Genomic DNA, 48527 nt, shown 5'->3' with positions numbered 1-48527 from the left:
GGCCGTGGGTGGGGTGGGGGGGGCGGGGGCCGGCCCCGCGCGCCCCCCCCCCCCCCCACCGCCCGCGTGGCGGGGGGGGGGCGGCGCCGCCCCCCCCCCCCCCCCCCCCCCCCCCCCCCGCTCGCATGCTGCCCGCGTCAGCCCGTCCACTCCACAGCCGCGTCCAGCAGCCAGTCCGTCAGATAACCGGCGAAGGACGAACGGACCAGCACCCAGAACCCGGCCCTGGGGTCGTCACGGGCGACCAGGACGACCTGGGTGCGGCCCAGGTTGGTCTGGGCGCAGCGACCCGGGCCGAAGACCCGCGGGTGAAGATCCAGCGAGCAGCCGTGGGCCAGCACGTCGCGGGCCCGGGGGCCCGCGACGAGAAGCGTGGTGCGCTGAGCCGAGACATCGATGACGGACACGGGCTCGTCGCCCGCGGCCTCACGGATCCGGCTCTCCAGGTCGTGTTGACTGCCCGGCGGGCCCACCAGGAGCCACTCGTCGGGGCCGAGCCACAGCGCGGTCAGCTCACCGGCGCGGACGGCTGTGTCGGGTTCGACGGGAAGTGGGAGGCCGAGCGCCAGCCCCACGGCGTCCGCCGCCGCTCCCTTGGGGTCGAGACGCACATTGATCTGGGTCAGGAAGGGCAGTTCCGCCAGCCGGATCGCGCCCCCGGAGGTGCGGGTCGCGGCGGCCAGCCGGTCGGCGGCATGCGACAGGGGGCTGCGGAGCGGGGTGGTAACGGCGGTGTCAGCCATCGCGGCGGGCTCCCTCGGGGTCGTAGAGGACGGGGCTCGCGACGGTCACCGGGACCAGCCGGTCGCCCACGGAGGCATAGAGTCGCTCACCGATGCGGTCCCGGCCGCCCTTGACCAGGGCGAGGGCGAAGGTCCGGCCGAGGGCCGCGCTGCGGTAGCTGGACGTGACGTGTCCGAGCATCGGGACGGGCGGCGCGGGCAGCACGCTGCCGACGACCAGGTGCGTGCCTTCGGGGAGGAACGTGCCAGGTTCCTCCGCAAGCAGCCCGACCAGGTGCTTGCGGTCGGGGCGGGCGGTGTCGGCGCGGGCGTAGGACCGCTTGCCGATGAAGTCCCGCTTCTTCTTCGACACCACCCAGCTCATGCCGAGGTCCTGCGGCGTGACGGTGCCGTCGGTGTCCTGGCCGACGATCGGATAGCCCTTCTCCGCGCGCAGGACGTGCATGGTCTCCGTGCCGTACGGGGTGATGCCGTACGGGGCTCCGGCCTCGTACAGCGCCTCCCACAGGGCGAGGGCCTCCCACGGTGACACGTTGATCTCGTAGGCGAGTTCGCCGGAGAAGCTGATCCGGCACACGCGCGCGTCGATACCGGCGACGGTCGTCTCACGCCACGCCATGAACGGGAAGTCCTCGTTCGCGACGGCGAGTCGAGGCGCGAGCGAGCCGAGGACGTCGCGGGAGCGCGGGCCGACCAGGGCGACGGTGGCCCACTGCTCGGTCACCGACGTGCAGTGGACCCGCAGTTCGGGCCACTCCGTCTGGAGCCACTCCTCCATCCAGTCCAGCACGGCGGCGGCGTTGCCCGTCGTGGTGGTGACCAGGTAGCGGTCCTGGTCGAGGCGGATGACGGTGCCGTCGTCGAAGACCATCCCGTCCGGGCGGCACATCACGCCGTAGCGGATCATGCCGACCTTCAGAGTGCTCATCATGTTGGTGTAGAGCAGGTCGAGGAAGACTCCGGCGTCCGGACCCTGGACGTCGATCTTGCCGAGGGTGGAGGCGTCCATGAAGGCGACACCCTCGCGGGCGGCGGCGCACTCGCGCAGTACGGCCGTCTCCATGTCCTCGCCGTCCTGCGGGTAGTACCAGGGGCGCTTCCACTGGCCGACGTTCTCGAACAGGGCGCCGTGCGCGACATGCCACTCGTGCAGGGCGGTGGTGCGGATCGGGTCGAGCAGGGCACCACGGTCGCGGCCGGCGAGGGCAGCGAAGGAGACGGGGGTGTACGGCGGCCGGAACGTGGTCGTGCCGAGCGCGGAGATGTCCACGCCGAGCAGTTCCGCGACGACGCCGCTGGCCAGGACGCCGGAGGTCTTGCCCTGGTCGTTCGCCGTGCCGGCCGTGGTGTAGCGCTTGGTGTGCTCGACGGAGCGCATGCCGGCACCGGTCGCCCGGGCCAGGTCGTCGACGGTGACGTCGCGTTGCAGGTCGACGAAGCGCGGGGCGCCTTCCCGGCCCGGGACGGTGAAGACCCGCATGGACGGTGTCTGCGGCGGTGTGGCCACCTGTGGCAGGTGGGCCTCCCCTGGGGTGTAGCCCTCGGCCTCGAGCGCGCGGGCTCCGGCGGCCGCTCCTTGCGCGAGGATCCGGGCCAGGTCGAAGACACCGCTCGCGGCGCCCGCGACCTCGACCGCCTGACGGCAGGTGTCGGGGACGAACGTGCCGAGTTCCTCGTCGTAGCGGAGCTTGCCTCCCGCCTGGCTGAACAGGTGCGCCACCGGGTTCCAGCCGCCGGAGACCAGGAGCAGGTCGGCGGCGAACTCCCGCTGGCCCGCCGACTGTTCGTACGGGGCGACGGTCACGGAGGTGAGCCGGGAGGCGCCTTCCGTGGCGGTGACGGCGTGTCCCGTCAGCACCTCGATTCCCGCCTGCCGGGCACGCTCCGCCCACTCCCCCGGCTCGGTGCGGGTGTCGACGACGGCCTCGATGGCCACGCCGGCCGCCGCGAGGTCCATGGCCGCCGCGTAGGCGCTGTCGTTGGTGGTGAAGACGACCGCGTGGCGACCGGGCAGGACGCCGTGGCGGTTGGCGTAGACGCGGGCCGAGGCGGCCAGCATCACGCCGGGGCGGTCGTTGTCCGCGAAGGCCAGCGAGCGTTCGTGCGCACCGGTGGCGAGGACGACGCGGCGGGCGCGGATGCGCCAGACGCGTTCGCGGGAGACGTTCTCCGGGGCCTCGGCGCCCAGGTGGTTGGTGCGGCGCTCCACGGCGAGCAGGTGGTTGTCGTCGTAGTAGCCGAAGACGGTGGTGCGGCGCAGGACGTGGACGTCGGGGGCGGCGTCGAGCCGGGAGGTCGTCTCGGCCACCCAGTCGAGGTGTTCGCCGGTGCCGAGGAGGCTGCCGCCGGGTTCCGGCTGGTCGTCGGCGAGGATGACGCGGGCACCTGATCGGGCGGCGGCTGCCGCCGCGGCGAGGCCGGCCGGGCCCGCGCCCACGACCAGGAGGTCGCAGTGGGTGTGTACGGCGTCGTAGCGGGCCGGGTCCGGTTCGGTGGCGAGTCGGCCCTGGCCGGGGAGGCTGGTCGCGACGAGGCCGTCGTAGAGCTCGACGGTGGTGGCGGGGAGCATGGGCTCGGGGAACGGGGCCTCGATCTGGATGACCGCGTTGGGTTCCTCGACGCCGGCCGAGAAGATGCCACGTGGGCGGCCCAGCTTGATGCTGGTGCCGGTCTGGATGACTCCGTTGGCGAGGAGGGCGGAGGCGAGGGTGTCGCCCTTGTAGCCCTGGTATTCGGTGCCGTCGAAGGTGAAGGTGATCAGGGTGTCGCGGTGGATTCGGCCGCGGGTGAGGTGGCGGAACGGCTGGGTTGATTCGCCCCCGCCGCCCTTACCTGTCCCATCCTGAAGGGGCTCTGCCCCTTCCACCCCGCTGGGGGCTGCGCCCCAAGGCCCCCCTTCGGCCTGGACGGCCTCGTCCTCAAGCGCCGGACGGGCTGGTGGTGCCGGGGTCGGCTGGAAGGTGGCCGGGCTCGGCTCGAGAGCGCCCGCCCGTCGTTCAACCGTTCCCGGGCGCTCTTCCCCCGCCCGGTACACCGTCAGGATCTCGTTCGTCGACGTGTCCCGCACCGCGTTGAACCAGCGGCGGCAGCCCGCCGCATGGCTCCAGCGCTCGGCGAAGGGGCCCCTCGGATTGTCGCGGAAGAAGAGGTAGCGGGCCCACTCCTCGTCGGTGAGGGAGGACGGGTCCTGCGGGTACGGCACATGGGCCTGGCCGCCGTAGTGGAACTCGGCCTCGTCGCGGGGCCCGCACCACGGGCAGGGGATCAGCAGCATGGGTCGGCTCCCTGATGGTCCTAGTGGGCGACCGCGGCCGCGCCGTGCTCGTCGACGAGCGCGCCGGTGGTGAAACGGTCGAGCGAGAAGGGGGCGTTCAGCGGATGCGGTGTGTCGTGGGCGATGGTGTGGGCGTAGACCCAGCCCACGCCGGGGGTGGCCTTGAAGCCGCCGGTTCCCCAGCCGCAGTTGAGGTAGAGGTTGTCGACCGGGCTGAGGCCGATGATCGGTGAGGCGTCGGGACTGACGTCGACGATGCCGCCCCAGGTACGCAGGACGTGGGCGCGCGCGAAGACCGGGAAGAGCTCCAGGGCCGCCGACATCTGCTCTTCGATGATGTGGAAGGCGCCGCGCTGGGTGTAGGAGTTGTACGCGTCGATGCCCGCGCCCATCACCAGCTCGCCCTTGTGCGCCTGGCTGACGTACACGTGGACGGCGTTGGACATGACGACCGTCGGGTGCACCGGCTCCAGCAGCTCCGACACCAGGGCCTGCAAGGGGTGGCTCTGGACGGGGAGTTCGACGCCCGCCATGGCCGCCAGGACCGAGGTGTGGCCCGCCGAGCAGAGCGCGACCTTGCCCGCCGCGATCGGGCCGCGGGTGGTCTGGACCCCCACCACCCGGTTGCCGACGACGTCGAGGCCGGTGACCTCGCAGTTCTGGATGATGTCGATCCCGGCGGCGTCGGCGGAGCGGGCGAGGCCCCACGCCACGTGGTCGTGTTTGGCGATGCCCGCGCGCGGCTGGTAGGTCGCGCCCAGGACCGGATAGCGCACGTCCGGGGAGATGTTGACGATCGGGCAGACTTCCTTGACGCCGTCCGCGTCGAGCCACTCGGCGTCCACGCCGTTGAGGCGGTTCGCCTCGACTCGGCGCACGCTGTCGCGGACGTCCTGGAGGCTGTGGGCGAGGTTGAGCACGCCGCGCTGGGAGAACAGGATCGGGTAGTCGAGCTCGTCCGCCAGGCCCTCCCACAGCTTGAGCGCGTGCTCGTAGATGCCGGCGCTCTCGTCCCACAGGTAGTTGGAGCGGATGATCGTGGTGTTGCGGGCCATGTTGCCGCCCGCCAGCCAGCCCTTCTCCAGCACGGCGACGTTGGTGATGCCGTGGTTCTTCGCCAGGTAGTGGGCGGTGGCCAGGCCGTGTCCGCCGCCGCCCACGACGACGACGTCGTACGAGCGCTTCGGCTCGGGGTTGCGCCACAGCCAGTCGGGGTGTTCGGGGAGCTCGGCGCCTGGGGTGCGGGGGCTCATCGGGCGTCTCCGTCTTCGGACAGGTGCGGGTAGAGCGGGTGCTTGGCGGCCAGGGCCTCCGTGCGGGCGCGCAGGGCGGGCACGTCCGGCTCCGGCTGGAGGGCGAGCGCGATCACGTCCGCCACCTCGGCGAAGTCCGCCTCGGTGAAGCCGCGGGTGGCCAGTGCCGGGGTGCCGATGCGCAGGCCCGAGGTGACCATGGGCGGGCGCGGGTCGAAGGGCACGGCGTTGCGGTTGACGGTGATGCCGACCTCGTGGAGCAGGTCCTCGGCCTGCCGGCCGTCGAGCTCCGAGTCGCGCAGGTCGACCAGGACCAGGTGGACGTCCGTGCCTCCGGTCAGGACCTTCACCCCGGCCGCCGCCGCGTCGGGCCGGGTGAGGCGTTCGGCGAGGATGCGGGAGCCGGCGAGCGTGCGGGCCTGGCGTTCGGCGAACTCCGGTGACGCGGCGACCTTGAACGACACCGCCTTCGCGGCGATGACGTGCTCCAGGGGGCCGCCCTGCATGCCGGGGAAGACCGCAGAGTTGATCTTCTTGGCGAGGTCGGCCTCGTTGGTGAGGATGACGCCGCCGCGCGGGCCGCCGAGTGTCTTGTGCGTCGTGGTGGTCGTGACGTGGGCGTGCGGTACGGGGTTGGGGTGCAGGCCCGCCGCCACCAGTCCCGCGAAGTGCGCCATGTCGACCATGAGCAGGGCGCCCACCTCGTCGGCGATCCGGCGGAAGGCCGCGAAGTCCAGCTGCCTCGGGTACGCCGACCAGCCCGCGATGATCATCTTGGGGCGGTGCTCCTTGGCGAGCCGCTCGACCTCGTCCATGTCGACGAGGTTGTCCGCCTCGGACACGTGGTACGGCACGACATTGAGCATCTTGCCGCTGTAGTTGATCCGCATGCCGTGGGTGAGGTGCCCGCCGTGCGCGAGGTCGAGGCCGAGGACGGTGTCGCCGGGCTGGAGCAGGGCGAAGAAGACGGCGGTGTTCGCCTGGGCGCCCGAGTGCGGCTGCACGTTGGCGAAGCCCGCGCCGAAGAGGGACTTGATCCGCTCGATGGCCAGCCGCTCGATGACGTCGACGTGTTCACAGCCGCCGTAGTAGCGGCGGCCCGGGTAGCCCTCGGCGTACTTGTTGGTCGCGACCGAGCCCTGGGCCTCCATCACGGCGGAGGGCGCGAAGTTCTCGGAGGCGATCATCTCCAGGGTGGACTGCTGGCGGTGCAGTTCGGCGCGGAGCGCGGCCTGGACCTCGGGGTCCAGCTCCGCCAGGGGGGTGTTCAGCGCGTTCATACGGCGTTCGCGTTCCTCTCGGCGGCCTCGACGACATTGGCGAGCAGCATGGCCCGGGTCATGGGGCCCACGCCCCCGGGCATCGGCGCCAGCCATCCGGCGACCTGGGCGGCGTCCGGGTGGATGTCACCGACCAGCCCCTGGTCGGTTCGGGTGATACCTACATCGAGGACGGCCGCGCCGGGGCGCAGCATGTCCTTGGTGATCAGTCCGGGCGAGCCGGCGGCCGCGACGACGATGTCCGCCTCGCGTACGTGCCAGGCCAGGCCCTTGGTACCGGTGTGGCAGAGGGTGACGGTGGCGTTCTCGGACCTGCGGGTGAGAAGGAGTCCGATGGGCCGTCCGACGGTGATGCCCCGGCCGATCACGCACACGCGCGCTCCGGCGAGGGGTACGTCGTGGCGGCGGAGCAGTTCGACGATGCCCCGCGGGGTGCACGGCAGCGGGGCCTCGACGCCGAGGACGAGCCGGCCGAGGTTGACGGGGTGCAGTCCGTCGGCGTCCTTGGCCGGGTCCATGCGTTCCAGTACGGCATTGGCGTCGAGGTGGCGCGGCAGCGGGAGCTGGACGATGTAGCCGGTGCAGGCAGGGTCGGCGTTGAGTTCGTCGATCGTCTCCTCGACCTGCTGCTGCGAGGCGTCGGCGGGCAGTTCCCGGCGAATGGAGGCGATGCCGACCTGGGCGCAGTCGCGGTGCTTGCCGCCGACGTAGGCGTGGCTACCGGGGTCGTCGCCGACCAGGACGGTACCCAGGCCCGGTGCACGACCCGTGGTGGCGGCCAGCTTGGCCACGCGCTCGGTGAGTTCGCGGCGGATGGTGGCGGCAGTGGCCTTGCCGTCGAGCAATTGTGCGGTGGTCACCGGCGGTGTTCCTTCCCTGCGGTCAGCCACGGAGGCGGGACATGGTCGGGTCGAACAGGGGCTCCTCGGCGACCACGGCTTCGACGGACTGGTCGAAGTAGCCGATGTGCACAGTCGTGCCGGGGGAGGTGAGTTCCGTGGGCAGCCAGGAGTAGGCGATGCCCTTGCCGATCGTGTAGCCGTACGCGGCACTCGTGACGTACCCGACCGCACAGTCACCGTCGTACACCGGCTCCTTGCCCATCACGACCGCCCGCGGGTCGTCGATCGTGAGGCAGGTCAGCTTCCGCCGTACGTCGGCCTTGCGGCGCTCCAACGCCGCCTTGCCGATGAAGTCGTCCTTGTCGAGCTTGACGGCGAATCCGACGCCGGCCTCGTAGGGGTCGTGCTCGTAGGTCATGTCCGTGCCGAAGGAGCGGTAGCCCTTCTCCAGGCGGAGGCTGTTGAAGGCGCCTCGCCCGGCCGCGATGCCGCCGAGCGGCTCGGCCGCCTGCCAGAGGGTGTCCCACAGTTTCTGGCCCAGGTCGGCGGTGGTGTACAGCTCCCAGCCGAGTTCGCCGACGTAGGACAGGCGCATCGCGGTGACGGGGACGGAGCCGATGTGGGCGTGCTTGGCGCGGAAGTACTTCAGGCCACTCGCCGAGAAGTCGGCGTCGGTGAGCGGCTGGAGGACGTCGCGGGCGCGCGGGCCCCACAGGCCGATGCAGCAGGTGCCGGGGGTGATGTCGCGGACCTGGACCGTGCCGTCGGCGGGGAGGTGGCGGGTGAACCAGTCGAGGTCCAGGTTGCCGTTGGCGCCGACCTGGAAGCGGTCGGGGGCCAGCCGGGCGACGGTGATGTCGCTGCGGATGCCGCCGTCGTGGTCCAGGAGCAGGGTGTACGTCACCGAGCCGACGGACTTGGCGACCTTGCCGGTGCACAGCCGCTCCAGGAACTCGCCGGCACCGCGCCCGCTGACCTCGAGCCGCTTGAGGGCCGTCATGTCGTACATCGCGACGGTCTCACGGGTGGTCTGGGCCTCGGCGGCGACGATGGGCGACCAGTACTGCGCGGCCCAGTCGTTGGGCGTGACGATGGAACGGCCCTCGACCAGGCCCGCGTTGGCCTCGTACCACTGGGGGCGCTCCCAGCCGTTCGCCTCCAGGAAGAAAGCGCCCAGCTCCTGCTGGCGGGTGTGGAACGGGCTCGTGCGGATCGGGCGCGGGTCCCCCGACGGCTGGAGGGGGTGGAGGATGTCGTAGACCTCGACGAAGTTCTGGCAGTCGCGGGCCAGCACGTATTCCGGCGAGAGCTGGTGCGGCTCGAAGCGGTTGACGTCGCACTCGTGCAGGTCGAACGAGGAGCAGTAGCCGTCGACCAGCCACTCGGCCATGGCCCGTCCGACGCCCGCGGAGTGGGTGACCCAGACGGCCTCGGCGACCCAGAAGCCCTTGACGTCCGGGGATTCGCCGAGCAGCGGCAGGCCGTCGGTGGTGAAGGAGAACAGGCCGTTGATGCCCTCTTCGACCTTGGCGTCCTTCGTCGCGGGAAGCAGCGACTGGGTCTCGCTCCAGGCCTCCTCGAAGTCCTCCTCGGTGAACTTCAGGACGGACGGCATCTCGTCGGCCTCGTCCACGGAGAGGATGTCGTCGGCCGAGATCGGCATCGGGCGGTGACCGTAGTAGCCGATGCCCAGGCCGTCGAAGCGGTCGCGGTAGTAGAGGTCGGCGTCCTGGTGGCGCAGGATCGGGCGGACCGCCTCCTGCGTCTGGCCCGCCAGGGCCGGTACCGGGCCCGTCCAGGCGAGCTGGTGGGCGAGCGGCGTGAGCGGGAGGTTCATGCCGACCATGCGGGCGATCTTCGGACCCCAGATGCCGGCGCAGCACACGACGATGTCGGCGGGGATCTCACCCTGGTCGGTGAGGACGCCGGTCACCTCGCCGTCGGCCCGCTGGACATCGAGGACTTCGTGACGGGCGAGGAAGCGCACGCCGCGCTCGGTGGCCCGGCGGATCTGCGCCTCGACGGCGAGGACCGCCTTCGCGAGGCCGTCCGTGGGCACGAGGAGGCCGGCGAGGACCTTGTCCGGGTTGACGAGCGGGTGCTGTTCGACGCACTCCTCGGTGCTCAGCAGCCGGGACTCGATGCCCCAGGAGGCGAGCCAGCCGTGGCGCCGCTGCAGTTCCGTGACGCGCTCCGGGGTGGTCGCCACCTCCAGGCCGCCGACCTGCAGGAAGCAGGGCTGACCGTCCACGTCGAGCGAGCAGAACTTCTCGACGGTGTAACGGGCCATCTCCGTCATGGTCTTGGAGGGGTTGGTCTGGAAGACCAGGCCCGGGGCGTGCGACGACGATCCCCCGGTGGCGGGCAGTGGGCCCTGGTCGACCACGGTCACTTCGGTCCAGCCTCGCGCGGAGATCTCATCGGCGAGCGCTGCTCCCACGACGCCCGCTCCGATGATGACCACCCGGGGTCCCGCCATCGCCGCACCTCCGACGTTGAAAGCGATCCAGTTGCTGTGTGCGCAACAGGGTTCAGGTTGCGCAACTCAATGTGCCCGCCGTGGACAGGCGTGTCAAGGGGTCCGCGACGCCGGAAAAACCCCCGGGAGCGGCAGGGAGGAATCACCGGAAAACGACGAGGCCCGGCAGGCTGAGGACACAGCCTGCCGGGCCCTTCCGGCGGGGTTCACCAGGGCAGTCGTGCGCGCTACTTGATCCAGGCGTCGACCTTGTCGCGGTTGGCCTCGACCCACTTCTTCGCCGCGGCCTCGGGCGCCATCTTGTCCACCGCGATGTACTTGGCCACGGTGTTCTGGTCGTCGTTCGTCCAGGTGAAGTTCTTCACCAAGTTATAGGCCGGGCTGCCCGACTTGGCGAACTTGGCACTGACGATCTTGTCGAGCTTGTACACCGGGTAGTCGCAGGCGACCTTCTCGGCGTCGGCGTCGCAGCCTTCCTTGTACTCGGGCAGGCTGACCTTCTTCAACGGCACCTCGGACAGGAACCACTGCGGCTCGTAGAAGTAGCCGATCACCCATTCCTTGTTCTTCTCGGCGTTGCGGTACGCCTGGATGAGCGCGGTCTCGCTGCCCGCGTACACCACCTTGAAGTCCAGCTTGAGGTTCTTCACCAGCGCCTCGTCGTTGGTGACGTACGAGGGGTCGCCGTCGAGGAGCTGTCCCTTTCCGCCCGACTCCGAGGTCTTGAACTTCGACGCGTACTTGTTCAGGTTCTTCCATTCCAAGATGTCCGGGTGCGCCTTGGCCAGCCACGGCGGTACGTACCAGCCGATGAGGCCCTCGTTGCCGGTCGGGCCCGCGTCGACGGCGGTCTTCTGCTGGGTGATGTACTTCTTCTTCAGATCGTCGTGGCCCCAGTTCTCGACGACGGCGTCGACCTCGCCCGTCCCGAAGCCCTGCCAGGCGATCTCCTCCTTCAGGTCCTTCTGCTCGACCTTGCAGCCGAGGTCGTGCTCGGCGACGTACGCGAGGACCGCAGCGTTCGCCTCGTAGCCCACCCAGGGGTTGATCGCAAGGTTGAAGGTGCCGCATTTGCCCGAGCTGCCCGAGCCGCCGGCGCTGTCGTCGCCGACCTTCGCGCCGCCGCAGGCCGTGAGGGTGAGGCCGAGGACGGCCAGGCCGGCCGCGCCGACTCTCCAGTGTCGTGCCATGGTGTGGTGCTCCTTATGCGCCGGCGCGGCGAGCCGCTGCCTGAGTGATCCGGTCGAACATGACTCCGAGCAGGACGATGGCGAGTCCCGCCGCGAGTCCCTTGCCGTACAGCTGTCCCTGCGAGAACCCGGCCACGACGTCGTAGCCGAGAGCACCCGCGCCCACCAGGCCGCCCACGACGACCATGGACAGCACATAGATCAGGCCCTGGTTGGTCGCGAGGGTCAGGGCGCCCCGCGACATGGGCAGTTGGACCTTGGTGATGATCTGCCAGGTGTTGCACCCGGTGGACGTCGCCGCCTCCACGGTGGTCTCGGGCACGGCCCGCACCCCGTCGGCGATGATCTTGATGGCGACCGGCGCCGCGTAGACGACGGCGGCCACGATGGCCGTGAACCGTGTCGCGCCGAACAGCGCGAGGAACGGCACGAGATAGACGAACGGCGGCATGACCTGGGCCGCGTCCAGGGAGGGCCTCAGCAGCCGGTCCACGAGCGCGCTGCGTCCCATCCACACGCCGAGGGCGACGCCGAGCAGCATCACCAGCACCGTCGCCACCGCGGTGGACGCCAGCGTCGTCATGGCGTCCGACCAGACACCGGTGGCGACCAGCAGGCCCACGCACACGACGGTGGTGGCCCCGGCGCGCCAGCCGCCGAGCACCGTGCCGACCGCGACGAGAGCGGCGCCGACGAGCCACCACGGGGAGTCGGTCAGCAGGGTCTGGAACGGATTGAGCAGGCCGTTGGTGAGGGCGTCACGGAAGGCGTTGGTCAGGCCCGACAGATTGTCCTGTGCCCAGGTGGTCACATCGTCCGCCGTCCTGGCGATGCCGCTGCCGAGGCCGCCCGCGCCGGGGAACTCGGCCGCCCATATATATGTGTGCGACAGATACACCAGCACCGCCGCCACCACCGCGCCTGCCGCGAGCAGCTGCCGCCGCCACTTGAGGAAGGGACTGTCCGAGCCCCGGGCCGTCTCCGCCCGGCCGCTGGCCGCGGTGGTGACCCGGTCCAGCACGATGGCCATGACGACGATGGCGAGACCGGCGTTGAAGGCCGTGCCGACGTCCAGCGACTGCAGGGCCTGGATGACGGTCGCGCCAAGGCCGGGCGCGTTGATCAGGGCCGCGATGGTCACCATGGCCAGGGCGGCCATGATGGTCTGGTTGATGCCCATCACCACGGTCCGCTTGGACATCGGCAGCAGGACCTTCAGCAGAGCCTGCCGCCGCGTCGCGCCCATCGAGTCCGCCGCCTCTACCGTGGCCTGCGGTACGGAGCGGATGGCGTGCGCCGTGATACGGATCGCCGGTGGTGCCGCGTAGATCGTGGTGGCGATCGTGGCGGAGGCGGGACCGATCAGGAAGAACAGGGTCAGCGGCGCCAGGTAAACGAAGGTCGGCATCGTCTGCATGAAGTCCAGGAACGGCGTCACGATCCGGTTGACCCGGTCCGACAACCCGGCCCACACACCCAGGGGGATGGCGAACAGCAGCGCCACGAAGACCGCGGAGACGGTCAGCGCCAGGGTGTCCATGCTCTCCTGCCAGAGCCCTTGCAGGCCGAGGAAGGTGAAGCCGGCCACGGCCAGCAGCGCGACCCGCCAGTTGCCCATGGCCCAGGAGACGTAGCCGACGACGCCGACGACTCCGAGCCAGCCGATCTGCGGAACCGGGCGGCCCGCGGTCGGCTGCGAGATCAGATCCTGCACGAAGGTCACCAGGGAGTCGATGACCAGGCGGATCTCGTTGAAGAAGTACAGGAAGAGCGGGTTGGAGTTGCGGTTGGCTCCGATCGAGTCGTTGACGTCGTTGAACCACCGGTGCAGATCGGTCAGGTCGGCCGCGGCCAGGGACAGGGTCTGCTTGCCGCGCAGCACGGCGAAGAGCACCAGCCAGACCAGCAGGATCCCGGCCACCACCACGGCGCGGTTGACCGTGCGCACGCGCCGGGCGGGAGCGGGCGGCTCCACGGTCCCGGTCTTCTCCGGCTTCTCCATCACGACGGTCATCACGCGTCGCCTTCCTGCCCGGCGACCACCGCGAGTATCTCCTCGTCACCGACGATGCCGAGCAGCTTGCCGTCCTCCACGACCTTGACCGGCTTCTCGGCCGCGAGCACCGCCCGCGTGGCCTCCTTCACCACGACGTCCGGGCCGAGCTCGGGACCGTCCAGGGGGTCGCCGGGCTCCGCCGGGCGCATGATCCACCGCAGGGTCAGTACGTCACCGCGGGGCACGTCCCTGACGAAGTCGCGTACGTAGTCGTCGGCCGGGGCCCCGACCAGTTCGTCGCCGGTTCCGCACTGGACCATCCTGCCGTCGCGCATGATGAGGATGCGGTCGCCCAGCCGCAGCGCCTCCGACAGATCGTGGGTGATGAACACCATCGTCTTGCCGACCTCGTGATGCAGCCGGACGACCTCGTTCTGCATGTCACGGCGGATCAGCGGGTCGAGCGCGGAGAACGGCTCGTCGAAGAGGAGTATGTCCGGGTCGCCGGCCAGCGCGCGGGCGAGACCCACGCGTTGCTGCATACCCCCGGAGAGCTGGTCGGGGTAGGAGCTTTCGTACCCGGAGAGCCCGACGAGTTCGACGACCTCCAGCGCCCGTCTCGTCCGCTCGGCCCGGCTCATGCCGCGGATCTCCAGACCGAACGCCACGTTTTCGACGACCCGGCGGTGCGGCAGCAGTCCGAAGTGCTGGAAAACCATGGAGAACTTGCTGCGGCGCAGTTCGCGCAGGCGGCCCGCGTCCGCGTCGCGGATGTTCTCGCCCTCGAAGAGGATCTCGCCGGCGGTGGGTTCGATGAGCCGGGTCAGACAGCGCACCAGGGTGGACTTGCCGGAGCCGGACAGGCCCATGACGACGAACACCTCGCCGGGCGAGACCTCGAAGTCCACGTCGCGCACGGCGGCGGTGCATCCGGTGCGGTCCATCAGTTCGCGGCGGGTGAGCCCGCGCAGTTCCTCGGAGCCCGGTACCTGGTCCGCCTTCGGCCCGAACACCTTCCACAGCTCGCGTACGGATATGACCGGGTCGGGTGCCGAGTCCTGGGGCGTACCGCGGCGCTGCGGCACCTCGGTCGTTGCTGGGGTCATGTTCGACCTCTTTTCGGCGTTCAGCCGCGGAACCAGTGCTGCGGCCGGGGTTGGATGTTCTGCCAGATGTGTTTGGGTTCTCGGTACTCGTCCAGGCCGGTCGGGCCCAGCTCCCGGCCCACGCCGGAGTGCCCGAACCCACCCCATTCCGCCTGCGGCACATAGGGGTGGTAGTCGTTGATCCACACCGTGCCGTGACGCAGCCGGCGGGCGACCCGCTGGGCCTTTCCGGCGTCCTGCGTCCAGACGGCGCCGGCGAGTCCGTACTCGGTGTCGTTGGCGATGCGTACGGCGTCGTCCTCGTCGGTGAAGCGCTCCACGGTGAGCACGGGCCCGAAGGACTCCTCGTGCACCACCCGCATGTCCTGATCGCACTCGTCGAGCACGGTGGGCGGGTAGTAGTGGCCGTCGGCCAGGGCCGGGTCACCGGGGCGTTCACCACCGCAGCGCAGGACGGCGCCCTCGGCGAGTCCGGCCGCGACGTACGCCTCGACCTTCGCCAGGTGCTGCGCGGAGATCAGCGGGCCGGTCTCGGCCCGCTGATCGAAGGGGCCGCCGAGCCGGATCCGCCGGGCGCGGCGGACCACCTCGTCGACGAACCGGTCGTGCAGCGCGTCCTCGACGATCAGCCGGGCGCCGGCAGAGCAGACCTGGCCCGAATGCAGGAAGACGGCCGTGAGCGCGAAGTCCACGGCCGTCTCGAAGTCGGCGTCGGCGAAGACGACGTTGGGGTTCTTGCCGCCGAGTTCCAGCGCGACCTTCTTCACGGTCGCGGCGGCGGTGGCCATGATGCGTCTGCCGGTGTCCAGGCCGCCGGTGAAGGAGACCATGTCCACGGCGGGGTCCTCGGCGAGCGGTGCGCCCACCTCGGGCCCGGTTCCCAGGACGAGGTTGGCGGCACCGGCCGGGAGCCCGGCCTCCTCCAGTGCCTTCATCAGCAGGATGGACGTCGAGGGGGTGAGCTCACTGGGCTTGAGGACGATCGTGTTGCCCGCGAGGAGGGCGGGTGCGACCTTCCAACTCGCCTGGAGCAAGGGGTAGTTCCAGGGGGTGATCAGTCCGCACACGCCGATCGGCTCATAGACGACACGGCTGACGGCGTCGTCACGGCCGGTGTCGATCACCCGGCCGGCGTCGGTGCCGCCGAGCCCTCCGTAGTAGCGGAAGCAGGAGACGACGTCGGCGATGTCGTACTCGCTCTCCACCAGCCGTTTGCCGGTGTCCAGCGATTCGGCGCGGGCGAACGCGTCGGCGTCGCGTTCGAGGAGGTCGGCGGTGCGCAGGAGGAGCGCGCCGCGCTCGCGCTCGGAGGTGCGCGGCCAGGGCCCTTCGTCGAAGGCCCGGCGGGCCGCGGCGATGGCCGCCTCGGTGTCCGGACGGGTACCTTCGGACACGGTCACGCAGAGCGTGCCGTCGGCGGGGCAGCGGATGTCCCGGTGGCCGCCGGCCACGGGATCCCGCCATTTTCCGTCCACGTACAGGTCTGCCACGTCGGGCCCTTCGAGGGGATTTCGTTGCGCATCGCGCATCGTATTGCTTGTGGTGGAACACTCTGTAGAAGGCGGCACCCCACGTCAAGGGGTTGACCGGTGACGTTTTCGCCAAGGAGACAGCCACGAGGACGCGACGCCGGCAGGCCCGGAACGCCTTGTTTCCGGGCCGAGCGGCTGTCTGAAAACTGCTGGTTACGGCAGAGGGCGGTGCCGGTAATACGCGGCGGTGGACGGTGGCAGCGGGTCCTTCCCGAGGATGAGGTCGGCCGCCTTTTCCGCGATCATCATGACGGGCGCGTAGATGTTGCCGTTGGTGATGTAGGGCATCACCGACGCGTCGACGACACGCAGCCCCTCCACCCCGTGCACCCGCATGCTCGCCGGGTCCACGACGGCCATCTCGTCCGTGCCCATCTTGCAGGTGCAGGACGGATGCAGCGCGGTCTCGCCGTCCTTGGCGACCCAGGCGAGGATCTCCTCGTCGGTATCGACGGAGGGTCCCGGCGAGATCTCCCCGGCGTTGTACGGGGCCATGGCGGGCTGGTTGAGCAGCTCGCGGGCGACCCTGACGGCCTCGACCCACTCGCGGCGGTCCTGCTCGGTGGACAGGTAGTTGAAGCGCAGCGCGGGATGCTCGGCCGGGTCCTTGCTCTTGATCTTCACCGAGCCGATGGCGTCGGAGTACATGGGCCCGACGTGCACCTGGTAGCCGTGTCCGCCGGCGGGCACGGAGCCGTCGTAGCGGACCGCGATGGGCAGGAAGTGGAACATCAGGTTGGGGTAGGGCACGTCCTCGTTGCCGCGGACGAACCCACCCGCTTCGAAGTGGTTGGTCGCGGCGGGGCCCGTGCGGAAGAGCCACTGCAGGCCGATGAAGGGGGCGCGCCACTTCGCGAGGTACGGCTGCATGGAGACGGGCTGCTTGCAGGCGTACTGGATGTACACCTCCAGGTGGTCCTGGAGGTTCTCGCCGACACCCGGCAGATCGTGTACGACGTCGATGCCGAGCGCGCGCAGCTCCTCGGCGTTGCCGACGCCCGAGAGCTGGAGCAGCTGCGGGGAGTTGATCGCGCCTCCGCAGAGGATGATTTCGCGGGCACGCACCCGCTGGGGTCTCCCGCGACCACGCCGGTACTCGACGCCGACGGCCCGCTTGCCTTCGAAGAGGACGCGGGTGACCAGGCTGCGCGTCTTGATCGTGAGGTTGGGGCGCTTTCGCACGGGCTTGAGATAGGCCTTGGAGGCCGACAGGCGGCGGCCGCGGTGGACGTTTCGGTCGAACCTGGCGAAACCTTCCTGCCGGTAGCCGTTCACGTCGTCGGTGGGAGCGTGGCCCGCCTCCTCGGTGGCCTTCAGGAAGGCCTCGAAGAGCGGGTTGGCCCCCGGGCCGCGTTCCAGGACGAGAGGGCCGTCGTGACCGCGGAACTCGTCATCCGGGTCGGCGGCGAGACAGTTCTCCATCCGCCGGAAGTACGGCAGGCAGTGCGCGTAGTCCCAGGCCTTCATGCCCGGGTCGGCCGCCCAGCGCTCGTAGTCCATGGGGTTGCCGCGCTGGAAGATCATGCCGTTGATGCTGCTGGAACCGCCCAGCACCTTGCCTCGCGCGTGGTACACGCGCCGGCCGCCCATGTGGGGCTCCGGTTCGGACTCGTACTTCCAGTCGTAGAACCGGCTGCCGATCGGGTAGGTCAATGCCGCGGGCATGTGGATGAAGACATCCCAGGGGTAGTCGGACCTGCCCGCCTCCAGGACCAGCACCCGGTTGCCGGGGTCCGCGGAGAGCCGGTTGGCCAGCGCACTGCCGGCCGATCCACCACCGACGATGACGAAGTCGTACTGCAAGTGAGCCATGGTGCCTCGTTCGGTCGCGCCGTAGAGAATGCGCGGCATGCTAGTACTTGTATCTCTATGCGCACCAGGTTGCGAGCAACGCAACTTCTGCGGTGCCATGCCAAGCCCGTGACCTGCAACGCTTTCGGCTATGTTTAACGCCCGTATAGTTGCGTTGTGAGCAACTACCATGCAGATTCCGAGACGACGACTGCGCCGACCGGTGGGGTGCAGTCCGTCGACCGCGCCATCACCGTGCTGGAGATCCTGGCCCAGCGCGGTGAGGCCGGCGTCAGCGAGGTGGCCACCGAGATCGATGTCCACAAGTCAACCGCGTTCCGGCTGCTCGGCGCCCTGGAGGTGCGCGGCCTGGTGGAGCAGGCAGGCGAGCGCGGCAAGTACCGCCTCGGTTTCGGCATCGTCCGCCTCGCCGGCGCGGTCACCGAGCGCATCGACATCACCCAGCAGAGCCGCCCGGTCTGCGAGCGCCTCGCGGAGGAGATCGGCGAGACCGTGAACCTCGCGGTGATGCAGGAGCGTTACGCGATCAACCTGTACCAGGTGCGCGGTCCGGGTGCTGTCACGGCGTTCAACTGGGTCGGCCAGCTGACGCCGTTGCACGCCACCTCCAGCGGCAAGATCCTGCTGGCCCACATGCCGGCGAAGGAGCGTGCCGCGCTGCTGTCGGAGGTCGGCCTGAAGAAGGTGACCCCCCGCACCCTGACCGCGAAGACGAAGCTCGAGAAGAACCTCGCCGAGGCGCTCGAGCGTGGCTACTCCTGGACCCTGGAGGAGTTCGAGGTAGGACTGCACGCCATGGCCGCCCCGGTCCGCAACAGGGACGGCGACGTCATCGCGGCGATCAGCGCCTCCGGACCGGCGTACCGGCTCACCGAGGACCGCATGCACGAGCTGGCACCGGTGCTGGTCAAGGGCGCGGACGAGGTCAGCTATCGCATGGGCTACCTGGGCTGAGCCCGCCGCGCCGCCTTCGACGGGCGCCCTGCACGCCAGGTGCCGGCCCGACGTGAACCGCCGCTACCGTGGCCGCCCCGCGCCCAGACGCTCCTGGACGAAGGCGTGGAACTCACCGATGTGATGCTCGCTGGGCACGAGGACTCCGCCCTTGGTGTACAGCCGGGAGCTCATCGCGGGCTGACAGCGCTCGCACGCGTCGAAGTCCTGCCGGTTGACCCGGTCGAAGAGCTCCACCGACCGGCTGACGTCCTTGCCGCTCTCGACGACGTGTTTGAGGTAGAGCCAGTCGCACTCGACGATGGTGCGGTCCGCGGCGACCGGGTACATCCGGTGGAAGATCACATGGTCGGGCACGAGGTTGATGAACACCTGCGGCCGGACGGTGATCGCGTAGTAACGGCGGTCCTGGTCCTCGGTGACGCCTGGAATGCGGTCGAGGCCTTCGGAGCCGTCGACGGTGAAGCCCTTGACCTCGGAGCCGAACTCGGCGCCGTGTCCCACGTAGTACTGGGCGGCGTACCCGTCGGCGAACTCGGGGAGGACCTCGGTCAGTTCGGGGTGGATCGTCGCGCAGTGATAGCACTCCATGAAGTTCTCGACGATGAGTTTCCAGTTCGCCTTCACGTCGTAGACGATGCGTTTACCGACTTCGAGGTTGTCGATGTCGTAGCGCTCGATCGACTCCGTGTCGCCCAGGCGCGCGACCACATCCCCCACGACCTCGTCGAAGGGGGGCGGGTCTTCTGCGAGGCACACCCACACATAGCCGAGCCATTCCCGCGTGGCCACTGCCGCCAGGCCGTACTCGGTGCGGCCGATGTCGGGCATCTTGGTGAGGTTGGGTGCCGCGACGAGTTTGCCCGTCAGGTCGTAGGTCCAGGCGTGATAGGGGCACTGGAAGGCGCGTTTGACCTCGCCGGTCTCCGCCGTGCAGAGCTTGGCTCCGCGGTGCCGGCAGACATTGAAGAATGCACGTATGGAGTTGTCCCGCGCCCGGGTGATCAGGATGCTCTCGCGGCCCACCTCGACGGTCCGGAAGGCACCGGGCCGGGTGAGGTCGGCGGAGCGCACGGCACAGAACCACATCGCCTCGAAGATGTGTTCCTGCTCCTGGGCGAAGATCTCCGGATCCGTGTAGGAGGAACCGGGGAGGGTGGCGATCAGGCTTTCCGGCAGGCCGGTCGAGGTCACAGTGCACTCCTCGGGGAGACGAGTGGATCGGGCATGCACGCGCCGGGAAGAGCGACACCGGACGTCGTTGGTTAAGGAGCAGCGCGGCGCGCCGGCCCCTCCGCGCAACAGCGGCTGTGAGTGCGGTCTACGCCCCTGTCAGGGCGCCTTGGCCGCGAGTTGCTTGCGCCAGCGCATGAACAGCTTCGGCTGGTTCATCCCGAGTACGGCGACCGGGTGTCCGGCACGCCGGTAGACGGCCAGGACGTTGCGATCGTCCGCGGTGCCTTCCTCGATCGTCACGCTGTCGGCGCGGGCCGCGTGGCCGGCGAACTGGATTTTCACGCCGTACTGGTCGGACCAGAAGTACGGCGGCCGGGGTGTGCCCGGTTCGGACTCGCCCCAGGACAGCAGGGCGGCCACGGCCGCGTCGGGGCGCTCGCGGGCGCCGGTCCAGTGCTCGACGCGGCGGTGGGTGCCTGCGCGCGGGTCGTACCAGGAGGCGCAGTCGCCGACCGCGACCACCCCGGCCAGGCTGGTCCGGCCGTCCGCACCGCACTTGACGCCGTCGTCGAGTTCGACACCCGATCCGGCCAGCCACTCGACGCAGGGACGGGCCCCGACACCCACGACGACGATGTCGGCGGGGATGCTCCGGCCGTCCTCCATCAGGACCGCGTCGACGCGGTCCTCGCCGCTCAGCCCCTTGACGCCCACGCCGCACAACAGGTGTACGCCGTGGTCCGCGTGGAGGGCGGAGACGATGCGCCCCATGGCCGCGCCGAGCGGTCCGGCCAGTGGTGTGGGCGCCGCCTCGACGATGGTCACGTCGAGGCCGAGAGCATAGGCGGTGGAGGCGACCTCGGCACCGATGAAGCCGCCGCCGATCACGACCAGGCGTCCGCCTTGTGCCAGTTCGTCCCGCAGGGCGCGGGCGTCGTCCAGTGTGCGCAGGGTGTGCACACCGGCCAGTCCGTCCATGCCGGGCAGGGTCCGGGCGGCGGCACCGGTGGCGATGACGATGCCGTCGGCTCGCACTTCCCGGCCGTCGGTGAGCCGCACGGCGCGGGGCGTGGTGTCGAGTCCGGCGGCGCGGGCTCCGAGCAGCCACTCCGCCTGCAAGTCCTCGTCGTCCGGCTCCAGCGCGAGATCGGCTTCACTCATGCCGCCGACCAGGAACTCCTTGGACAGTGGCGGCCTGTCGTACGGGCGATGGATCTCGTCGCCGATGACGACCAGCCGTCCGTCGTATCCCTGTTTCCGCAACGAGCGCGCCGCCGACAGACCGGCCAGCGACGCGCCCACCACGGCCACGGTCCTCACGCGACGCCCCCCACGAGCCGGGCGGCGATGCAGGGAGGCAGGTTCGGAGCTGCCGTGGACAGCCGGACGTAGATCATGCCGTCCTCGACGAGGACCTCGTGCGTGCGCACCGGGAGCTTGGCCGGCGGGGCGTCGACGGCTCCCGTCTTGAGGTTGAACTTCGAGGCGTGCAGCGGGCATTCGACCTCACAGCCCTCCAGCCAGCCGTCGGCGAGCGAGGCGTCCTGGTGGGTGCATGTGTCGTCGATGGCGAAGAGTTCGCCGTCGTCGGTGTGGAACACCGAGACCGGCGGGTCGATGTCGAGCCTGTGGGCCTCGCCTCGGGGCAGATCCACGAGACGGCACGCGGCAATCATCATGACACCTCGGTGCGTATAGCGGAACGGATTGCGGTGAACGCAACGCCAGTTTGAGGGCGCCCACAAACCCTTGTCAAGGAGTTCACGGGCCCCCTGACGCCCATATTTTGTGTTGCACATCACGCAACTGCCTGCACCATAGGAAACGCAGGTCAGAGCGGAGCGCCTCTCAGAACTGGGGCATCGGCAGCGGCGTCGCCGCGGATTCGAGGCCCCACCGAGCGGCCACGCGCACCGCGTCGGCCGTCGAGGCGACGTCGTGGACGCGCACGCACCAGGCCCCCTGCGCAGCGGCCAGGACCGACACCGCGGAGGTGGCCGCGTCCCGCAGGTGCGCCGGGCGGGGCCGCCCTGTCTCCGGGTCGGCGAGCAGGTGACCCAGAAAGGACTTCCGCGCCGCACCCACCAGGACCGGCCGGCCGAGCGCGACGACCTCCCGGAGACGGCCGAGCAGCCGCCAGTTGTGCTCGGCGTGCTTGGCGAACCCGAGTCCCGGGTCGACGATGAGACAGTCCGCCGGGACCCCGGCGTGCAAGGCCGCGTCGACTCTCGCCCGCAACTCGTCGACCACGTCGGTGACGACGTCGTCGTACACGGCGTTCGCCTGCATCCCCGCGGAGTGCCCGCGCCAGTGCATGAGCACGTAGGGCGTACCGGCCCGCGCCATCAGCGGCAGCATCTCCGGGTCGGCGAGCCCGCCGGAGACGTCGTTGACCAGGGCGGCGCCGGCCTCGATGGCACGGGCGGCGACCTCGGCCCGCATGGTGTCGACACTGACCGTCGCACCCGCGGCGGCGAGTTCGCGGACGACCGGCAGCACGCGCCGCAGTTCCTCCTCGACGGCCGGGCGCGCGGCGCCGGGACGGGTCGACTCGCCACCCACGTCCAGGATGTCCGCGCCCTCGTCGAGAAGCGCGAGGCCGTGCGTGACGGCCCGTTCCGGATCGAACCACCGCCCGCCGTCGGAGAACGAGTCGGGCGTGACGTTCACGATGCCCATCACCAGGGTCCGGTCGAGGCGGGGAAGTCCTCGCGGATGGAGCGCGGGAGCGGCCTGGCCGGGCCGGGCGGCGGTGCTCACGCGACTCGGAGCTGGTCGACGAGACGGCGTGCGGAAATCATCATGGGACCTGTTGACCTCGTTGCGCATAGAGGAACAATGTGCGATTTGAGCAACGAGTCTGAGGACGGCCGCGCGACACTGTCAAGGCAGGTGGAGGGACTCGGCCCCGCCATGCGGCCTCGACGCCAGAGCGAGCAGCCGAGAGGCCTTCAGTTCGGTCTCGGCCCACTCCCGCCCGGGGTCGGACCCCCAGGTGATGCCGGCGCCCGTACCGAAGCGCAGCACCGGCCCCGCCGGGGCGGCACGGTCGATCCAGAAGGTGCGGATGCCCACGGCCAGTTCACCGGTCCCCCGGTCGGCGTCGACCCAGCCGATGGCGCCGCAGTACGGGCCGCGGGGCGCGGTCTCCAGGGCGTCGATGATGCGCAGTGCGCTGGTTTTGGGCGCGCCGGTCACGGAACCCGGTGGGAAGGTCCCGGCCATCAGCTCGGGCCAGCCCGCGCCCTGCGCCAGTTCCCCGCGCACGGTGGAGACGAGATGCACCAGGCCCGGGTGCCGCTCGACGGCGCACAGGGCCGGGACGGTCACGGATCCGGTGGCGCAGACCCGCCCCAGGTCGTTGCGGACCAGGTCCACGATCATCACGTTCTCGGCGTGGTCCTTCTCGAGCAGATCGTCCGCCGTACGGCCCGTGCCTTTGATCGGCCCGGACTCCACGGTCCGGCCGGTGCGACGCAGGAAGAGTTCGGGCGAGGCGGTGGCCACTTCGACGCCGTGCGTGGGAAGCCGGACCGTACCGGCGTAGGGCGCGGGGTTGCCGCGGGCGAGCAGCGCGGTGAGCGCGTCGATGTCGGCGGCGGCCGGGTCGGGCAGGGGTGCGGAGAGCACGCGGCAGAGATTGGCCTGGTAGACGTCGCCCGCCGCGATGTGCTCGCGGATGCGGCGCACGCCCGCGGTGTAGGCGGTGCGGTCCAGCGACGAGGTCCAGTCGCCGACGGCCGGGCCCCGCCAGGCCCCGGTCTGCGGAGCGGGCACCTGGGCGGGACGCAGCCGGCCGAACCGGGCGCAGACCAGGCGGCCTTCGAAGTCCGCGACGACCGTCCAGAAGCCGGAGGAGTCCAGGGCGGCGGGATCGCTGGTCACATCACGCAGATCAGCGGCGACGAGGCCGCCGAAGCGGGCCATCGGGGCGGGAGCGTACACGGCGGTTCGTCCAGGGCCGGCGGGGCGGATGGTCCTTGGTCATGACGGTCGTTCCTGGCCGCGACGGCCGAGGACACGGCCACGACGGCCGAGGACACGGCCACGACGGCCGAGGACAGGGCCACGACGGCCGGGTACGCCGGCATGCCGACCAGGTACACGGGCATGCCGACGGGCTCGCGGGATGCCGGCCAGGGGCGGGCTCTCGTTCGCGGGTCTCGAGCGAGGAGACACGCGGGCACTCGACCGCCCCCGGCCGGTCCGGCGGCGCCCTGTCACCAGCCGCGGGCGGCCCACTCCTGAAGGTGCGGTGCCTCCGCCTCGACGGTCGTCGTCTCGCCGTGTCCGGTGTGGACGACCGTCTCGCCCGGGAGGGTCAGCAGCCGGTCACCGATGGAGCCGATGATCGTGCCGAAGTCGCTGTACGAGCGCCCGGTCGCGCCGGGGCCTCCGGCGAACAGCGTGTCACCACTGAACAGTGCGCCCAGTTCGGGTGCGTACAGGCACACGGCACCCGGAGCGTGTCCGGGTGTGTGGAGGACACGCAGGCCGATGCCCGCCACCATGAGTTCGTCACCGTCGGCGAGCGGCCTGTCGGGCCGCCGGCCGGGGTGCACCATCTTCCAGAGCACCTGGTCGTCAGGGTGCAGGAGAATGGGCGCACCCGTGGCCAGAGCGACGTCCGGCGCGGCGCGCACATGGTCGTCGTGGGCGTGGGTGCACACGATGGCCGACAGGCGACGGTCACCGACGGCCGCCAGGACGGCGTCGGAATCGTGCGCCGCGTCGATGACGACCACCTCGTCGTCGTCACCGATGATCCAGACGTTGTTGTCGACGTCCCAGGTCCCGCCGTCGAGGCTGAAGGTCCCGCTGGTGACGAGGTGTTCGATGCGCGGTGCGCCGGCCATCACAGCACCACCACCGAGCGCAGCACGTCGCCGCGGTGCATCTTCTCGAACGCCTCTTCCACGTCACCGAGGCCGATGGTCTCGGAGACGAACGCGTCCAGGTCGAAACGGCCTCCCAGATACAGGTCGATGAGGGCGGGGAAGTCGCGCGAGGGCAGGCAGTCGCCGTACCAGCTGGACTTCAGCGAGCCGCCCCGGCCGAAGACGTCGAGCAGGGGCAGCTCCACCTTCATCTCCGGGGTGGGCACGCCGACCAGCACGACCGTGCCGGCCAGGTCGCGGGCGTAGAAGGCCTGCCGGTACGTCTCGGGGCGGCCGACGGCGTCCACGACGACGTCCGCGCCGAAGCCGCCCGTCAGCTCGCGCACCGCTTCCACGACGTCGCCCTTGGCCCCGTCGACCGTGTGGGTGGCCCCCATGGCCATGGCCCGGTCCAGCTTGCGCTGGTCGATGTCGACGGCGATGACCTTGCTCGCCCCGGCCAGCCTCGCCCCCGCTACGGCGGCCATTCCGACCCCGCCGCAGCCGATGACGGCGACGGAGTCGCCCCGGCCGACGGCGCCGGTGTTCACGGCCGCGCCGAAGCCGGCCATGACGCCGCACCCGAGCAGACCGGCTGCCGCCGCCGGGGCCGCAGGATCCACCTTGGTGCACTGCCCTGCGGCGACCAGCGTCTTCTCCGCGAACGCGCCGATGCCGAGTGCCGGCGAGAGCGGGGTGCCGTCGAGCAGCGTCATCGGTTGTGTCGCGTTGTGGGTGGCGAAGCAGTACCAGGGCTTGCCCTTGCTGCAAGCCCGGCACTGGCCGCACACCGCACGCCAGTTGAGGATGACGAAGTCACCGGGCTCGACGCCGGTGACTCCCTCCCCGACCGCCTCGACGCGGCCTGCCGCCTCGTGCCCCAGAAGGAAGGGGAAGTCGTCGTTGATCCCACCCTCGCGGTAGTGGAGATCGGTATGACAGACGCCGCACGCCTCGACCTTGACCAGCGCCTCACCCGGACCCGGATCCGGGACGACGATCGTCTCGACGGAGACGGGTGCGCCCTTCTTCCGGGCGACGACGGCACGAACCTCGTGAGCCATGAGCTGCTCCTCAAGCGGGAAACCCTCGCGAGTGCGTTGCCTCATTCGCTACACGCACCGCTATACGCAACTGAGCATCGTGGAGAAGCACGCCGACGGTCAAGGGGTTGACGCCAACCGGGACGACTCGGCCGGTTCCGTCGGAGCGGGAAACCGACGAAGAGGCTCGCCACAGGCACACATGAGGGACCGCGCCCCTCGGACACTCCGGGGAGGCGGCCCTCACGTTCGTCTGATTCCGGCCGAGTCGCGCTCCTTCCGGTTCGGCCGGCCGGGCAGCTCAGCCAGCGGGCTGCGAGTCCGCCATGGCCTCGGCCGGCCGTACACCGTCGTCCGGCCCCGGCTCGCCGGCGGCGTCGTCGGCGTCGGCGGCATCGGCGTCGGCGTCGGCGTCGGCGAGGCCTTCCTGTTCCACCGGCGGGGCGGGGATCGGCTCGGCGCGCAGCGCCTTCACGAGGGAGACGCACAGGCCGATCATCACGAAGAGGAACGGGAACGCGGCGATGATGGCCACCTGCTTGACCGCCTCCAGGCCTCCGGCCATCAGCAGCACGGCCGCGACCAGACCGGTCAGCGCACCCCAGAGGATCACGACGAGGCGACCGGGGGCCATGTTGCCCCGGCAGGAGAGCATGCCGAGGACCACGGATGCCGCATCCGCGCCGCTCACGAAGAACAGGCCGACCAGAACGATCACCAGGACCGAGGTGACGGGGAACCAGGGAAGGTTCTGCAGGGTGGCGAAGAGGCCCGCTTCCTCGCCCTTGGCGACCGCCGCGGCCAGGTGACCGCCGTGCATCTCCTGGTTCAGGGCGGTCCCGCCGAGGATCGCGAACCACACGACACTCACCAGGCTCGGCGCGATGATCACACCGACGATGAACTCCCGAATGGTACGCCCGCGGGAGATCCGGGCGATGAAGGTCCCGACGAACGGCGTCCAGGAGATCCACCACGCCCAGTAGAAGACCGTCCAGTCGGAGAGCCATTCACCGCCGCCGAAGGCACCCGTCGTGAAACTCATCTTCGGCAGCGAGGCCAGATAGCCGCCCAGCGCCTCGGTCTGGCTCTCCAGGATGAACACCGTGGGGCCCACCACGAAGACGAAGAGCAGCAGGACGGCGGCGAGAATCATGTTGCCGTTGCTCAGCCACTGGATGCCGCGGTGCACGCCGGAGAGAGCGGAGAGCACGAACAGGACGGTGAGGACCGCGATGATCGATACGGCCAGCGCGGTGGAGTCGGGGACGCCCCAGACCTCTTTCAGGCCTCGGTTGACCTGGAGCGCGCCCAGCCCGAGGGAGACGGCTGAACCGAAGAGGGTGGCGAAGATCGCCAGAATGTCGATGGACTTGCCCAGTGGCCCGTCCACCCGGTCGCCCAGCAGTGGGCGGAAGGCGGAGCTGATCAGGCTGTTGCCGCTCTTGCGGAAACCGAAGTAGGCGAGCGCCAGCCCGGCGACGGCGTACATCGCCCAGGGGTGGATCGCCCAGTGGAAGTACGAGTACTCCAACGCCAGGCGGGCGGCGTCCTCGCTGCCCGCCTTCGCGGAGCCGGGCGGCGGGCTGGACATATGCATGATCGGCTCGCTCGCTCCGTAGAACATGAGACCGATCCCCATGCCGGCGCTGAACATCATCGCCACCCAGGACACGGTGCTGAACTCCGGGCGCTCCCCGTCTCTGCCGAGCCGGATGGAGCCGAACCGGCTGAACGCGATCACCGTCGCCAGCACCACGAACCCGGAACTCGTCAGGACGAACAGCCAGCCGAAGTTGTCGATGATCCGGCCCAGAGTCGTCTCGGCGACCGTGGCGAGACTGTCGGTGAAGAACACCCCCCAAGCGACGAACAGGGCGGACAGCGTGACCGATACATAGAGGACGGCCGGATCCACCCGTGCGAGGGCCGATGTCGTTTTCTTCGTCGTCGCGGTAGTCATCCGCAGCCTTCCGACAGGGGACGGGGGTGGCGGGTCTGCATGGGGTGGCGGGTCTGCATCCCCGTGATGAGCACCGCGGGCGGGCGGTGCGCAACACGCAACTTCGAGCTCGATGTGCAACACAGTTCCTGTCATGTATCGGGTGCGTCAACCCCCTGTACACCGACCTTTCTCGCCACGCCCAGCGCGGGAGAGGGCGTCGTGGCGGAGCGTGCCGAGCAGGCTCTCGGTGCTGGTGTCGATGCCGAGGGCGGCGACTGGTGTGTCAGGAACTCGCGGTCGCGGGCGGGGAGGAAGCCGGCTCCAGGCGGACACAGCAGTGGCCGGGGCTGGGCGCCAGGCATGCGTGGAGACTGCTGTCGTCGAGTCCTTCGAGGACGCCCCGGAGGAGGTGGAGGTTCATGCCGCACACCGTCTGGGTGTGTTCGCGGGCGAGCGCGTGGAAGGGGCAGTTGCCCAGCACGATCGCGTCACCGTCACGGCGGGGCTCGAACCCGTACCTCTCCAGAAGGTCGAACACGCCGGTGCCGCCCTGCCCGGCGAGCTGGGCGCCGAGTTGGTGGGCCTTTCGGTGCAGGACGGCGCGGACCGGTTCGCCCGTGACCTCGGATTCCTCCATGGCCTGGGCGAGGAGCCGTCCGGCCAGCTCGTAGCGCCGCTCGGGCAGGCTGACGGTGACCTGCCTGGCGGAGCGCTTGTAGAGCTTGGCCGGCCTGCCCGCTCCCGGCCCGGTGCGGCCGCTGCGCCGTTCGTAGACGACGTCGAGGAGTGCTTCGTCGGCCAGGCGGTCCAGGTGGAAGGCCGCGGTCTGGCGCGCCAGACCGAGAGCGGCGGCGGCTTCGTCGCGGCCGACCGGCCCCGGCTGGCGCACGACGTGGTCGTACAGCCGCCTGCGGGTCGGCTCGTCCAGGGCGGCGACGGCGGAGACGTCGGGGCGGGGCGCTTCTTTCGGGTGGTCCACGAACACCAGTGTAAAACCCACAGCCATTGACTAAAGAAGCCTTCCGCGCTTCTATCGTTAGTGAGAGTTGTCAATAGAAGGAACGGTGCGTCATGACGTCCCCAACCCACACCGCCCCGTCCGCCGCGCCAAGGCGGGCCGTGCTCAGCGACCCCGGCTACCAGGCGTTCGTCATCCTGCGCGCCGGGTTCACCGTGGCGCCGATCCTGTTCGGGCTGGACAAGTTCGCCAACCTGCTCGTGGACTGGCCCACCTACCTCGCGCCGTGGATCGACGACGTCGTGCCCGGCAGCGCCCAGGCGGCCATGTACGCCGTGGGTGTCGTCGAGATCGTCGCCGGTCTCGCCGTCGCTCTCGCCCCGCGCTTCGGCGGCTGGCTGGTGGCCGGATGGCTGGCCGGCATCATCGTCAACCTGCTGACCATCCCGGGGTACTACGACATCGCGCTGCGCGACTTCGGCCTCCTGCTCGGCGCGGTCGCCCTCGCCCGGCTCGCCCAGCGCTACCACCGCGAGCGGCAGCCGCACTGACACGGCTGCCCGGACGGGTGAGGCGGGTGAGCACCGAGCGGCTCACCCGCCTCGCGCGCCCGATCCCCGGCCGGGTCAGGTGCGGCCGGACGGCTGCCGGGATGGGATGCGGTGGTGGAGCGGCGATCGCCACGGGGGCGGCGGTGAGGACGGAGGAGTACGTACCGACCACGAGGCCGATGAGCAGGGCCAGGGCGAAGTCGGTCAGCGAGGACCCGCCGAGCACGGCGAGGGCGGTGAGGATGAACGCGGCGCCGATGCCGGTGTTCACGGTCCGGGGCAGGGTCTGCAGGATGGCCTGGTCGGTGATGTCCGGTAGCGGTGCCCCGGGATACTTGCGGGCGAGTTCCCTGACGCGGTCGAAGAGCACCACGGAGTCGTTGACCGAGTAGCCGATGACGGTGAGCAGGGCCGCCAGGAACACGCCGTCGACGGGCCTGCCGAGCCAGGCGAAGACGCCGACGAGGATCACCACGTCGTGGGCGAGGGCGACGACCGCCGCCGTGCCGAACACCCACCGGAAGCGTGCCGCGAGGTAGACGAACTGGGCGCCGAGAGCCACGGCGAGCGCGATCAGGGCGCCCCGGCGCAGCTCCTCGCCCAGGCTGGGGCCGACGAGTTCGTCGCGGACCTTGTCCGCCCGGCCCGCGAGATCGCGCACGGTGCAGGTGACCTCGGCATTGGTCAGGCGGGCGACCCGGCGCGGCGGGTGGCCATAGTCCTCGACGACAAGGTCATCTCCTCGCCGCAGGTCGACCCCTCCGTCGCCTGCCGGACCGGCATCCGTGACGGTGCCACACAGATCACGGGCTCCTTCGGCCCGCAGGAGGCCCGCGAACTCTCCCTGCTCGTCAACGGCGGGGCCCTGCCCGTGCCCGTCGAGACCGTGGAGCAGCGCACCGTCGGCCCGACCCTCGGGGCGCAGGCCATCACCGCCTCGCCGGTGAGCCGGGCCCAGCCGGCGCGGCCGCCGCCCTCGAAGTCGACGGTGACGTGCCATCCGGCGCCGCCCTGCTGGACGAACCGGGCGGCGGCCTCCCTGACGTCCTCGCCGGTCAGGGCCGCGGCCCCGAGGCGCAGCGGCGTGCCGGACTCGTCGGGCAGGACGTGTTCCGGTGGCCGCTTCGGCAGCGGCCGGGAGGCGTCGCCGGTGCTGTCGGCGGTGCCGAGCACCGGGTGGAAGGTGAGCTGGGCGGTACGGCCCAGGACGTCGGCCGCCTGCTTCGGGTCCTGCACACCGGGCAGTTCGACGATGATCCGGTTCTCGCCGGAGCGGACGAGGGTGGGTTCGGCGACGCCGAGCCCGTCGATACGGCCGCGCAGCACCTCCAGGGTGCGGTCGGTGGCCTCACTGTCGGCGTCGGTGGTGGGGGTGGAGCGGGTCTGCGGTACGAGCTGCGTACCGCCGCGCAGGTCGAGTCCGAGGCGGACCGGCACGGTGACGGCGATGTACAGGGACAGGGCGATCACGGCGAGGGCGAGCAGCGCCCTCACAGGGAACGGTTCAACGGGTGCCTCCGGCAGGCGCACCGCGGCCACGCAGAAGCGGCCGGGGTGCTGTCGAGGAGAGGGAAAGGGGATGTCAGATGCCGGAGGTCGCCGGGGGCGCTCGCCCACGGTCATGGAGTGTGTGAGGACTCGAGGAGGAGGTGTGCGCGGCCGGCGCCGGGAGCCACGCGGCGCCGGGCGGGGTGACGTCCGTGCCGGGGGCGCAGGTCGCGAGGAGGCCGCGCGGGGCAGGATGCTCGCTGTGCTGCTCCTGGCGGGTTGCCGCCCGGACGGCGCAGACGGTGTCGCGCCCGTCGTCGGCACGCCGCTCGGTGTCCCCCTGCCGGCCGGCCCCTGCCACCGCGCCGGCCACCGGCTCGCCCGTCGCACCGGGCAGTGGACCGGCGATGCCGAGCGCGGCCAGCAGCACCAGCACCACGGCCGCCAGTACCGCGACGCGGGGCCGGGCGCTGCCGGTACCGGGGGCGGTGCGCGCGGTGCGGTGCATACACCGTCCCCCCTTCTGCTGCCGGGCTCAAAGGCCACCGTGACCGGCGCCAGGCCCATGCCCCCAGCAGTTATGGAGAGTCGCCGTCCGGGGGACATCCGGCGATCATGACCTGGGCCGCGGCCAGCAGCGCGCGCATCTCGTCGATGACCGGCCGGTGAAGGGGCAGCGTCAGATGGCCGACGCCCGGTACCAGCACGTTGCGGGCCTTGAGGTCCGGATGGTCGATGCGCCCCCTGGCGGCGGGGATGACTGCCTCGTCCAGGTCGCTGTGGAAGGCCACGAACCGGGTGCGGCATCCCGCGGCCGGTTCGGCGAGTTCGGCCAGGAGCCCGCTTCCCGGGCGTAGCTGGCGCAGCAGCGGATGGGCCGGGGCCAGCATGGCGGTGGCGGTCCCACCGTGCGGCGTCGCCAGTGTGATCACCAGTGGCACGTGCGCATCGCCGCCGAGCCGCTGCACGTAGTAGCGGGCGATCAGCCCGCCCAGGCTGTACCCGATCACGACCACCGCCCGCCCCCCACCGCGGGCACACACCTGCTCGACCTGGCGGCCCAGCGACCGGGCCGCCGTACGGATGTCCGATCCGAACGCGTTGCAGGCGACCGGGATGAAGGGGCCCACGCCGTCGGCGCGCAGCTCACGCTCCAGCGGCGGGACGACCGATGCCCCGTCGGCCAGCCCATGCACCAACAGCACAGGAACCCCCGCATCGGCGGGGAGCGGGTCACCCGGGCCCGTCGGCCGCCCGTGCATGGCACGGCCCAGCAACCCGGTCAGCTGCCCGACGCCCTCCGCGGTCATGTCGAGCGGGAGCCGGGCCAGACGTATCACCGCCCGGCTCGCCTCGATGCCTATGCCGCGCGCCGGTGACAGTCCCGGCACGGTCAGTTGCGGCCTGAAAGGAATGCCCGTAGCCGTTCACCTTCCCTGCAAGAACCGTTCCCGTCCTTCCTGACGGAAGAGCTGGACGGGAAGATCACCATGGGAAACGTTGCGTAAGTCGGATCTGGTCCGCCGCTACGGTTCACTGTGGACGCTCCCGGTCACAGATGCCATTCGAGGAGTCCTCGCCCCAGGGCAGCACGGTCCGGAACCACAGCAGAGCAGCGACAGCCGCGCAGGCGCAAGCGGCGCCTCGGCCCTACGGTGGTCTTAGGAGGGCCGCAGAAGCGACTTGTCGTTGTGGAGGAGGCTGCGATGGCTGAGCACTTCGTCTGGGTAACGACACGCCGCCTTCGGCCGGGCGCCCTGGAGCAGTTCGAGACGGCATGGCGTCCCGATCCCTACCCACAGGGCCTGCGCCGTGCCTTCGCCTACTGGTCCGAGGACGGACAGGAGATCACCGGGGTGTCGTTCTGGGACTCCAAGGAGGACTGCGACTCCTGGCGGGACTCCGAACCGGAGAAGCAGCGGCGCGCGGCCATGGCTCCCTACGTCGTCGAGGAGCGGGAGGGCTTCTACCACGGCCGTGAACTCGCCGTCCCCCAGCGATAGCTGTAGATGAACGGGCACGGTCGTCCGACCGTACCGCCGCCTCGGCGACGTCACGGTTCCTTACGTGTGCCCCCGGTACTGGTTGTTCCGTAGGGCCCAACAGGCTGCCGGGCGCCGCTGCTCCTGGCCTCGGCATCCTCCGCTTCAGTGAACGGACTATCGCCCACCCAGGCCACCTGTTCCACCAACGAGGCCTGCGAGCGCACGCAGGTGATCACCTCGACAAGCTGATCACGCAGCAACGTGCAGGCGCCGGGGCTGATGCTCAACGGCAACCCAGCCTGCTCAGCGCGTCGTTCGATTCTCGGCACGAACAACGAGCTCCAAGCAGGCGCCGCGGACGCAACCGCATCACCACCAGGAAGTTCCACACACTGGACAACGCACAATCAAGACCGGCGAAAACGCCGTCGAGCCGTCATCACACCAATGGCCCAGTTCACGGCCTGGACTGGTTCAGGATGCGGCTGTGCGTTGCGGCACCACCGCGACCGGGCAGTCGGCGTGCTGGAGCGCCGCGTGTGCCACGCGGCCGAGGGGCAGTGAGAGCGGCCCTTGGCGTCGAGGGGCGCCGAGGACGAGCAGGTCGGCCGTGACCGAGTGCGTGAGCAGGACGTGGTGGGCCGTGCCCTCGACGGTGACCCGGTGCACCGGTAGGTCCGGGTGTTCGCTTTCCGGGGCGCGCAGGGCGTCGTCGAGCAGGGTCGCTGCCTGATCCTCGTAGTGGTGGTCGGGGTCCCCGGCGAACAGCGGATGCGCCAGGGGCCGGTGGGCAGGGCGGCGCCAGGCGCGTACGACGTCCAGCGCGCAGCGCCGTGCTTCGGCTTCGCGGAACGCGAACCGGATCGCCGCCGTGCTGGTCGTGGCATCGCCCACGCCGACCACGATGCGGCCATTGGCCCCCTGCCGATTCTGCGGGGCGCCTCGTACCACGACCACCGGGCCGGCGGCATGCGTGGCCAGGGAGCGACTGACCGAACCCAGCAGCGCTCCCCTGATCGGTCCTCGGCCCCGGCATCCGGTCACGACGGCGGCGGCGTGCCGCGCCTCCCGCAGCAGCGCCGCCTCGGCCTCCTCGGGGACGATGTCGACCGTGATCTTCACATTCGGGTTGCGCTGCCGAGCCCGTTCGGCCGCCCGGTCGACGATGCCCTGGGCCAGGGCGTGCTCGGAGGGCACCTCGGCGGACTGCGGGAAGACGGGGCCTTCGTAGCGCTCCCACAGGCAGGCGTGCACGATGCGCAGATCCAGGCCGTGCCGGGCCGCCTCGTCCGTGGCCCAGTCGGCCGCCCACAGGCCGGCCTCTGACCCGTCGACGCCCACGACCAGGGGCAGCGTCATCGTTCCCACCACCTTCAGCACGTGCCAGGACGATGCCCTCATTTTCTCGCGCCTTTCCCCACTCCGGCAAAGGTCGCTGTACCCGAGCCCGGGCCTTGAGCCCGTTGCTGATCGGGGGTGGAACCGGGCGGGTCGGCACAGTCAGTCACTGCCCGCCGAGTGCGGTGCGGCGGCTGTGTCGGCGTCAGAGGGCCGCCTGCGGCTTTCTCGCTCCACTGGGCCCGCCTGACTGTTTCTGCGATCTCGTCAGGGTGCGCAGCCGCGCTGCGGGGTCGTCGGGCCAGTCCTGGACGAGGGTGGTGGCCCAATCGGCCCAGGTGGCGACCAGCCGGTAGTAGTCGGTGAGGAAGCGACCGACGAGCGTGTTCTGCGCAGCCCGCTCGGGGAACGGTGCGTGGCCCGAGAGGTAGGCGCGCGCGGCGGCGAGGTTGTCCTCGTTGCGTTCGGCGGCCCAGGCGCGGGCCGCGCGGAGGGTGGCGAGGGTGTCGGCCTTGGTGCCGGACTCGGCGAAGAAGACCTTCAGGAGTTGTTCGGACTCCAGGACGGGGCCTGCGCCGGGCTCGTGGAGCCAGTCGGCGAGCGCGGCCCGGCCCTCAGGGGTGATGGTGTAGACGGTGCGGGGCCGACGGCCCACGGACTCGCGCGCGGCCTGGGCCAGGCCGCGGCGGACGACCTTCTTGGGTTCCTCGTAGATCTTGCTCTGGGCGCGGGGCCGGATGCGGCCGAGGCTGCGGTCCATCTGCCGGGCGAGTTCGTAGGTGCTCCACGGGCGCACTGCGAGCAGGCCGAGGATCGCGTAGGAGGTGGTGGTGAGCACCGGTTCCCTTGACATCGTCGCCCCTCTGGCAAAGGGGTGGCTCCCCGGACGGCCTGCGGCCGGTGCGCCGGCGCTCAGGTCCCACGATCCGGCGACACACCGGCCACGTCGCCACCGATCCCGACCAGCGGTACATCCTGCGGACCGCCGCACTCGGCGCCCGCCTCCTGGACCGGCCGGCCCGCCCACGCAACCCTGCGAGCGATCCGGCCCGCCTCCGGTGGGTACAGGGTCACGCATGAACGTGTGGTCGCCAGTGCCACCGCAGGACTACCTGCCGATCAAGGACCACGGTCTGATCGGCGACGGTCGCGGCTGCGCCCTGGTCGGCCGCGACGGCGCCATCAGCTTCATGTGCGTCCCCCGGTTCGACGCCCCGCCCCTGTTCTGCTCACTGCTCGACCGCCACCGCGGCGGATCCTTCCTGCTCACTCCGGACGGGCTGCGGCTGAGCCGCCAGCACTACGTCGAGGACACCGGCGTCCTCGTGACAGACCTGCGCACGGACACCGGAGTCGTGGAAGTCACCGACGCATTCCTTCTCCGGCCAGACGCCCAACTGGAGGTGGACGCCCCGGTCGGCGCGGGAGAACTTGTCCGGCACGCGCGTGTCACACGAGGATCAGTCGATCTGCGTGTGCTGGTGCAGCCACGTGGTGAAACCCAAGCCGAGCGTCAGACCGCGGGATGGCGACTGACCTGCCCCCAGCAGTCACTGAAGCTCTACCTGACCGCCTCCCGGCCACTGCCCGGCCCTCGGTGCACCCTGCCTCTGAGCCACGGCGAAGACCTCTGGATCCGTCTGCGCTGGAGTGACCAACGGGACGCCGTCCCAGGACGACCGGTCTCCCAGCGCCTCGACAACACCGTACGAGCGTGGCGCCGGTGGTCGGCCTTCGTGGTGGACGACCCTCCCCGCGCGGATCTGGTCCGCCGCTCGGCCATCACACTCAAGCTCCTGGACTACGTCGAGAACGGCGCCATCGTCGCCGCCCCGACCTCCTCTCTGCCCGAGCGCATCGGCGGCGACCGGAACTGGGACTACCGGTACGCATGGATCCGCGACGCCGCATACACCGTCTTCGCCCTGCGCCGGATCGGGCTTCCCGACGAAGCCGGAGGATTCCTGCAGTGGGCGCTGACCGCCGCCTGGCGGGACGGGCGACTGCGCGTGCTGTACGACGTGGACGGCCGGCCTCCGCCACCGGAGGTGATCGACGACGAACTGGAGGGCTACCGCCGCTCCGCACCCGTGCGGTGGGGAAACGCCGCCGCCGAACAGATCCAGCACGACGTCTACGGAGAACTCCTCGACTGCGCCTTCCAATGGGCGGCCACCGGCCGACCGTTGCGCACCGGGTTGTGGCACCGCCTGTCCGGCCTGGCCGAGCAGGCTCGCACGGCTTGGCGGACACCGGATCACGGCATCTGGGAAGTGCGCACCCACGGACGCCCGTTCACGTACTCGGCGGCGATGTGCCAAGTTGCCCTCGACCGCGCCGCACGGCTCGCCACCCGCCTCAATCTTCCGGGCGACGCCAACACGTGGGCGGCAGAAGCCCGCTATCTCGCCGGACGGATCATCCACGACGCGTGGGACGAGCGCATGAACTCGTTCACCGAGCACCTCGGTGAACGAGGAGGACTCGATGCCTCCCTGCTCGCCCTCCCCCTGCGACGTGTTCTGCCCGCCGATCACCCGCGCATGGTCGCCACCACGCAGGCGATCACCGAACGCCTCGGCGCGGGCGACGGTCTGCTGTACCGCTACCTGCCGCAGGAATCACCCGACGGACTCAACGAACCGGAGGGCGCCTTCCTGCTGGGCAGTTTCTGGCTCGTGGACAACCTCGCGGGCCAAGGCCGCGTCGACGAAGCCTCGGAGCTGTTCGACACACTGTGCTCCTACGCCAGCCCGCTCGGCCTGTTCGCCGAACAGATCGACCCCGCAGACCGCTCCTTCCTCGGCAACTTCCCTCAGGCACTCAGCCACGTCGGCCTGCTTTCCAGCGCCGTCGTCCTCGCCCGCGCCGAACGCGGCGTACGCCCGGAACTCTCCACCCACGCGTGGTTTCAGTGAGGCAGCACTCCTTCTCCTGGTCTTCCGCGGCGCCCCGGCTCGTCGGCAGTCATCGCCCCCCGTGAGTGCCAAGCCACGGTCACCCTCGCCTGCCTGCGACTTTGGCTCCCCTGACATTGCGGACACGACCTAACGCCCGGCGGCCGGCTGCATCGATGTGTCCCCTGTCTGGCTGTCGGTGACCGTCTTGGGCTCCAGGGGCTCGGCCAGAACTCCCGGTCTTTATCTTGCGGGTGTGCTTGGGCGCCGGCGGGTGTCAGCCGGCCAGCCGGTTCATCTTGCGGATCTGCTTGTCGAAGGCCCGGGCGGGAGCGACTCGGCGCAGTGTGCTCGCGCGTCCGGCCATGGGGCCGGCGGTGTAGCGCAGCTTCGGCCTCGCGTCGGTCGCTGCCGCGACGATCGCCTTGGCGACGACGGTGGGGGCATCGCCGTTCCTGACCGCCTCGGCCATCACGCGGTCGGCCGTGTGCCGTTGCTTCGCGTAGGCCTGCATGGGCGTGTCGGGCTTCGCGCTGTTGGCCTCGAATCCGGTCCTGGTGTAGGCGGGTTGGACGATGAGCGCCCGGACGCCGTGCTCTCGGACCTCGTGGTCCAGGGACTCGGTGTAGCCCTCGATCGCATGCTTGGAGGCGGCGTAGACGGCCATGTAGGGCTGAGGCAGGAACCCGAGCACGGACGAGATGTTGATGATGCGCCCGCGTCCCTGGGCGCGCATGTACGGCAGGACCTCGTTCACCATGCGCATGACCCCGAAGACGTTGGTGTCGAAGACGCCCTGGGCCTGCGCGACGGAGGTTTCCTCGGCCGCACCCATCGAGCCGACGCCGGCGTTGTTGACGAGGACGTCGATTCGCCCGAACCGCTCGATCACCTGCTGGACCGCGGTGGTGACCGAGGCGTCACTGGCCACGTCGAGGTCGAGGAACGACACACCGTCGAGCGGGGTGACGCGTGAGGTGTCGCGGCTTGTACCGGCCACGCCGAAACCCGCCGCGACCAGCGCGAGCGCGGTTTCCTTCCCGATGCCGGATGACGCACCCGTCACGAGTGCCACCGGCCTGTTCGTCGTCATCATGGATTCCTGACTCATGGAAACTGATCGGTTTCCACTCATCGTAAACCGATCGGTTTCCATGCGCAAGCCCACCGGACGCGTCCGCCCATACGCTGTGAGCCGTACAGCGCGGGACTTCGCGGCACCTGCGGCGTCTCGCCCGAAGAGGGCCCTGCGGGCCCGCGCCCCGCCAGGCGCCTTTCGGCTGCTACGGCGACAACGGCAGCAGTGCGCCGTGCCGAGCCGGGTCATGCCGGCCCAGGCACCAGACACACATGAGGACTGCCCAGGAAACGCCCCCAGCCCGGGATCCCGGACCCTGTCGCGGAGAGGCTCCTCGGCCTCGCGATGATCAGGCGCCCTTGGAGACAGTCGCGGCTCAGGGGGGGAGAAAGCCTGGTGGATTCCAACGCGCCGGCCCACAAGACGGCGGACCAGGTCGACATTCCGCCAGGCCTCCTCCCCTGCCGGGTGCCCGGCAAGGCAAGGCCGTCAGGCGTGATCGGCGCAGCAGGGGGTGGGGTTGGGCACTTCGAACGGTGCGAGTGCGCCACCGGGGCCGGGGACCAGGGCGAGGGTGAGCTGACCGTCTCGCCACTCGGGTCGTACGTGGTCTCGGGTGAGCACGAGGGTCACGGGATCGGGTCCCTGGCCGTTCGTCGACGGCTGCCCGACCACGATGATCCGGTCGATGGCGGTCAGGCCGAGCACGTCGGTCACGGTGACGATGCCGGTGAGGCGGTCGGCGCCGGGAAAGACCACGGCCCGTCCGCCCTGTCGGCGGGCGTGTTCCGTGGCGGCCAGTGCTGCCGTGCGGGTGGCTTGTTCGGGGCCGCACTCGCGATCCCCCAGGACCGCGCTCACCGTCGGCCCCGCCAGTTCGGCGAGGCGCGCCCACGTCATCTCGGCCACGTCGCTGTCGGGCAGGGCGAGGGAAACGGCCGTGCCCCGGTGTGCGTCGGTGCGGATCAGGTGGGTGCAGGCGATCGTGCCCGACGGGAGGCCGAGGCTGCCCATCAGATGGTGGATGAGGTGGTCGGCGTCGCGCAGGTTCGCGATCCCGGCGTCCAGGCCGATGACGGTGTGGACGCCGGGCACATCGTGCGGTGCGGTCATGCGGGCAGGACCCACATGGGGTTGGAGTAGAACCACAGGTCCTTCCACGGGTCGGCGTCGCCGACGACGTCGAGGGCAGGCCCGGCCGGGTCGACCGCGGCGCCCATCGGGCCGACGGCGGTGCGGTTGCCGTCGGTGCCGCGCAGCCGCACGTACACCGGCTTTTCCACGCGGCCCAGGGAGTACGTCAGGCGGACGGTTCCGGTGGACTTGTTCACCTCGAAGGACTTGACGACCTTCGTGTCCGGCGTGGTGAACGCGTCCTTGTCGGACACGGGGCCCGTCACATCGCCCTGGATGACGTCCACGCGGGCCAAGGTGGGCACGAACTGCGCCCAGTTGGGCCCGTTGGCGAGGCTGATCTCGACGACGAGGTCGACGTTGCTGCCGCGGCGCACGTGCAGCGCACCGCCCAGGGTGACCGCGCGGCTTCCGGAGCGCAGCTGGGCGCCCAGGCCGCTGATGAGGCCGCCGTGGTCCACCCAGACTCGACCGGCGCGGATGCCGTCCATGACCGCCTTGTACGAGAAGGAGGTCGCGCCGACGTGGGTACGGCTGTAGTAGCCCGGCCAGTAATCGCCCTGGGTGAGGTCGATCTTGCCGCTGTAGACCGGGTCGGTGTGCTTGCCGTTGGCGGTGTAGTCGCTGTCCGGGCCGCCTCGCACCGCGGTGTCGGCGTAGACCTGGTGCGAGTCGGAGTTGGCGGTGATCCACCACGGTTTGCCCTCGGCCAGGAGGCTGTCCCACAGGCCACCGACGGTGGAGGTCATCCAGTCGAAGCCGCCCCATGTGCGGTAACTCTCCAGCGGGTAGCCGGCGAAGGAGTTGGCGCTGGGGTTGTTGTCGTAGATGCCGCGGGCCCGGCCCATCCCGAGCGGCGCGGGGATGCCTGCGGCCTGGTGGCCGGGCGCGCCCTCCATGCCGACCGCGATCCGGTGCTTCGGGTCGGTGGCGTCGCGCCAGGCCCGTATCTCGTGCGGGGAGTCGACACCGCGCCGCGCCGGGTGGTTGGCGAGCATCAGCGCGTCCTTGACCTTGCGGCGCTGGATTTGCTCGGCGAGGAAGTTCAGGCCCGCGATGGCGAGCGCCTCGTTGGCGGGCGTCGAGGCGCCGGCGTCCTTGACGCTGCCGTCGTAGTCGGTCTCGAACTGCTTGAGGACAAAGACCTCGTTCTTGCCGGGGTGCACGAAGACCGTGCCGTGCTCGGCGCCCGGGATGTTCCACTCCAGGCCCTGGAAGACGAGGGTGTCCTCGTACGCGGCTCGGGCCTCGCGGATGTCCGGGTTGACCTTCTCCACGCCGATCCTGGAGTGGGTGGCGTTGCCGTGGTCGGTGATCACCAGCCAGTCCATGCCGTACCGGGCACCATGGCGGACCTGGTCGACGACGCGGTACTTGCCGTCGTTGCTGTACTGGGTGTGGATGTGGTGGTCGCCGGCCAGCCACAGGTACCCGCCGGAATGCGAGCCGTGCGCTGCGGGCATCTGGCCGGTCGACGCGGTTGCCTCCCCCGCGCCACCGAGCACGCTGCCCACCGCAAGCCCCGCTCCGAGAAGGCCGGTGCGCCGCAGCATGAACCTCCGCGATAGCTGGCTCGGCGTCAACTCCTCGTCCGGGACGGACGTGTCGAGAGCCGGAGGCAGAGACGAGGCGTCCTCGCTGCCGTGGTGATGGTGGTGGCCGTGGTCGTGTCTATGGCCGTGGCTCATGTTCAACTCCCGCGAAGGGCAGACACATACGTGCTCGGGACGGATGTGCAGAGTGTGAAAAGCCCCAGTGAACAGCGGGAGTCCAGGTGATGCTGAGGCGAAGAACGCCGGATGTGCAGCCAGAGCAAGCACAAGGGCATGAGGACCGCACATTCATGTCTTCTCCCTGGCTTCCGCTGAGGTTCGTCCTGGCTGGCCAGCATGGCGGAGCGTCGGCCTCCACCGGGTGGCCGAATTCCGTCCACCTGTCCGCCGTACCGGCGGTGCGTGACTGGCTCGACCACGCCGCCCGGCAGCCGGTGGTACCCGACGCGGGCGAGATACGCCTGAAAGGTGAACCCATCACCTTCTCCGGCCCGCAGAGCGCACACGCCCACGGCATCGGGGCGGTCTATCAGGACCTGGCCGTGGCCGCCTCCATGGACATCGCCTCCAACATGTTCCTCGACCGCGAACTGCGCCGCCCCGGCATCCTCGGCAGCGCCTTCCGCATGCTCGACAAGAAGCGCATGCGCCAGGAGGCCGCCGAGCACATGGCCGACCTGAAGATCCGGCTGTGCTCGCTGCCCCAGTCGGTCGAGACGCTCTCCGGCGGACAGCCGCAGCCGTCGCGGTCGCCCGGCCCCTGGCCGGGGCCCGCAGTGTCGTCGTCATGGACGAACCCACCGCCGCCCTCGGCGCCAAGGAGTCCGGACAGGTCCTCGACCTCATCCGCCGCGTCCGCGACAAGGGCATGCCGGTCGTCCTGATCAGCCACAACATGCCGCACGTCTTCGAGATCGCCGACCGGATCCACATCCACCGGCTGGGCCGGCGCGCCGCCGTGATCAAGCCTTCCGACTACTCCATGGCGGAGGTCGTCGCCATCATGACCGGCGCGCTCAGCGTCGACGAGGCCGGAGATACTGTCGTATCGGATTCCGCGGCAGCGAAAGCCGCCGGAGTCCAGGCCACTTGACAGCGCAACCCCGCTCTCGCATGTTCCGGCCGAGGCCGCGGCCGGAGCCCGAGAGCACTCAGGAGACGGTTTACTCCATGGCAGCGAGCCGCCGCCCCACCCTTGCCGACGTCGCACGAGAAGTCGGCGTCAGCGCCAAGACGGTCTCGCGCGTCCTCAACGAGGACGGTCCCGTCTCGGCGCAGACGCGGGAACAGGTACTCGCCGCGGTGGCCAAGCTGGGCTTCCAGCCGAACCTCATGGCACGCAACATGCGCGTCGGCGGTCCGGACACCACCATCGGACTGGTCATCCCCGACCTCGGCAACCTGTTCTTCGGAGTCGTGGCCCGCGCCATCGAGGACACGGTCCGCGAACGCGGACTGACCCTGCTCATGGGGTCGTCCGCGGACGACCCCGACCGCGAACGCGCCCTGACGGACAAGTTCCTCGCCCGTCGCGTCAGCATCCTCATCGTCGTGCCGTCCGTCGGTGCCGACCACTCCCACCTCAAGTCCCACCGCACGGCGGGGCTGCCCATCGTCTTCCTCGACCGCCCGGGAGTCGGCCTGCCCACGGACAGCATCGTCAGCTCCAACCGTGCCGGGGCCAAAGAAGGCGTCGCCCACCTCATCGCCCACGGGCACCGCCGCATCGGATTCGTCGGCGACCTGCCCGTCAAGCTGTACACCCGCCGCGAACGCCTCGCCGGATACCGCGCGGCCCTGCAAGAAGCCGACCTCCCCTACGACCGCTCGCTCGTCGCCAACGCCCACGACCAGCCAGGCGCCGAGGCCGCGACCGCCCAACTCCTCGAACTGGCCGATCCCCCCACCGCCCTGTTCGCCGGAAACAACATCACGGCGCTCGGCATCGTCGCCGAACTCGCGCGCAGCAAGCGCAAGGACGTAGCAGTCGTCGCCTTCGACGACGTCTCACTCGCCGAGGCACTCGAACCGGCACTGACCGTCGTCGCGCAGAACCCCGAAGAACTCGGCCGCAGCGCCGCGGCCACCGCCCTGGCCCGCCTCGACGGCGACCGCTCCCGGGCGCGCACCATCACCGTCCCCACCCGGCTGATCGTCCGGGGCTCGGGGGAGCAACGGGCGCCCAAGCCGTAGGCGGCTTGCAGCCTCGCTTTCGAGGGCCTCACAGAAGACCGACAGCGAACGATCGGTGCCGGGCTGAACCGGCAACGTCCAGATTCGGCATATGAACTCGACCACATCGCTGACCTGGGGAAGTACGAGCCGCGCTCCAGCCACTCGAAGTCATGGAGGATGAGCGGCCCGTCGGCCATCCGCAGCGAGAAGAACAGCGGGCTGTCCGCTCGGAAGGCGCCGTGCGCCGCGGTATGGGCCAGCGCGGCCCCATCCAGTTCCTCCACCACCCGCGCCACGCGCGCGTCCGCGTGCTCCAAGACGGTCGCCGAGCCGTACCGGTCGGCGAGTTCAGGCACCTCCGAGCCGCCGGTCGCCAGCCCCTGCCCGTGCACCGGCACCCGCCGGCCATCGGGCGGCAGCTCGGTCTCCCGCGCGCGGCCGGCTACTCGGCGATGGCGACGCGCTGAGCAGCAACCCCCTGCGGTGGCCCTTGCGTCCGGTCATCCGGAACTCGTTGCGCCCCTACGGTGCGGCGCCGATCCGCTCGGTCGCTTCGGCTTCGATTGAGAAGTGGGCGAACCAATGGCCGTCAGGCGGTACCTCGTCTCGGTCCGTGTCTCGAATTCGAGCACTCCCGGCTCCGGGTGCCGTACCCGGACGGGGTGCCCGTGCGCGGTCACCTTCAACCGGGTCGCAGACCGCACGAGCACCCGATTACCCGAGCGGGAACGCAATTCACCACCCACCAACGCGCCCTCGCGCCACTCCAGATCCACCTCGAAGCCGCCGCGCGCGAGCAGACCGCGCACCCGTCCGTTCGCCAACGCCGGAGGCAGCGCGGGCAGCAGATGCAGCTCACCCGCATGGGACTGCAGCAGCCACTCCGCAACGCCCGCCGTCGCCCCGAAGTTGCCGTCGATCTGGAACGGCGGATGCAGATCGAAGAGGTTCGGCGCGGTGCGCTCGGGGGTGAGCAGATCGGCCAGCAGCTTGTAGGAGCGTGCGCCGTCCTCCAGCCGCGCCCAGAAGTTGATCTTCCAGGCGAGCGACCACCCGGTACCCGCGTCTCCGCGCTACTCCAGTGTCCTGAGGGCCGCTGCGAACAGGTCGGGGGTGTCCCGTTTGGTGATCTGGTTGCTGGGGTGCAGACCGTACAGGTGGGAGACGTGCCGATGTTCCTGCTCGGGCGCGGTGGCGTCCCAGTCCTCCGACCACTCCTGCAACTGCCTCTGGGCACCGACTTTCATGGGCGGCAGCTTCCCGCGTGCGGCCCGGACCGCGTTCCGCATGGCACGGTCCTCGTCGAGCAACTGCGATGCCTTGACGAATCCGTCGAAGAGGTCGCGCAGGATCTGGTTGTCCATGGTCGGCCCGGCGCACACGGACACGTCCGGGTGGTGGGCGTTCTCCGGGGAAACCGCGGGGCAGGTGACGAGGTGCCCGGTTCCCGGATCGGTGACCAGGGTGTCGAGGAAGAACCGCACCGCGCCGCGCAGTACCGGATAGCGGCGACGCAGCTCCTGCTTGTCGCCGGTGAAGAGATAGTGCTCCCAGATGCTGATCGACAGCCAGGCTCCCCCGGTTTGCCACATGCCCCAGAACGCGCCGTCCACCGGGGCTGTGCCGCGCCAGGCGTCGGTGTTGTGATGGGTGACCCAGCCGCCGGCTCCGTATTGCACCTCGGCGGTTCTCGCACCGGCATCGGCCAGGTCCCCGAGCATGTCGAAGACCGGCTCCCAGCACTCCATGAGGTTGGTGACGGGTGCGGGCCAGTAGTTCATCTCCGTGTTGATGTTGATCGTGTACTTCGAGTCCCAGGGCGGACTGAGCGAGTCGTTCCAGATTCCCAGGAGGTTGGCGGGCTGGGTTCCCGGCCGCGATGAGGAGATCAGCAGATAGCGCCCGTACTGGAAGTGCAGGGCCACCAGGTGAGGGTCGGTGGCGGTGGCGAATCTCGTCACGCGTTCGTCGGTGGGCAGCGTCGCGGCATCGGTCCTGCCGAAGTCGAGCTCCACCCGCCGGAACAGCTCCTGGTAATCGGCGACGTGACGTCTCAGCAGCCGGGCATACGGGACGCCCGACGCGGCGTTGAGCGCGGTGGCGGCCCTGGCGAGTCGCCCGTCGGGTCCTGGTAGTTGGTGTAGCTGGTGCCGATCGAGATCAGCAGGGTGACGGCGTCGGCTCCGGTGATTTCGAGGGTCCCGTTGTCGCTGGTGACGGTCCCGCCCGCGGCGTGGGCGCCGGGTCAGGGCCCGGAACCGTACCTGTCCCTTGATGCCCTCACGGGTTTGCGTCGTTCCGTCGATCGCGATGGTGATCCGGTCGGGCGATGACGCGGTTAGGGGTGTGACCGAGATACGCGCCAAAGGGGCAATGGGATGATCTTGAAGCCCTGATCTGCTCGGATTTGGCCCTGTTCTCGTATAGCTACGGCCAGGTGGCGTGTAGCGCTGAGTAACTACTTGGGGCTGCGGTCGCGCTGTTGGAGGGCGGCGAAGTCGGCGTGCGCCGCTTCGACGGCCTCCGGGTACGCCTGGGTCTTCTCGTGCTCGGCCAGCGCCCGGTAGATGCTGGAGAGGCTGGGGTTCTGTCCCTTGCGCTTGCCGGTGGGGATGAGCAGGTCGGGCTGGATGTCCTCGACGCTCTCGCCGTTCGCGCGGCGTCGGAGCACGGTGTGCAGCATGTCGTCGGTGATGACCGGCGGCCGGCCGCCGTGGTTGCCCTTGCGGGCTGCGGCGTCCAGTCCTTCGAGGGTGGACTCCCGGATGTTCTCCCGCTCGGTCTCGGCCATCGCCGCGAAGAACCCGAACAGCAGGCGTCCCGGTCCGCTGGGGTCGTACATCCCCTGGAGGGGACCGGCGAGCATCTCCAGCACCAGGCCGTGGGCGGTGAGGTGATCGGCGAGCGCGGTCAGCTCTGCGGCATCGCGCCCCAGCCTCTTCATCTCGTTCACTGTGAAAATTACCCGGCAGTGCGGGGCGTGGGCCTTGATCTCCCTCGCGGCGGCGAGCGCGGCCTCGAACTGTGGGCGCACCCGCACCCGGGTGCTGATCTTCTCGCTGAAGATTTTGTCTCTCGGGATGCCGTGTCCGGCGAGCGCGTCGAGCTGGGACTGGAGTTCCTGGGTGAGGCTGGAGCACCGCGCGTACCCGATGCGGATGTCCGCGCTCGGGGTGTCCGGGTCGACGGGCGCCGGCGCCGGGATGCCGGGCCGCCAGGGTTGGCCGGGGCCGCGGTCGGCGGGGGTCGGCACGCGCAGGAGCTTCGCGAGCCGGGGCACCTTGGTGAAGCGGCCAGTGTGGTAAGTCCCGGCGACCGCGCCGGAGCGCGAGCGGCAGGGTGAACCCGACGATGCGTTACAGCGTGGGCAGGGGCGGCGCTCGATGTCGTCCGCTTCGGACACGAGTGCGGTGTGAGGGTCCGTCATGACCCCGGATACGGTCACAAACATTTCCCAGAACATGCCTGATGCCACTTTTGAGTGAGACCGAGTTGTGACAGTGAATCCGCGATCCGGACCGCTTTTGCCGACCGTTTTCGATCATGCTCCGGGAAAGGGTCGTTTGTGAGAAGGGGTTGGCGTTCCGGCGCGTGCAGGACTCGCCTCCGGCCGGGTTCGTGTGCTGCCATTACTGCTGGTCGAGGGCGACGGCGACCTGGTCCAGGTGGGCATGGTGATTCCACGTGTCCACGTGTGAAGGGTGGCGGGGAGTGTCCCGATCCCGCTCGGTCGAACTGCGGAATCGGGACAATGCACGATCGGTGGATGGGGGCCTGGCCGCCCGTCCTGGGCGGGTCACTTGTGGAGAACGGCCTGGATTTCGAGGCTGATCGACACCTTGTTGCTGAGCGCGACGCCACCGGCGTTGATGCCGAAGTCGCGCCGGTTGATCTCTGCGGTCGCGGAGAAGCTGGCCCGCTGTCCATCCCGCTGGTCCGAGCTGAAGGCGTTCACCTTGAGGGTCAGCGGCACCTGCCGTGTGACGCCGTGCAAGGTCAGCTCACCGTCGACGGCCCAACCGTCGACGGTCTGGCGGATGCCGGTCGAGCGGTAGCTCATCGCCGGGTACGTGTCGACGTCGAGGTATTCGGCGGCGTGGAGGTGGCTGTCTCGCTTTTCGTTGCCGGTGTCGATGGATGCGAGGTCGATCGTCGCGGTGACCGACGAGCGCAGTGGGTTCTTGTCCGTGACGAGCGTGACGTCGTGGGTGGTGAAACGGCCCCGCGTCTTGCTGATCCCGAGGAGGCGGACTGAGAAGGCGATCTCGGAGTGCGCCGGGTCGGCCTTCCACGTGCCGGCCAGATAGCCCGGAATCTCGGTCGCGGGAGCGCTGTTCATGGTTTCGTTCATGGCTTCCTCTATGGTTGTGCGGCCGCGGCAGCGCGGCGAGGGGGATGGTGGGTCGGGGTTGGTGCCCGTGATCCATCGCGAGCGGCGCGCCCGCCGGCGCTTGGGGCCCAAGACGTCGGTCGTCGCGGACAGTTGCCTGGTATTGCTCGAACTCCCGTGATCTGTCAGGGCTCGAGGTCGACCGCTCCTTTGCCGCTCGCGATGTCGAGCGGCACCGAGACCTGGTCGTGCGTGATCAGCCAGGTCCCGTCGATCTTCCGGAAGCAGTACGTGACCCTGACCCACATACCGCTCATCGCCGTCCCGTCCTTCAGCGTGCCGCTGAGACGAGCAAAAGCGTGCCCGAAGGCCACGTCATCGCCCACGGTGAGGGTCAGCTCGCGAACGTCGTAGGTCACGCTCTCGAAGAACGCGAACACGGGCGCCCAGTTCTTGAGTTTCGCCTCCATCCCCACACTCTGGAGCGGCGGCTCGATGTCGAAGGACACGATGTCCGTTGCGTACAGATTCTTCAGGCCCCCGGGATCCTTGGCCTGGAGTCCCTGGGCGATCATGTCGACTTGCCGGCGAATCTCGGCTTCGTCCATCTCGCGTTGCGTAGGCATCGCGACCTCACCTTCCCTTTCGTGGTGGAACCTTGGCTTCTCACACGCTCCGCTCTGCGGATTACGCTTCACCTATCAGCGCAGAATTTCGGCCCGCACCCTCTCTTTCGGCGTTGCGATGTCCCAGTAGCGAACGGTGCCCCGCGCTTCACGGAAGTCCCCCGTACCGCCGGTGATCGCCATGTCGAGCGAGCTCGTTCCGCTCACCCAGAGCGACTGCATCGTCAGAGAGCCGCGCTTAAGTTCCATCGTGATCAGGCACTGGGTCGTGAGTTCGTCGCCCTTGATGTGGATGACCTGGCACGACCCGCCCCCGCGTCCGACACTGCGGCCGTCCTTTATCGCGGTGCCGGAGTAGACGTGCGTATCACCCAGGCTCGGCCCTTTCGGGTCGAGATCGGTATACGCGTACTGATCGTTCTGAACCTTGAGTTCGAGGACCTCGACTTGTCGCCTTTCCGGGGTATCGGCGTCTGCGCTACTTACGGCAAAGACGCCGACCAAAGCGGTGACCAGCGAAATGGAGAAGAGTCTTGTGAGCGACGCTCGTGTGTTGTTGTTCGTCCGTTCCCTGTCATGCACGCCGACGGATCCCAGTCTTCTGGTGACCATGATGGAAACCTCCTCATTTGCTCAAGCAGTTTCTGCCCCTGGTGGGCGTTGCCGGTCAAGCGGGCGCCGGAGGGCCGACCTCGCCGCCGGCCCTGGAGCACCCGGCAGGTACGCCGACGAGTTGAGCGCCGACGTGCTCGCTGGGTGATGTGTTCGTCTCAGCGGTTCGACAACACAGCCCCCGGGGGGGGGGGGGGGGGGGGGGGGCCCGCAAAAACACCGGGGGGGGGTTGGGGAACCGAAAGGGCGAAAAAAACAAAAGCGCCCGACCGCCCCAAAAAAAACAAAAACAACCAACCA

The 48527-nt window shown here is 70.0% G+C and carries 37 protein-coding genes and 6 pseudogenes; 7 read left to right on the top strand and 36 right to left on the bottom strand.

Annotation, left to right across the window (positions count from 1 at the left end):
* Positions 1 to 137: 137 nt before the first annotated feature.
* From ACIBNA_RS40555 to betA, 11 genes are all read right to left on the bottom strand, one after another.
* Positions 138 to 743, bottom strand: a complete 606-nt coding sequence (locus ACIBNA_RS40555) for a sarcosine oxidase subunit gamma (protein WP_399170314.1) — start codon at positions 741 to 743, stop codon at positions 138 to 140.
* A complete protein-coding gene (locus ACIBNA_RS40550; RefSeq protein ID WP_399170313.1) occupies positions 736 to 4017 on the bottom strand; it encodes a sarcosine oxidase subunit alpha family protein in 3282 nt (1093 codons plus the stop codon). Before ACIBNA_RS40550 ends, ACIBNA_RS40555 begins: the two co-directional genes overlap by 8 nt.
* A gap of 20 nt (positions 4018 to 4037) precedes the next feature.
* On the bottom strand, positions 4038 to 5270 hold the full coding sequence (locus ACIBNA_RS40545) for a sarcosine oxidase subunit beta family protein (protein ID WP_184991999.1): 1233 nt from the start codon (positions 5268 to 5270) through the stop codon (positions 4038 to 4040).
* Positions 5267 to 6550 (bottom strand): serine hydroxymethyltransferase, encoded by a 1284-nt coding sequence (gene glyA, locus ACIBNA_RS40540; protein ID WP_399170312.1) that lies wholly within the window; start codon positions 6548 to 6550, stop codon positions 5267 to 5269. The genes ACIBNA_RS40545 and glyA overlap by 4 nt, the downstream gene beginning before the upstream one ends.
* Positions 6547 to 7410, bottom strand: a complete 864-nt coding sequence (locus tag ACIBNA_RS40535) for a bifunctional methylenetetrahydrofolate dehydrogenase/methenyltetrahydrofolate cyclohydrolase (RefSeq protein ID WP_399170311.1) — start codon at positions 7408 to 7410, stop codon at positions 6547 to 6549. The genes glyA and ACIBNA_RS40535 overlap by 4 nt, the downstream gene beginning before the upstream one ends.
* Before the next feature lie 22 nt (positions 7411 to 7432).
* The gene (locus ACIBNA_RS40530) at positions 7433 to 9871 is read right to left on the bottom strand and encodes an FAD-dependent oxidoreductase (RefSeq protein ID WP_399170309.1); all 2439 of its coding nucleotides are present in this window, start codon (positions 9869 to 9871) and stop codon (positions 7433 to 7435) included.
* A 227-nt stretch (positions 9872 to 10098) separates the two neighbouring features.
* Complete coding sequence (locus ACIBNA_RS40525) at positions 10099 to 11061, bottom strand: ABC transporter substrate-binding protein (protein ID WP_399170308.1); 963 nt, start codon at positions 11059 to 11061, stop codon at positions 10099 to 10101.
* A 13-nt stretch (positions 11062 to 11074) separates the two neighbouring features.
* Positions 11075 to 13075 (bottom strand): ABC transporter permease, encoded by a 2001-nt coding sequence (locus ACIBNA_RS40520; RefSeq protein ID WP_399170307.1) that lies wholly within the window; start codon positions 13073 to 13075, stop codon positions 11075 to 11077.
* The gene (locus ACIBNA_RS40515) at positions 13075 to 14163 is read right to left on the bottom strand and encodes a glycine betaine/L-proline ABC transporter ATP-binding protein (RefSeq protein WP_399170305.1); all 1089 of its coding nucleotides are present in this window, start codon (positions 14161 to 14163) and stop codon (positions 13075 to 13077) included. Before ACIBNA_RS40515 ends, ACIBNA_RS40520 begins: the two co-directional genes overlap by 1 nt.
* A 20-nt stretch (positions 14164 to 14183) precedes the next feature.
* Positions 14184 to 15653, bottom strand: coding sequence for an aldehyde dehydrogenase family protein (locus tag ACIBNA_RS40510; protein ID WP_399170304.1), 1470 nt, complete (start codon positions 15651 to 15653; stop codon positions 14184 to 14186).
* A 195-nt stretch (positions 15654 to 15848) separates the two neighbouring features.
* Positions 15849 to 17507 carry a choline dehydrogenase gene (betA, locus tag ACIBNA_RS40505; protein ID WP_399170326.1) on the bottom strand — a complete coding sequence of 553 codons (1659 nt, stop codon included), beginning with the start codon at positions 17505 to 17507 and terminating at the stop codon, positions 15849 to 15851.
* Positions 17508 to 17714: 207 nt separating this feature from the next.
* On the opposite strand from betA, the gene ACIBNA_RS40500 reads away from it, so the two are divergent.
* A complete protein-coding gene (locus ACIBNA_RS40500) occupies positions 17715 to 18461 on the top strand; it encodes an IclR family transcriptional regulator (RefSeq protein WP_399170325.1) in 747 nt (248 codons plus the stop codon).
* Positions 18462 to 18524: 63 nt separating this feature from the next.
* Here ACIBNA_RS40500 and ACIBNA_RS40495 read toward each other — a convergent pair whose 3' ends face one another.
* The 9 genes from ACIBNA_RS40495 to ACIBNA_RS40455 all read right to left on the bottom strand — a co-directional run bounded on the left by ACIBNA_RS40495 (position 18525) and on the right by ACIBNA_RS40455 (position 28487).
* Entirely contained in the window at positions 18525 to 19655 is a 1131-nt protein-coding gene (locus tag ACIBNA_RS40495; protein ID WP_399170303.1) for an aromatic ring-hydroxylating dioxygenase subunit alpha, read from the bottom strand.
* Between the two features lie 138 nt (positions 19656 to 19793).
* Positions 19794 to 20957 carry an NAD(P)/FAD-dependent oxidoreductase gene (locus tag ACIBNA_RS40490; protein ID WP_399170302.1) on the bottom strand — a complete coding sequence of 388 codons (1164 nt, stop codon included), beginning with the start codon at positions 20955 to 20957 and terminating at the stop codon, positions 19794 to 19796.
* Positions 20954 to 21316: a bifunctional 3-phenylpropionate/cinnamic acid dioxygenase ferredoxin subunit gene (locus ACIBNA_RS40485; RefSeq protein ID WP_306960187.1), complete on the bottom strand. Its 363-nt coding sequence runs from the start codon at positions 21314 to 21316 to the stop codon at positions 20954 to 20956. Before ACIBNA_RS40485 ends, ACIBNA_RS40490 begins: the two co-directional genes overlap by 4 nt.
* A gap of 169 nt (positions 21317 to 21485) precedes the next feature.
* The gene (folP, locus tag ACIBNA_RS40480; protein WP_399170324.1) at positions 21486 to 22316 is read right to left on the bottom strand and encodes a dihydropteroate synthase; all 831 of its coding nucleotides are present in this window, start codon (positions 22314 to 22316) and stop codon (positions 21486 to 21488) included.
* Between the two features lie 204 nt (positions 22317 to 22520).
* On the bottom strand, positions 22521 to 23582 hold the full coding sequence (locus ACIBNA_RS40475; protein ID WP_399170301.1) for a chorismate-binding protein: 1062 nt from the start codon (positions 23580 to 23582) through the stop codon (positions 22521 to 22523).
* A gap of 275 nt (positions 23583 to 23857) precedes the next feature.
* Entirely contained in the window at positions 23858 to 24493 is a 636-nt protein-coding gene (locus ACIBNA_RS40470) for an MBL fold metallo-hydrolase (protein WP_399170300.1), read from the bottom strand.
* Positions 24493 to 25578 (bottom strand): S-(hydroxymethyl)mycothiol dehydrogenase, encoded by a 1086-nt coding sequence (locus tag ACIBNA_RS40465; protein WP_399170299.1) that lies wholly within the window; start codon positions 25576 to 25578, stop codon positions 24493 to 24495. Before ACIBNA_RS40465 ends, ACIBNA_RS40470 begins: the two co-directional genes overlap by 1 nt.
* A 280-nt stretch (positions 25579 to 25858) precedes the next feature.
* Entirely contained in the window at positions 25859 to 27520 is a 1662-nt protein-coding gene (locus ACIBNA_RS40460) for a BCCT family transporter (protein WP_399170298.1), read from the bottom strand.
* A 265-nt stretch (positions 27521 to 27785) separates the two neighbouring features.
* A complete protein-coding gene (locus ACIBNA_RS40455) occupies positions 27786 to 28487 on the bottom strand; it encodes a helix-turn-helix transcriptional regulator (RefSeq protein ID WP_399170323.1) in 702 nt (233 codons plus the stop codon).
* A gap of 86 nt (positions 28488 to 28573) precedes the next feature.
* Between ACIBNA_RS40455 and ACIBNA_RS40450 the strand changes: the two genes are divergently transcribed.
* Positions 28574 to 29011 (top strand): hypothetical protein, encoded by a 438-nt coding sequence (locus ACIBNA_RS40450; RefSeq protein ID WP_399170297.1) that lies wholly within the window; start codon positions 28574 to 28576, stop codon positions 29009 to 29011.
* A 124-nt stretch (positions 29012 to 29135) separates the two neighbouring features.
* On the opposite strand, the pseudogene secF reads toward ACIBNA_RS40450, so the two are convergent.
* A pseudogene (gene secF, locus ACIBNA_RS40445) lies at positions 29136 to 29690 on the bottom strand (protein translocase subunit SecF); the annotation flags it as partial.
* 30 nt (positions 29691 to 29720) lie between these two features.
* On the opposite strand from secF, the pseudogene ACIBNA_RS40440 reads away from it, so the two are divergent.
* Positions 29721 to 29825, top strand: a pseudogene (locus ACIBNA_RS40440) (hypothetical protein); the annotation flags it as partial.
* 416 nt (positions 29826 to 30241) lie between these two features.
* On the opposite strand, the pseudogene ACIBNA_RS40435 reads toward ACIBNA_RS40440, so the two are convergent.
* The 3 genes and pseudogenes from ACIBNA_RS40435 to ACIBNA_RS40425 form a co-directional block, all read right to left on the bottom strand.
* A pseudogene (locus ACIBNA_RS40435) lies at positions 30242 to 30634 on the bottom strand (hypothetical protein); the annotation flags it as partial.
* Entirely contained in the window at positions 30594 to 31007 is a 414-nt protein-coding gene (locus ACIBNA_RS40430; protein ID WP_399170295.1) for a hypothetical protein, read from the bottom strand. The gene ACIBNA_RS40430 and the pseudogene ACIBNA_RS40435, both read right to left, overlap by 41 nt.
* Positions 31008 to 31077: 70 nt before the next feature.
* Complete coding sequence (locus ACIBNA_RS40425; protein ID WP_399170294.1) at positions 31078 to 31890, bottom strand: esterase/lipase family protein; 813 nt, start codon at positions 31888 to 31890, stop codon at positions 31078 to 31080.
* A gap of 315 nt (positions 31891 to 32205) precedes the next feature.
* Between ACIBNA_RS40425 and ACIBNA_RS40420 the strand changes: the two genes are divergently transcribed.
* A complete protein-coding gene (locus ACIBNA_RS40420; RefSeq protein ID WP_399170292.1) occupies positions 32206 to 32502 on the top strand; it encodes a hypothetical protein in 297 nt (98 codons plus the stop codon).
* A gap of 456 nt (positions 32503 to 32958) precedes the next feature.
* Here the strand turns inward: ACIBNA_RS40420 and ACIBNA_RS40415 are convergent, their stop codons facing one another.
* Positions 32959 to 33885 carry a universal stress protein gene (locus ACIBNA_RS40415; protein ID WP_399170291.1) on the bottom strand — a complete coding sequence of 309 codons (927 nt, stop codon included), beginning with the start codon at positions 33883 to 33885 and terminating at the stop codon, positions 32959 to 32961.
* Positions 33886 to 34027: 142 nt separating this feature from the next.
* Entirely contained in the window at positions 34028 to 34675 is a 648-nt protein-coding gene (locus tag ACIBNA_RS40410; RefSeq protein WP_399170290.1) for a PadR family transcriptional regulator, read from the bottom strand.
* Positions 34676 to 34898: 223 nt separating this feature from the next.
* On the opposite strand from ACIBNA_RS40410, the gene ACIBNA_RS40405 reads away from it, so the two are divergent.
* Positions 34899 to 36740, top strand: coding sequence for a glycoside hydrolase family 15 protein (locus ACIBNA_RS40405; protein ID WP_399170289.1), 1842 nt, complete (start codon positions 34899 to 34901; stop codon positions 36738 to 36740).
* Between the two features lie 256 nt (positions 36741 to 36996).
* Here ACIBNA_RS40405 and ACIBNA_RS40400 read toward each other — a convergent pair whose 3' ends face one another.
* The 3 genes from ACIBNA_RS40400 to ACIBNA_RS40390 form a co-directional block, all read right to left on the bottom strand.
* Positions 36997 to 37812, bottom strand: coding sequence for an oxidoreductase (locus ACIBNA_RS40400; protein ID WP_399170288.1), 816 nt, complete (start codon positions 37810 to 37812; stop codon positions 36997 to 36999).
* Between the two features lie 474 nt (positions 37813 to 38286).
* Positions 38287 to 38910, bottom strand: coding sequence for a hypothetical protein (locus tag ACIBNA_RS40395; RefSeq protein WP_399170287.1), 624 nt, complete (start codon positions 38908 to 38910; stop codon positions 38287 to 38289).
* Complete coding sequence (locus ACIBNA_RS40390) at positions 38907 to 40619, bottom strand: PHP domain-containing protein (protein ID WP_399170286.1); 1713 nt, start codon at positions 40617 to 40619, stop codon at positions 38907 to 38909. Before ACIBNA_RS40390 ends, ACIBNA_RS40395 begins: the two co-directional genes overlap by 4 nt.
* A gap of 299 nt (positions 40620 to 40918) precedes the next feature.
* Here ACIBNA_RS40390 and ACIBNA_RS40385 point away from each other — a divergent pair.
* Positions 40919 to 41577, top strand: a pseudogene (locus ACIBNA_RS40385) (ATP-binding cassette domain-containing protein); the annotation flags it as partial.
* Positions 41578 to 41654: 77 nt separating this feature from the next.
* Positions 41655 to 42677, top strand: a complete 1023-nt coding sequence (locus ACIBNA_RS40380) for a LacI family DNA-binding transcriptional regulator (RefSeq protein WP_399170284.1) — start codon at positions 41655 to 41657, stop codon at positions 42675 to 42677.
* A 122-nt stretch (positions 42678 to 42799) separates the two neighbouring features.
* Here the strand turns inward: ACIBNA_RS40380 and ACIBNA_RS40375 are convergent.
* From ACIBNA_RS40375 to ACIBNA_RS40345, 7 genes and pseudogenes are all read right to left on the bottom strand, one after another.
* Positions 42800 to 43124, bottom strand: a pseudogene (locus ACIBNA_RS40375) (CHAT domain-containing protein); the annotation flags it as partial.
* 35 nt (positions 43125 to 43159) lie between these two features.
* Entirely contained in the window at positions 43160 to 43534 is a 375-nt protein-coding gene (locus tag ACIBNA_RS40370) for a glycoside hydrolase family 95-like protein (protein ID WP_399170322.1), read from the bottom strand.
* 12 nt (positions 43535 to 43546) lie between these two features.
* Positions 43547 to 45025, bottom strand: a pseudogene (locus ACIBNA_RS40365) (glycosyl hydrolase family 95 catalytic domain-containing protein); the annotation flags it as partial.
* 92 nt (positions 45026 to 45117) lie between these two features.
* Positions 45118 to 46086: a recombinase family protein gene (locus ACIBNA_RS40360; RefSeq protein WP_399170283.1), complete on the bottom strand. Its 969-nt coding sequence runs from the start codon at positions 46084 to 46086 to the stop codon at positions 45118 to 45120.
* A gap of 369 nt (positions 46087 to 46455) precedes the next feature.
* The gene (locus ACIBNA_RS40355) at positions 46456 to 47121 is read right to left on the bottom strand and encodes a YceI family protein (RefSeq protein ID WP_399170282.1); all 666 of its coding nucleotides are present in this window, start codon (positions 47119 to 47121) and stop codon (positions 46456 to 46458) included.
* 53 nt (positions 47122 to 47174) lie between these two features.
* Positions 47175 to 47597 carry a nuclear transport factor 2 family protein gene (locus ACIBNA_RS40350; RefSeq protein WP_244205163.1) on the bottom strand — a complete coding sequence of 141 codons (423 nt, stop codon included), beginning with the start codon at positions 47595 to 47597 and terminating at the stop codon, positions 47175 to 47177.
* Between the two features lie 93 nt (positions 47598 to 47690).
* On the bottom strand, positions 47691 to 48227 hold the full coding sequence (locus ACIBNA_RS40345; protein WP_399170281.1) for a hypothetical protein: 537 nt from the start codon (positions 48225 to 48227) through the stop codon (positions 47691 to 47693).
* Between the last annotated feature and the right edge of the window lie 300 nt (positions 48228 to 48527).

It is taken from the genome of Streptomyces sp. NPDC050164, from assembly GCF_044459945.1.
In the GTDB taxonomy this organism is placed as follows: Bacteria; Actinomycetota; Actinomycetes; order Streptomycetales; family Streptomycetaceae; genus Streptomyces; species Streptomyces coeruleorubidus_A.
The sequence above is the reverse complement of the archived record's forward strand: the minus strand, read 5'-3'. Positions and strand labels throughout refer to the sequence as shown.

Coding starts and splice junctions, on each gene's coding strand:
- betA (WP_399170326.1), bottom strand. CDS start 17,507: ATGGCTCACTTGCAGTACGACTTCGTCATCGTCGGTGGTGGATCGGCC.
- ACIBNA_RS40400 (WP_399170288.1), bottom strand. CDS start 37,812: ATGACGACGAACAGGCCGGTGGCACTCGTGACGGGTGCGTCATCCGGC.
- ACIBNA_RS40350 (WP_244205163.1), bottom strand. CDS start 47,597: ATGGACGAAGCCGAGATTCGCCGGCAAGTCGACATGATCGCCCAGGGA.
- ACIBNA_RS40460 (WP_399170298.1), bottom strand. CDS start 27,520: ATGACTACCGCGACGACGAAGAAAACGACATCGGCCCTCGCACGGGTG.
- ACIBNA_RS40525 (WP_399170308.1), bottom strand. CDS start 11,061: ATGGCACGACACTGGAGAGTCGGCGCGGCCGGCCTGGCCGTCCTCGGC.
- ACIBNA_RS40470 (WP_399170300.1), bottom strand. CDS start 24,493: ATGGCCGGCGCACCGCGCATCGAACACCTCGTCACCAGCGGGACCTTC.
- ACIBNA_RS40410 (WP_399170290.1), bottom strand. CDS start 34,675: ATGTCAAGGGAACCGGTGCTCACCACCACCTCCTACGCGATCCTCGGC.
- ACIBNA_RS40465 (WP_399170299.1), bottom strand. CDS start 25,578: ATGGCTCACGAGGTTCGTGCCGTCGTCGCCCGGAAGAAGGGCGCACCC.
- ACIBNA_RS40405 (WP_399170289.1), top strand. CDS start 34,899: ATGAACGTGTGGTCGCCAGTGCCACCGCAGGACTACCTGCCGATCAAG.
- ACIBNA_RS40420 (WP_399170292.1), top strand. CDS start 32,206: ATGGCTGAGCACTTCGTCTGGGTAACGACACGCCGCCTTCGGCCGGGC.
- ACIBNA_RS40545 (WP_184991999.1), bottom strand. CDS start 5,270: ATGAGCCCCCGCACCCCAGGCGCCGAGCTCCCCGAACACCCCGACTGG.
- ACIBNA_RS40380 (WP_399170284.1), top strand. CDS start 41,655: ATGGCAGCGAGCCGCCGCCCCACCCTTGCCGACGTCGCACGAGAAGTC.
- glyA (WP_399170312.1), bottom strand. CDS start 6,550: ATGAACGCGCTGAACACCCCCCTGGCGGAGCTGGACCCCGAGGTCCAG.
- ACIBNA_RS40415 (WP_399170291.1), bottom strand. CDS start 33,885: ATGAGGGCATCGTCCTGGCACGTGCTGAAGGTGGTGGGAACGATGACG.
- ACIBNA_RS40485 (WP_306960187.1), bottom strand. CDS start 21,316: ATGATGATTGCCGCGTGCCGTCTCGTGGATCTGCCCCGAGGCGAGGCC.
- ACIBNA_RS40430 (WP_399170295.1), bottom strand. CDS start 31,007: ATGCACCGCACCGCGCGCACCGCCCCCGGTACCGGCAGCGCCCGGCCC.
- ACIBNA_RS40515 (WP_399170305.1), bottom strand. CDS start 14,163: ATGACCCCAGCAACGACCGAGGTGCCGCAGCGCCGCGGTACGCCCCAG.
- folP (WP_399170324.1), bottom strand. CDS start 22,316: ATGGGCATCGTGAACGTCACGCCCGACTCGTTCTCCGACGGCGGGCGG.
- ACIBNA_RS40530 (WP_399170309.1), bottom strand. CDS start 9,871: ATGGCGGGACCCCGGGTGGTCATCATCGGAGCGGGCGTCGTGGGAGCA.
- ACIBNA_RS40345 (WP_399170281.1), bottom strand. CDS start 48,227: ATGGTCACCAGAAGACTGGGATCCGTCGGCGTGCATGACAGGGAACGG.
- ACIBNA_RS40555 (WP_399170314.1), bottom strand. CDS start 743: ATGGCTGACACCGCCGTTACCACCCCGCTCCGCAGCCCCCTGTCGCAT.
- ACIBNA_RS40450 (WP_399170297.1), top strand. CDS start 28,574: ATGACGTCCCCAACCCACACCGCCCCGTCCGCCGCGCCAAGGCGGGCC.
- ACIBNA_RS40360 (WP_399170283.1), bottom strand. CDS start 46,086: ATGACGGACCCTCACACCGCACTCGTGTCCGAAGCGGACGACATCGAG.
- ACIBNA_RS40395 (WP_399170287.1), bottom strand. CDS start 38,910: ATGACCGCACCGCACGATGTGCCCGGCGTCCACACCGTCATCGGCCTG.
- ACIBNA_RS40520 (WP_399170307.1), bottom strand. CDS start 13,075: ATGACCGTCGTGATGGAGAAGCCGGAGAAGACCGGGACCGTGGAGCCG.
- ACIBNA_RS40390 (WP_399170286.1), bottom strand. CDS start 40,619: ATGAGCCACGGCCATAGACACGACCACGGCCACCACCATCACCACGGC.
- ACIBNA_RS40550 (WP_399170313.1), bottom strand. CDS start 4,017: ATGCTGCTGATCCCCTGCCCGTGGTGCGGGCCCCGCGACGAGGCCGAG.